55 protein-coding genes, 1 tRNA gene and 1 pseudogene (1 of these 57 only partly in view) are annotated in these 56,293 nt (G+C 58.5%); 42 read left to right on the top strand and 15 right to left on the bottom strand.

Annotated features, from left to right (window positions below; translation table 11 throughout):
* Positions 1–122: 122 nt before the first annotated feature.
* Both OXR61_RS12455 and OXR61_RS12450 read right to left on the bottom strand, forming a co-directional pair.
* A protein-coding gene (locus OXR61_RS12455) for an IS3 family transposase (RefSeq protein ID WP_155519928.1) occupies positions 123–1,270 on the bottom strand; the annotation gives its coding sequence in 2 pieces (ribosomal slippage) (positions 123–1,033 and positions 1,033–1,270; 1,149 coding nt in all).
* Between the two features lie 60 nt (positions 1,271–1,330).
* Positions 1,331–1,585, bottom strand: a complete 255-nt coding sequence (locus OXR61_RS12450; RefSeq protein WP_071813640.1) for a hypothetical protein — start codon at positions 1,583–1,585, stop codon at positions 1,331–1,333.
* Positions 1,586–1,745: 160 nt separating this feature from the next.
* On the opposite strand from OXR61_RS12450, the gene OXR61_RS12445 reads away from it, so the two are divergent.
* Complete coding sequence (locus OXR61_RS12445) at positions 1,746–3,872, top strand: tetratricopeptide repeat protein (protein ID WP_125312154.1); 2,127 nt, start codon at positions 1,746–1,748, stop codon at positions 3,870–3,872.
* A 1-nt stretch (position 3,873) separates the two neighbouring features.
* On the opposite strand, the gene OXR61_RS12440 is transcribed toward OXR61_RS12445, so the two are convergent.
* From OXR61_RS12440 to OXR61_RS12430, 3 genes are all read right to left on the bottom strand, one after another.
* On the bottom strand, positions 3,874–5,040 hold the full coding sequence (locus tag OXR61_RS12440) for an integrase arm-type DNA-binding domain-containing protein (protein WP_021509139.1): 1,167 nt from the start codon (positions 5,038–5,040) through the stop codon (positions 3,874–3,876).
* A gap of 160 nt (positions 5,041–5,200) precedes the next feature.
* A tRNA-Arg gene (locus OXR61_RS12435) sits at positions 5,201–5,275 on the bottom strand.
* 88 nt (positions 5,276–5,363) lie between these two features.
* Positions 5,364–6,296, bottom strand: a complete 933-nt coding sequence (locus tag OXR61_RS12430) for a formate/nitrite transporter family protein (RefSeq protein WP_021509140.1) — start codon at positions 6,294–6,296, stop codon at positions 5,364–5,366.
* 243 nt (positions 6,297–6,539) lie between these two features.
* Between OXR61_RS12430 and ccmA the strand changes: the two genes are divergently transcribed.
* The 10 genes from ccmA to mlaA are packed head-to-tail and all read left to right on the top strand — an operon-like array spanning position 6,540 to position 14,299.
* Positions 6,540–7,154, top strand: coding sequence for a cytochrome c biogenesis heme-transporting ATPase CcmA (ccmA, locus tag OXR61_RS12425; RefSeq protein ID WP_021509141.1), 615 nt, complete (start codon positions 6,540–6,542; stop codon positions 7,152–7,154).
* Positions 7,154–7,813 carry a heme exporter protein CcmB gene (ccmB, locus tag OXR61_RS12420; protein WP_031280025.1) on the top strand — a complete coding sequence of 220 codons (660 nt, stop codon included), beginning with the start codon at positions 7,154–7,156 and terminating at the stop codon, positions 7,811–7,813. The genes ccmA and ccmB overlap by 1 nt, the downstream gene beginning before the upstream one ends.
* Positions 7,814–7,871: 58 nt before the next feature.
* Positions 7,872–8,612 (top strand): heme ABC transporter permease, encoded by a 741-nt coding sequence (locus OXR61_RS12415; protein ID WP_031280027.1) that lies wholly within the window; start codon positions 7,872–7,874, stop codon positions 8,610–8,612.
* Positions 8,609–8,842: a heme exporter protein CcmD gene (ccmD, locus tag OXR61_RS12410; RefSeq protein WP_031280028.1), complete on the top strand. Its 234-nt coding sequence runs from the start codon at positions 8,609–8,611 to the stop codon at positions 8,840–8,842. Before OXR61_RS12415 ends, ccmD begins: the two co-directional genes overlap by 4 nt.
* Positions 8,839–9,324 (top strand): cytochrome c maturation protein CcmE, encoded by a 486-nt coding sequence (gene ccmE, locus OXR61_RS12405; RefSeq protein WP_021509145.1) that lies wholly within the window; start codon positions 8,839–8,841, stop codon positions 9,322–9,324. Before ccmD ends, ccmE begins: the two co-directional genes overlap by 4 nt.
* The gene (locus OXR61_RS12400; protein ID WP_021509146.1) at positions 9,321–11,279 is read left to right on the top strand and encodes a heme lyase CcmF/NrfE family subunit; all 1,959 of its coding nucleotides are present in this window, start codon (positions 9,321–9,323) and stop codon (positions 11,277–11,279) included. The genes ccmE and OXR61_RS12400 overlap by 4 nt, the downstream gene beginning before the upstream one ends.
* A complete protein-coding gene (locus OXR61_RS12395; RefSeq protein ID WP_021509147.1) occupies positions 11,276–11,833 on the top strand; it encodes a DsbE family thiol:disulfide interchange protein in 558 nt (185 codons plus the stop codon). Before OXR61_RS12400 ends, OXR61_RS12395 begins: the two co-directional genes overlap by 4 nt.
* Complete coding sequence (locus OXR61_RS12390) at positions 11,830–12,285, top strand: cytochrome c-type biogenesis protein (RefSeq protein WP_021509148.1); 456 nt, start codon at positions 11,830–11,832, stop codon at positions 12,283–12,285. The genes OXR61_RS12395 and OXR61_RS12390 overlap by 4 nt, the downstream gene beginning before the upstream one ends.
* The gene (gene ccmI / locus OXR61_RS12385; RefSeq protein WP_021509149.1) at positions 12,285–13,496 is read left to right on the top strand and encodes a c-type cytochrome biogenesis protein CcmI; all 1,212 of its coding nucleotides are present in this window, start codon (positions 12,285–12,287) and stop codon (positions 13,494–13,496) included. Before OXR61_RS12390 ends, ccmI begins: the two co-directional genes overlap by 1 nt.
* Before the next feature lie 35 nt (positions 13,497–13,531).
* A complete protein-coding gene (mlaA, locus tag OXR61_RS12380; RefSeq protein ID WP_021509150.1) occupies positions 13,532–14,299 on the top strand; it encodes a phospholipid-binding lipoprotein MlaA in 768 nt (255 codons plus the stop codon).
* Positions 14,300–14,370: 71 nt separating this feature from the next.
* Here the strand turns inward: mlaA and fadL are convergent, their stop codons facing one another.
* Positions 14,371–15,654 carry a long-chain fatty acid transporter FadL gene (gene fadL, locus OXR61_RS12375; RefSeq protein WP_021509151.1) on the bottom strand — a complete coding sequence of 428 codons (1,284 nt, stop codon included), beginning with the start codon at positions 15,652–15,654 and terminating at the stop codon, positions 14,371–14,373.
* A 358-nt stretch (positions 15,655–16,012) separates the two neighbouring features.
* On the opposite strand from fadL, the gene OXR61_RS12370 reads away from it, so the two are divergent.
* The 4 genes from OXR61_RS12370 (at position 16,013) to sixA (ending at position 20,595) form a co-directional block, all read left to right on the top strand.
* Positions 16,013–16,309, top strand: coding sequence for a YfcZ/YiiS family protein (locus OXR61_RS12370; protein WP_021509152.1), 297 nt, complete (start codon positions 16,013–16,015; stop codon positions 16,307–16,309).
* A gap of 168 nt (positions 16,310–16,477) precedes the next feature.
* Complete coding sequence (gene fadI / locus OXR61_RS12365) at positions 16,478–17,788, top strand: acetyl-CoA C-acyltransferase FadI (RefSeq protein WP_021509153.1); 1,311 nt, start codon at positions 16,478–16,480, stop codon at positions 17,786–17,788.
* Entirely contained in the window at positions 17,788–19,917 is a 2,130-nt protein-coding gene (gene fadJ, locus OXR61_RS12360) for a fatty acid oxidation complex subunit alpha FadJ (protein ID WP_021509154.1), read from the top strand. Before fadI ends, fadJ begins: the two co-directional genes overlap by 1 nt.
* Before the next feature lie 195 nt (positions 19,918–20,112).
* Positions 20,113–20,595 (top strand): phosphohistidine phosphatase SixA, encoded by a 483-nt coding sequence (sixA, locus tag OXR61_RS12355; protein WP_267412278.1) that lies wholly within the window; start codon positions 20,113–20,115, stop codon positions 20,593–20,595.
* A gap of 253 nt (positions 20,596–20,848) precedes the next feature.
* Here sixA and smrB read toward each other — a convergent pair whose 3' ends face one another.
* Positions 20,849–21,397 carry an endonuclease SmrB gene (gene smrB, locus OXR61_RS12350; protein ID WP_021509156.1) on the bottom strand — a complete coding sequence of 183 codons (549 nt, stop codon included), beginning with the start codon at positions 21,395–21,397 and terminating at the stop codon, positions 20,849–20,851.
* A 153-nt stretch (positions 21,398–21,550) separates the two neighbouring features.
* Here smrB and prmB point away from each other — a divergent pair, with 153 nt between their 5' ends.
* The 6 genes from prmB to OXR61_RS12320 all read left to right on the top strand — a co-directional run bounded on the left by prmB (position 21,551) and on the right by OXR61_RS12320 (position 26,182).
* Positions 21,551–22,483 carry a 50S ribosomal protein L3 N(5)-glutamine methyltransferase gene (gene prmB, locus OXR61_RS12345; protein WP_021509157.1) on the top strand — a complete coding sequence of 311 codons (933 nt, stop codon included), beginning with the start codon at positions 21,551–21,553 and terminating at the stop codon, positions 22,481–22,483.
* Positions 22,484–22,529: 46 nt separating this feature from the next.
* The gene (aroC, locus tag OXR61_RS12340; RefSeq protein WP_021509158.1) at positions 22,530–23,615 is read left to right on the top strand and encodes a chorismate synthase; all 1,086 of its coding nucleotides are present in this window, start codon (positions 22,530–22,532) and stop codon (positions 23,613–23,615) included.
* 8 nt (positions 23,616–23,623) lie between these two features.
* Entirely contained in the window at positions 23,624–24,448 is an 825-nt protein-coding gene (gene mepA / locus OXR61_RS12335; protein ID WP_267412305.1) for a penicillin-insensitive murein endopeptidase, read from the top strand.
* A gap of 9 nt (positions 24,449–24,457) precedes the next feature.
* Positions 24,458–25,255, top strand: coding sequence for a sulfite exporter TauE/SafE family protein (locus OXR61_RS12330; protein ID WP_058769883.1), 798 nt, complete (start codon positions 24,458–24,460; stop codon positions 25,253–25,255).
* A gap of 66 nt (positions 25,256–25,321) precedes the next feature.
* Positions 25,322–25,867, top strand: a complete 546-nt coding sequence (locus tag OXR61_RS12325) for an elongation factor P hydroxylase (protein ID WP_021509161.1) — start codon at positions 25,322–25,324, stop codon at positions 25,865–25,867.
* 33 nt (positions 25,868–25,900) lie between these two features.
* A complete protein-coding gene (locus OXR61_RS12320; protein ID WP_010617478.1) occupies positions 25,901–26,182 on the top strand; it encodes a YfcL family protein in 282 nt (93 codons plus the stop codon).
* A gap of 29 nt (positions 26,183–26,211) precedes the next feature.
* On the opposite strand, the gene mnmC is transcribed toward OXR61_RS12320, so the two are convergent.
* Positions 26,212–28,224 carry a bifunctional tRNA (5-methylaminomethyl-2-thiouridine)(34)-methyltransferase MnmD/FAD-dependent 5-carboxymethylaminomethyl-2-thiouridine(34) oxidoreductase MnmC gene (gene mnmC / locus OXR61_RS12315; RefSeq protein WP_267412273.1) on the bottom strand — a complete coding sequence of 671 codons (2,013 nt, stop codon included), beginning with the start codon at positions 28,222–28,224 and terminating at the stop codon, positions 26,212–26,214.
* Between the two features lie 155 nt (positions 28,225–28,379).
* Here mnmC and fabB point away from each other — a divergent pair, with 155 nt between their 5' ends.
* Complete coding sequence (fabB, locus tag OXR61_RS12310; RefSeq protein WP_021509164.1) at positions 28,380–29,600, top strand: beta-ketoacyl-ACP synthase I; 1,221 nt, start codon at positions 28,380–28,382, stop codon at positions 29,598–29,600.
* A 62-nt stretch (positions 29,601–29,662) separates the two neighbouring features.
* Here fabB and OXR61_RS12305 read toward each other — a convergent pair.
* Positions 29,663–31,080 (bottom strand): annotated as a pseudogene (locus tag OXR61_RS12305) (PLP-dependent aminotransferase family protein).
* A gap of 86 nt (positions 31,081–31,166) precedes the next feature.
* Between OXR61_RS12305 and OXR61_RS12300 the strand changes: the two are divergent.
* Positions 31,167–31,610: a rhodanese-like domain-containing protein gene (locus tag OXR61_RS12300; RefSeq protein ID WP_058769886.1), complete on the top strand. Its 444-nt coding sequence runs from the start codon at positions 31,167–31,169 to the stop codon at positions 31,608–31,610.
* Positions 31,611–31,624: 14 nt separating this feature from the next.
* On the opposite strand, the gene flk is transcribed toward OXR61_RS12300, so the two are convergent.
* The 4 genes from flk to OXR61_RS12280 form a co-directional block, all read right to left on the bottom strand.
* Complete coding sequence (flk, locus tag OXR61_RS12295) at positions 31,625–32,656, bottom strand: flagella biosynthesis regulator Flk (protein WP_021509167.1); 1,032 nt, start codon at positions 32,654–32,656, stop codon at positions 31,625–31,627.
* A 118-nt stretch (positions 32,657–32,774) separates the two neighbouring features.
* Positions 32,775–34,283: a tripartite tricarboxylate transporter permease gene (locus tag OXR61_RS12290; protein WP_058775828.1), complete on the bottom strand. Its 1,509-nt coding sequence runs from the start codon at positions 34,281–34,283 to the stop codon at positions 32,775–32,777.
* Between the two features lie 12 nt (positions 34,284–34,295).
* Positions 34,296–34,727 carry a tripartite tricarboxylate transporter TctB family protein gene (locus OXR61_RS12285; RefSeq protein WP_058769887.1) on the bottom strand — a complete coding sequence of 144 codons (432 nt, stop codon included), beginning with the start codon at positions 34,725–34,727 and terminating at the stop codon, positions 34,296–34,298.
* Between the two features lie 11 nt (positions 34,728–34,738).
* On the bottom strand, positions 34,739–35,704 hold the full coding sequence (locus OXR61_RS12280; protein ID WP_241798331.1) for a tripartite tricarboxylate transporter substrate binding protein: 966 nt from the start codon (positions 35,702–35,704) through the stop codon (positions 34,739–34,741).
* A 132-nt stretch (positions 35,705–35,836) separates the two neighbouring features.
* Here OXR61_RS12280 and tctD point away from each other — a divergent pair, with 132 nt between their 5' ends.
* Together tctD and OXR61_RS12270 are read left to right on the top strand one after the other, a co-directional pair.
* Complete coding sequence (gene tctD / locus OXR61_RS12275; RefSeq protein WP_104093057.1) at positions 35,837–36,508, top strand: transcriptional regulator TctD; 672 nt, start codon at positions 35,837–35,839, stop codon at positions 36,506–36,508.
* Positions 36,499–37,875: a sensor histidine kinase gene (locus OXR61_RS12270; RefSeq protein WP_059009113.1), complete on the top strand. Its 1,377-nt coding sequence runs from the start codon at positions 36,499–36,501 to the stop codon at positions 37,873–37,875. The genes tctD and OXR61_RS12270 overlap by 10 nt, the downstream gene beginning before the upstream one ends.
* On the opposite strand, the gene OXR61_RS12265 is transcribed toward OXR61_RS12270, so the two are convergent.
* Positions 37,862–38,767, bottom strand: a complete 906-nt coding sequence (locus tag OXR61_RS12265) for an EamA family transporter (protein WP_267412270.1) — start codon at positions 38,765–38,767, stop codon at positions 37,862–37,864. The genes OXR61_RS12270 and OXR61_RS12265 overlap by 14 nt on opposite strands.
* A gap of 95 nt (positions 38,768–38,862) precedes the next feature.
* On the opposite strand from OXR61_RS12265, the gene OXR61_RS12260 reads away from it, so the two are divergent.
* The 15 genes from OXR61_RS12260 (at position 38,863) to hisP (ending at position 52,949) form a co-directional block, all read left to right on the top strand.
* Entirely contained in the window at positions 38,863–39,642 is a 780-nt protein-coding gene (locus OXR61_RS12260) for a helix-turn-helix transcriptional regulator (protein ID WP_241798275.1), read from the top strand.
* Positions 39,643–39,699: 57 nt separating this feature from the next.
* Complete coding sequence (pdxB, locus tag OXR61_RS12255) at positions 39,700–40,836, top strand: 4-phosphoerythronate dehydrogenase PdxB (protein ID WP_125309520.1); 1,137 nt, start codon at positions 39,700–39,702, stop codon at positions 40,834–40,836.
* Positions 40,837–40,913: 77 nt separating this feature from the next.
* Entirely contained in the window at positions 40,914–41,924 is a 1,011-nt protein-coding gene (locus OXR61_RS12250) for an aspartate-semialdehyde dehydrogenase (protein ID WP_058775824.1), read from the top strand.
* Positions 41,924–42,736: a tRNA pseudouridine(38-40) synthase TruA gene (gene truA / locus OXR61_RS12245; protein ID WP_021509177.1), complete on the top strand. Its 813-nt coding sequence runs from the start codon at positions 41,924–41,926 to the stop codon at positions 42,734–42,736. The genes OXR61_RS12250 and truA overlap by 1 nt, the downstream gene beginning before the upstream one ends.
* 27 nt (positions 42,737–42,763) lie before the next feature.
* Positions 42,764–43,426 (top strand): DedA family protein, encoded by a 663-nt coding sequence (locus OXR61_RS12240; protein ID WP_010617492.1) that lies wholly within the window; start codon positions 42,764–42,766, stop codon positions 43,424–43,426.
* A 132-nt stretch (positions 43,427–43,558) separates the two neighbouring features.
* Positions 43,559–44,467 (top strand): acetyl-CoA carboxylase, carboxyltransferase subunit beta, encoded by a 909-nt coding sequence (accD, locus tag OXR61_RS12235; RefSeq protein ID WP_021509178.1) that lies wholly within the window; start codon positions 43,559–43,561, stop codon positions 44,465–44,467.
* Between the two features lie 72 nt (positions 44,468–44,539).
* Positions 44,540–45,808: a bifunctional tetrahydrofolate synthase/dihydrofolate synthase gene (gene folC, locus OXR61_RS12230; RefSeq protein ID WP_021509179.1), complete on the top strand. Its 1,269-nt coding sequence runs from the start codon at positions 44,540–44,542 to the stop codon at positions 45,806–45,808.
* Positions 45,798–46,547, top strand: a complete 750-nt coding sequence (dedD, locus tag OXR61_RS12225) for a cell division protein DedD (RefSeq protein WP_021509180.1) — start codon at positions 45,798–45,800, stop codon at positions 46,545–46,547. The genes folC and dedD overlap by 11 nt, the downstream gene beginning before the upstream one ends.
* Positions 46,548–46,797: 250 nt before the next feature.
* Positions 46,798–47,283, top strand: a complete 486-nt coding sequence (gene cvpA, locus OXR61_RS12220; RefSeq protein WP_021509181.1) for a colicin V production protein — start codon at positions 46,798–46,800, stop codon at positions 47,281–47,283.
* Positions 47,284–47,316: 33 nt separating this feature from the next.
* Entirely contained in the window at positions 47,317–48,834 is a 1,518-nt protein-coding gene (gene purF / locus OXR61_RS12215) for an amidophosphoribosyltransferase (protein ID WP_021509182.1), read from the top strand.
* A 113-nt stretch (positions 48,835–48,947) separates the two neighbouring features.
* The gene (locus tag OXR61_RS12210) at positions 48,948–49,517 is read left to right on the top strand and encodes a UbiX family flavin prenyltransferase (protein WP_021509183.1); all 570 of its coding nucleotides are present in this window, start codon (positions 48,948–48,950) and stop codon (positions 49,515–49,517) included.
* Between the two features lie 274 nt (positions 49,518–49,791).
* Positions 49,792–50,574, top strand: a complete 783-nt coding sequence (gene argT, locus OXR61_RS12205) for a lysine/arginine/ornithine ABC transporter substrate-binding protein ArgT (RefSeq protein WP_031280032.1) — start codon at positions 49,792–49,794, stop codon at positions 50,572–50,574.
* A gap of 193 nt (positions 50,575–50,767) precedes the next feature.
* Complete coding sequence (locus OXR61_RS12200) at positions 50,768–51,454, top strand: histidine ABC transporter permease HisQ (RefSeq protein ID WP_021509185.1); 687 nt, start codon at positions 50,768–50,770, stop codon at positions 51,452–51,454.
* Positions 51,451–52,167 carry an ABC transporter permease gene (locus OXR61_RS12195; protein ID WP_021509186.1) on the top strand — a complete coding sequence of 239 codons (717 nt, stop codon included), beginning with the start codon at positions 51,451–51,453 and terminating at the stop codon, positions 52,165–52,167. The genes OXR61_RS12200 and OXR61_RS12195 overlap by 4 nt, the downstream gene beginning before the upstream one ends.
* Before the next feature lie 8 nt (positions 52,168–52,175).
* A complete protein-coding gene (gene hisP, locus OXR61_RS12190) occupies positions 52,176–52,949 on the top strand; it encodes a histidine ABC transporter ATP-binding protein HisP (protein WP_021509187.1) in 774 nt (257 codons plus the stop codon).
* Between the two features lie 102 nt (positions 52,950–53,051).
* On the opposite strand, the gene OXR61_RS12185 is transcribed toward hisP, so the two are convergent.
* Positions 53,052–53,999: a sugar-binding transcriptional regulator gene (locus OXR61_RS12185; protein ID WP_031280034.1), complete on the bottom strand. Its 948-nt coding sequence runs from the start codon at positions 53,997–53,999 to the stop codon at positions 53,052–53,054.
* Positions 54,000–54,195: 196 nt separating this feature from the next.
* On the opposite strand from OXR61_RS12185, the gene dalD reads away from it, so the two are divergent.
* Together dalD and xylB are read left to right on the top strand one after the other, a co-directional pair.
* Positions 54,196–55,578: a D-arabinitol 4-dehydrogenase gene (gene dalD / locus OXR61_RS12180; protein WP_031280035.1), complete on the top strand. Its 1,383-nt coding sequence runs from the start codon at positions 54,196–54,198 to the stop codon at positions 55,576–55,578.
* Positions 55,579–55,590: 12 nt separating this feature from the next.
* A protein-coding gene (xylB, locus tag OXR61_RS12175) for a xylulokinase (RefSeq protein ID WP_021509190.1) crosses the window boundary here: on the top strand, positions 55,591–56,293 show its 5' end (the start). The gene runs 767 nt beyond the window's last position; only the first 703 of its 1,470 coding nucleotides appear in the window; its start codon is at positions 55,591–55,593; its stop codon lies beyond the right edge, outside the window.

Below are 56,293 nucleotides of genomic sequence, written 5' to 3'. Positions count from 1 at the left end.
TAGGTCATTGGGTTCTATAAGTAGTGATAAGCATGCGCCATTATTGAAGGGGTATAGCTTTAGTGCGCGTAGTCTGGGTTTGGGTATCGATGGCAACATATGTGTGAATCGCCACGGATAATCTAGACACTTCCGAGCCGTTGATAATACTGGTTTTCATATTCTGTCGGTGACATCTGATTGCTCGAACCATGCCGACGCTTACTGTTATAAAACATTTCGATGTAATCAAAAATATCGCTGCGGGCTTCTTCCCGCGTTCCGTAGATCTTTTTCTTTATCCGTTCGCGTTTCAGCAACTGGAAAAAGCTTTCTGCAACCGCATTATCGTGACAGTTACCGCGACGGCTCATGCTTCCCTCCAGGCCGTGTGATTTCAGGAACGACTGCCACTCATGGCTGGTGTACTGACTGCCCTGGTCCGAGTGAACCAGCACCTGTTTTTGGGGATTACGCCGCCATAAAGCCATCAGCAGTGCATTCAGGACAATGTCCTTTGTCATCCGGGATTGTATTGACCAGCCGATAATTTTGCGTGAGAACAGATCAACAACCACAGCAAGATACAGCCAGCCTTCGTGGGTCCTGATGTAGGTTATGTCCGTTACCCAACGCTTATCCGGAGCATCCGGATTGAACTGTCGCTGGAGCCTGTTGGGCGATACGATACTGGCCTCGCCTTTGTGTGCCCGCGGGCTCCGGTACCCGACCTGAGCCTTTATCCCGGCACGATTCATCAGTCGCCAGACTCTGTTCACTCCGCACTGTTGCCCGCTATCCCGCAAGTCCAGATGGATCTTGCGATAACCATAAACGCAACCGGACTCCAGCCAGAACTGTTTGATCTGTCCCGTCAGTCTCAGATCTACCTGGTGGCGCTGAGAATACGGTTGCTTAAACCAGGCGTAAAAGCCACTGGGATGAACATTCAGCACCCTGCAGAGCAGACGAACAGGCCAGCAACGGGAGTTGTCACGAATAAAGGCGTACCTCAGTCGGACAGCTTTGCGAAGTACGCCGCGGCTTTTTTTAATATGTCCCGTTCATCAGTAACCCGCTTCAACTCCTTCTGGAGTCGGCGGATCTCGGCCTGAGCATCTGACTGTTCTTTATTAGTGGATGAGTCCGGACCGTACTTCTTTATCCAGGCGTAAAGGCTGTGGGTGGTGATATCGAGACGTGTTGCAACGCTGGAAACAGAATGACCGCGACCAATAACCTGTTTGACTGCTTCAATTTTAAACTCTTCGGGATAACGTTTACCGCTCATGGGCACCTCTCTTTAAGTCATCTTAAATGACTCCGAAGTGTCTGTTAAACCCGTGGCGATTCAAAAATCCCTTCTGAAACAATCACCTGAGAAAAATTTGCGGCAGTCCTGAAAGAGCAGAAACTGAAAAAAACTGAAATTCTTTTCACTCATTTCAGTTGGTGTACTCCGGCAGAAAGCCAGCAGCATCGCGGCCCGGTGCGGAGGTTTGTAGAAAAATAAAACTGAAAAATTTTCCTGATGCAAAACCCGCAGGCGGGTGCGGTAGAGTGCGATTTTAGTCGATTTAACTTTTTCATGTGTGACCGTGGTCATGGAGATAATACAATTCGATCATATGATGCACGTATTCACTCAGGTATGGTGTTAATGGGAATTCAATAGCTACTTGATGTTTTGGTTATCTAAGGAGCATTTTTATTAAACTGTTCCTGATGATGTTGCAATTATGATTTATTATTGATGAGGATGGATTGTGAACAGTAAAACGCATACGATAAAATTAGCGTTAGATTTACGTAGTAAAAGTGTTTTGGGCGAGTGGACTAATCATGAAGATGAAAAAAATAATGAGAGTGATGAACTAGGTCGTAATATATTTAATTCTGTAAGGAATATATTTTCTGATATATCTTGTGATTTCATTTTACATCTTAACAAGCTAATTCAATCTGGGGATATTGATAGTGCATTTTCATATTTTAAAGATTCCATACCAGTACTTCGGTTTTTATCTAAGAGTGATTACACTTTAATAAAATCATTCAGTAAGTTATTGTCAGATGAGCAACTGAAAGAGGTATGTATTTACATTGTGGCGTTATCGTCTGAATTTAATCTAATAGATGATTTAGATGAAGACGTAGAAACATGTTTACGTCTAAAAGATGATTCGATGGAAGAAATAATAGAAATGTCGTTATATATAGAAAGATCTAGAATTCTTTTTGAAAGAGAGTCATTTAATGCTTCATTTATTGTATTGCAAGATATTATTAAAAAAACGACCATTAACTCTATTTTAGGTTATGCATTCAGAAATCTTTCACGGTTATCAATACATGATAAGGATTTCGAGAGCTATGCATTAAAAGCAATTGATCATTTTCTTATCGGTGGGTTGAAGCATGATGCAGTCAGCATGATTATGTTGATGTTAGAGAGAATACAAGGTAAGGATAACCATGAGGCATTGGCACTAATAAATAAGGCCATTGAATTGCAATCATCGGATAGCAGTTTGGACAAAGATAAAACAGCAGCATTGTATCAAAAAAAAGGTTCTATTTTAATAGATCTTGAAAAATACGAAGATGCCAAGGAACCTGTAATCACAGCATGCTCTTTAAGACGTGGGCTAATTGGTGGTGAGATGGAGTTGCATGCGAGCCTTATAAAACTTGAGTTTATTTATAGAGAACTGAAAGATGATGCTGCTGCGGATAAAATAAAAGAAGAGTATATGTTGTTAGAGTCTCATATAGACGACGCTGAGTTTTTTATCGCCAGAGATGTTGCTGAGTATCTGAAAGAGGGAGACGAAGTTTCTCGCAGTAATTTAAGTTCCATGGTTAATGAGGAAAGCCCAGCGAATATTAGGCTTGGATATGCAATGGCCAAGTATTTAAATGAAGAGTTGACTTTCACTGCAAAAATTGAGTTATTAGATGAGTCATTGAAGTATAGCCGAGAAATGAAAGATTACCACATGACATCTTTAATTTTTCAACAAATGGCTGAGGAATATCACAAAAATGAATATGTATCTATTGCAATAGAGAAATTATATGAAAGTTTAAGTTCTAACAAGAGCAACAAAATCGCATTTCAGAATATAATAACTCTACTTCTTCAAGAGAAGCGGTTGAAAGAAGCCTCGGAGTTGTTGAAGCAAAAAATAGAAGAGGTTGGGCACCTTCCTAATATTACATACATTTATGCGAAGGTTCTTTTTGAGTTAAAGGATTATCAATTGGCATATAAACTGTTTAAACAGGTAAGGGGTGGGGCTGTTTCTGAAAATATTAAAGATATCGATGATTATATTATGAGGTGCATAGAGAATATAGGTGAGCTTATATCTGAGAAGGCGGTCTCAGAGCAAATTGTTAATGTCGATATTACATTGGATGACATATCAAAGGCATTAGATGATTTTTGTGCCTCTGTATCTAGTCATTCTCGAATGCTTTATTGGAGCAAATGTGATGATGGTTACAAATGGGCATCTAAGCCTGAAACTATAGCAAAGCATGCCTTAATAATGTTTTTTTCTGCCAGATTTGCACCAGGAGCAATCGAATTAATACAAGAGCCTAGGGCTGGAGCAGGTTTTATAGATATTTATCTAGTCACAAAAAATGGTATTAAGGTGGTTATAGAACTAAAAATGTGTGGTAATGGATACAGTTCTAATTATGCACTGTCGGGAGAGTCTCAGATATTACATTATTTGGAAAATAGAAAAACAAATGTAGGTTTTTTGGTGGTTTTTGATTCTAGAACTAGAGACTTTTCGAAGGGTATACAATGTTTTAAAAGTATCGATAATTACTCTATTTTTTCTAAAGTCGTTGATGTGCGTTCAATAATTGAAAAATAAGTTAATCAATAAGGTAAGATGCGTACCATTGAAGCATCTTACCTCTGCCTTTAAGATAATGTGCATGGTTATATGTACCTCGGATAGAGTTTTTATCAACATGCGCAAGTTGCATTTCAATCCATGCGCTTTCAAAGCCATGCTCATGCAAAATTGTGCTCATTGTGTGTCTAAAACCATGCCCCGTTAGCCTGCCATGATAGCCAAGCAGTTTTATCACTTTGTTGATGCTGGCTTCACTTATCGGCTTCCTGACGTCATTACGGCCAGGGAAAACGAGGCTGTAATTTCCGGTAAGGACTTGTAGCTTTTCCAGGATGCTGATCGCATGCGTAGATAACGGAACCAGATGAGGGCGGCGTTTCTTCATGCGCTCTTTGGGGATTTCCCATAATGCATTTTCTAAATCAAATTCAGCCCATTCTGCGGCACGCAGTTCAATTGTTCTCACACCTGTCAGCATCAGCAGCTGTGTGGCGTATTTGGTTACTAAACTGCCTTGATAGTTCTCCAGAGCACTGACAAAAGCAGGCAGTTCACTTTCAGTCAGAAATGGGAAGTGTTGAGTTTTAGGTTTGTTGAGTGCAATAGCTAGGTCAGGAGCAAAGTTATATTTCGCCCGTCCGGTGGCGACGGCATAACGTAAGACTTCACCGCAACGGCGGCGGATCTTACTGGTTTGCTCCAAAGCACCTCTTTTCTCAATCTTTTGCAGAACAGTGAGCAGCTCCAGCGGTTCAATCTGTTCGATTGGGCGTTGGCCGATAAACGGGAAAATATCCTTTTCCATGCAGTTGATGACTTCTTTCGCATACCCTTCTGACCAGGTGGCTTTTTTTGAACCATGCCATTCCCTTGCTACAGATTCAAAGCTGTTCTCATGTGCAAACTGCAACGCAATTTTTTCTGCCTTTCTGGCCTCACTGGGGTTGATCCCTTTGGCCAACATCGAACGTGCTTCGTCACGTTTAGCACGTGCCTGAGCAAGCGATACATCACCGTATACGCCGAAGGAAATCATCTTGGGCTTGCCTGCAAAGCGGTAGCGATAACGCCAGCCTTTACTGCCTGCGGTGTCAATAAGCAGTGATAATCCCATGCCATCGTTCAACGTGTAGGGCTTATCCTTTGGTTTTGCTCGTTTTATTTGGATGTCAGATAGCAGCATGTGTATAGAAAAAAGATCGAACTCAGTTATACACAATCTTATACGCAAAGATGTATAGATTCCATTAGAAATAATGGCACCTTATTGGACGAGCGATATTACTCATTAGGATTTAAATCAGGTGGTTATGGGATTTATTAGACTTGCTGAGAGGTAGTCATGGTGTCCCCTGCAGGAATCGAACCTGCAACTAGCCCTTAGGAGGGGCTCGTTATATCCATTTAACTAAGGAGACGTGCGGCGCGCAGTATAGCGCACCGTGCAGGGGATTATAACCGTAGGCCGCCTGTTTGCTCAAAGTGTCAGCAATCAGGCGGTGGCGATCACGCATTTTCCTGATTTTTCTGCTTTTCCTGCCTCTCTTTACGCTTCTGTTCGGCTCGCGCTTTGGCTTTGGCCGCTTCGCTCATGTCGTTACGGATCTGCGCGTGACTGATCAGGGCAAAAATCAGCGTACCGCCGGTGATGTTGCCCAGCAGGGTGGGCAGTGCAAACGGCCACAAAAACTCCTGCCACGGCAGCGTGCCGGCAAACACCAGATACAGCACTTCAACCGAACCGACCACAATGTGTGCCAGATCGCCCAGCGCCACCAGCCAGGTCATCATCACGATCACCACAATTTTGGCGCCGCCAGCATAAGGAAACATCCACACCATGGTGGCGATGATCCACCCCGAAATCACCGCGTTGGCAAACATTTCGCCCGGCGTGTGCTCCATCACTTTTTCGCTGATGGCGGTGAAGGCCTGGCGCGTAGCGTCATCGAAAATCGGCATATGATTAAACGCCAGCGCGCCCAGCGCGGTACCAATCAAATTGCCGATCAGCACCACGCTCCACAGCCGCAGTAGCAGCATAAAATTGCCGCCGGTGGGTTTATGCATCACCGGCAGTACGGCGGTGACGGTATTCTCGGTAAACAGCTGCTGGCGCGCCATAATCACGATGACAAAACCAAAGGTGTAGCCGAGATTCTCCAGCAGATAAGCGCCGGGCACGCCAGCGAGGTGCACCTGGAAAATGCCTTTCGCCATCAGCGAGGCGCCCATCGATAAGCCGGCGGCAATCGCTGACCACAGCAGCGCCATACCGTCGCGCTCCAGCTCCTTTTCACCGTCCTGCCGAATCTCTTCATGGATCGCCGCAGCCCGCGAGGGCAGGGCGTCTTCGTCCACTTCGATATCCGTTCCCTGTTCTTTTTCTTCACTGTCCACGTCATTGTCATGCGTGTTATTTGATGGCGATGGCTTCATTTTTTCTCCCGGTGATAATGCCAGTGCGTAATAAGCGTAGACGTTTTTAGCAAGGGCGAAATGTTACAAAGATTCAAATTAAGAGTAACAAGAGATTAGCAAAGGTGGTTTTTTGAGCGCTTTCTTGATCTGATGCGCATGAATACCCCATTTGGGGGAAGGAGGAGCTTGCGCACAGACTTCGGCCCCTGGTTTGAGTGTGGTATTATTCCCGCCTCATTTATTGCTATGAATCTCCCTTCTATGCTCGAAGTGATTAATCTCGCCTGCGTTCGCGATGAGCGAACCCTGTTCCACGGACTGAGTTTTCAGGTGCAGGCGGGCGATGTGGTGCAAATCGAAGGGCCTAACGGCGCAGGCAAAACTTCACTGTTGCGACTGCTGGCCGGGTTAAGCCGGCCAGAGCAGGGCGAAGTACGCTGGCAGCAGCAGTCGATTCGCCGGCAGCGCGAAGTATGGCAGCAAAACCTGCTGTATCTCGGCCATCATCCGGGCGTGAAATCGGTGCTGTCGCCGCGGGAGAATCTGCATTTCTGGCACGGCGATCGCAGTGAAGACACGTTGTATGACGCGCTGGAGCAGGTCAATCTGCTGGGCTATGAAGAGGTGCCGGTGGCTCAGCTTTCTGCCGGGCAGCAGCGGCGCGTGGCGCTGGCGCGACTGTGGCTCAGCCCGGCTCCGGTGTGGATTCTGGATGAGCCGCTGACCGCCATCGACAAACACGGCGTGGAAAAATTAATGGCGCGCTTTGCCGATCATGCCGATAACGGTGGCGTGGTGATTCTGACGACCCATCAGGACCTGCCGGACAGCCATGCGCGCGTGCGCAAAATTCGTCTTACATCGGAGTGGGCGTGATGCTTGGCCGGGTTATTCAGCGTGAGTTAAAGATTGCCTTTCGCAGCGGCGCGGAAGTGATTAATCCGCTGTGGTTTTTTCTAATTGTGATTACGCTGTTTCCGTTAGGCATTGGCCCAGAACCGCAGCAGCTGGCGCGCATCGCACCTGGCGTCGCCTGGGTAGCCGCGCTGCTGGCATCGCTGCTGGCGCTGGAGCGGCTGTTTCGCGACGACTTTCTCGATGGATCGCTGGAGCAGCTGCTGTTGCTGCCGACGCCGCTGCCGATCACCGTGCTGGGCAAAGTGATTGCGCACTGGCTGATTACCGGGCTGCCGCTGATTTTACTCTCGCCGCTGGCGGCGCTGCTGCTGTCGCTGGATTTTGCTGGCTGGCGGGCAATGGCGCTGACGCTGCTGATCGGCACGCCAACCCTGAGTTTTCTCGGTGCGATTGGTACCGGCCTGACCGTCGGGCTGCGGCGCGGCGGCGTATTGCTGAGTTTACTGGTGTTGCCGCTGTCGATACCGGTACTGATTTTTGCCAGCGCGGCGATTGATGCGGCCGGTCAGGGATTACCGATTGGCGGTTATCTGGCGATTCTCGGCGCCATGCTGGCGGTCAGCGCCACGCTGTCGCCGTTTGCAACTGCTGCCGCGCTGCGCATCAGTCTGCATTAAGGCGGACCTCCGGCAGAGAGGCCGCCATCCGAATTCTTGTTTAGTGTGAGCAATGTCAATGTGGAAATGGTTACACCAGTGGGCAAAGCCTGAGCGGCTTTACCAGCTATGCGGTCGCTTGATTCCCTGGTTCGCAGTCCTGGGTGTCGGCGCGCTGCTGCTCGGCTGGATTTGGGGATTCGGCTTTGCGCCGGCGGATTATCAGCAGGGCAACAGCTTCCGCATCATGTACATTCACGTGCCGGCGGCGATGTGGTCGATGGGCGTCTATGCCTCGATGGCCATCGCCGCCTTCATCGGCCTGGTGTGGCAGATGAAAATGGCCGATCTGGCGGCGGCGGCGATGGCGCCAGTTGGGGCGGTATTTACCTTTATCGCGCTGGTGACCGGCTCGGCGTGGGGCAAGCCGATGTGGGGCACCTGGTGGATTTGGGACGCGCGTCTGACTTCTGAACTGGTGCTGCTGTTCCTCTATATGGGCGTGATTGCGCTCTATCACTCTTTCGACGATCGCCGCACCGCCGGACGCGCGGCCGGCATCCTGATTCTGGTCGGCGTGGTTAACCTGCCGATTATTCACTTCTCCGTGCAGTGGTGGAACACGCTGCATCAGGGCTCGTCGGGCATTCTGCAACAGGCGATAGATCCCAGCATGCGCACGCCGCTGCGCTGGTCGATTCTCGGCTATCTGCTGGTGTTTGGTGCGCTCACCCTGATGCGTCTGCGCAATCTGATTCTGTTTACCGAGCGTCACCGCCCGTGGGCGATTGACGTGGCGCAGGGAGGACGCAAAGCATGACCCCTGCCTTCTCATCGTGGAGCGAGTTTTTCGCTATGGGCGGCTATGCCTTTTACGTCTGGCTGGCCGTGTGTTTTACGCTGATTCCGCTGATCGGTCTGGTGCTGCACACCGTGTTGTTCCGTCGCCGCCTGCTGGCAGAGATTCGCCAGCGTCAGTCCCGCGAGCGCCGCATCCGCGCGGCAAAAGCTAAACAAGCTGCCAGTGAAGCAGCAGGAGAGTCCGTGTGAATATCCGTCGTCGTAACCGCCTGTATGTGGTGGTGGCGGTGCTGGTGGGCTTAGGCCTTGCCACGTCGCTGGTGATGTACGCGCTGCGTTCCAACATCGACCTGTTCTACACCCCGAGTGAAATTCTGTACGGCAAAGGTGAGGATCACCAGAAGCCAGAGGCCGGTCAGCGCCTGCGCGTCGGCGGCATGGTGATGCCCGGTAGCGTCAAACGCGATCCGAAAACGCTGGCGGTGTCGTTCAAACTATATGATGCCAACGGCGTGGTCAGCGTCAGCTACGAAGGCATTCTGCCGGATTTGTTCCGCGAAGGGCAGGGCGTGGTGGCGCAGGGCGTGCTGGAAGACGGCAATCTGGTCAACGCCAAAGAGGTGCTGGCGAAGCACGATGAGAAGTACACGCCGCCGGAAATTCAGGACGCAATGAAGAAGAATCATAACGGACCGGCAGCGGCCTATCAGCAGGCGGGTACACAATCATGATGCCGGAAATTGGCAGCTTTCTGCTGTGTCTGGCGCTGGGCTTAGCGCTGTTATTGAGTATTTATCCGCTGTGGGGCGCGGCGCGTCAGGATGGCCGGCTGATGGCGCTGGCGCGTCCGCTCACCTGGGGCATGTTCCTGTGCATCGCCGCCGCGTTCCTCGTGCTGGTGCACGCGTTTGTGGTCAACGATTTTACCGTCGGCTACGTTGCCACCAACTCCAATTCGCTGCTGCCGGTGTATTACCGCATCGCCGCCACCTGGGGCGCGCATGAAGGATCGCTGCTGCTGTGGGTGCTGCTGCTCAGTACCTGGACATTAGCGGTGGCGATTTTCAGCCGCGGCATGCCGCAGGATGCGCTGGCGCGCGTGCTGGCGGTGATGGGAATGATCAACCTCGGCTTCCTGTTGTTCATCATCCTCACCTCGAATCCGTTTACCCGCACGCTGCCGAACTTTCCGATTGATGGGCGCGACCTCAACCCGATGCTGCAGGATATCGGGCTGATCTTCCATCCGCCGCTGCTCTATATGGGCTATGTTGGCTTCTCGGTGGCGTTTGCCTTTGCCATTGCGTCGCTGATGGCAGGCCGCCTGGATACCGCCTGGGCGCGCTGGTCACGTCCGTGGACCACCGCGGCATGGGTATTTCTGACTATTGGTATCGTGCTCGGTTCTGCGTGGGCGTATTACGAACTCGGCTGGGGCGGCTGGTGGTTCTGGGATCCGGTCGAAAACGCGTCCTTTATGCCTTGGCTGGCCGGTACTGCGCTGATGCACTCATTGGCGGTGACAGAAAAACGCGGCAGCTTTAAGTCGTGGACGGTGCTGCTGGCGATTACCGCATTCTCATTAAGCCTGCTGGGCACCTTCCTGGTGCGTTCTGGCGTGCTGGTGTCGGTGCACTCGTTCGCCTCCGATCCGGCGCGCGGAATGTTTATCCTCGCCTTCCTGGTGATTGTCATCGGCAGTTCGCTGCTGCTGTACGCCCTGAAAGGGGGCCAGGTGCGCAGCCGCGTGCAGAGCGAAGCCTGGTCGCGCGAATCCTTCCTGCTCGGCAACAACGTGCTGCTGATTGCCGCAATGCTGGTGGTACTGCTCGGTACGCTGCTGCCGCTGGTGCATAAACAGCTCGGGCTGGGCAGCATTTCGGTTGGCGAGCCGTTCTTCAATACCATGTTCACCTGGCTGATGGCACCGTTCGCGCTGATGCTCGGCATCGGGCCGCTGGTGCGCTGGCGCCGCGATGAGCCGCAAAAGCTGTGGAAGCGGCTCGGTGTGGGGCTGCTGGTGACGCTGATCCTGTCGATCGTGCTGCCGTGGCTGTTGCAGGATCGCATTGAAGCGATGACGGTGATTGGCCTGCTGATGGCCATCTGGGTGATCCTGCTGACGCTGATGGAGCTGCACGAACGCGCTACCCATCGGCATCGTTTTCTGGCGGGATTGCGCCATCTGTCGCGCAGCCACTGGGGCATGGTGCTGGGCCATCTTGGCGTGGCGGTGACGGTGGTGGGCATTGCCTTCAGCACCCAATACAGCGTTGAGCGTGACGTGCGCATGAAGGCCGGCGACAGCGTGGATATCCACAACTATCACTTTATTTTCCGCGACGTGCACAATCTGCAGGGCCCCAACTACAGCGGCGGCGTGGCGATTATCGATGTCACACGCAACGGTAAGCCAGAAACGGTGCTGCATGCAGAGAAGCGCTTCTATACCGCAGCGCGTACCATGATGACGGAAGCGGCGATCAGCGGCGGCTTCACGCGCGATCTCTACGCGGCGCTGGGCGAAGAGCTGGATGACGGTTCCTGGGCGGTGCGTATTTATTACAAACCCTTTGTGCGCTGGATCTGGTTCGGCGGCGTGTTTATGGCGGTGGGCGGCCTGTTATGCCTGCTCGATCCGCGCTATCGCTCGCGCAAAAAAGCACAGCGCGAGGAACTGGCATGAATAAAAAGATCCTGTTTATTCCTTTAGTCCTGTTTCTGCTGCTGGCGGCGGCGCTGCTGTGGCAGCTGACGCGCAACGCCAGCGGTGACGATCCTACGCGCCTCGAATCGGCGCTGATCGGTAAACCGGTGCCGGTGTTTAAACTCGAAGCGCTGGATCAGCCGGGTAAAATCTATAACCAGCAGGTGCTGACCGATGGCAAACCGCTGCTGCTGAATGTCTGGGCCACCTGGTGTCCGACCTGCCGCGCCGAACATCAATATCTCAACACGCTGGCGGAGCAGGGCATTCGCGTGGTTGGCCTCAATTACAAAGACGATCGCAGCAAAGCCGTCACCTGGCTTAACACGCTCGGCAATCCGTATGCGCTGAGCCTGTATGACGGCGACGGCATGCTCGGTCTGGATCTCGGCGTCTACGGAGCGCCGGAGACCTTCCTGATTGATGGCCACGGCATTATCCGTTATCGCCACGCCGGCGACATGAATGACCGGGTGTGGAATGAAGAGCTGAAGCCGCTGTGGCAGAAATACAGTAAGGAGGCGGGCGTATGAAACAGCTTCTTATGCTGCTCGCGGGTCTGCTGCTGAGCACCAGCCTGTGGGCCGCGATCGATACTTATCAGTTCGATTCGGTCCAGCAGGAGGAGCAGTATCGCGAGCTCACCGCATCGCTGCGCTGCCCGAAGTGCCAGAACAACAGTATTGCCGACTCCAACGCGATGATTGCCGCCGACATGCGGCTGAAAGTGTATGAGCTGATGAAGCAGGGCCAGAGCCGCCAGCAGATCATTGATTACATGGTGGCGCGTTATGGCAACTTCGTCACTTATGAACCGCCGGTGACGCCGTCGACGCTGATTCTGTGGGTCGGACCGGCGCTGTTTGTGGTGCTCGGCGGGCTGATTATTATTCTGCGCAGCCGACGCGGCAACGCGCGCAGCGAGCTGGATGACGATGAACAACAGCGCCTTGCGGCGATTCTGAAGCGTGACGGGAAGCCGTAATGACTGGATTCTGGATTACCCTGATTATTTTACTGGCGGCGGCGACGGCGCTGTTTGTCGGTGCCGGCTGGCGGCAGCGTCAGGCCAGCAGCGGCGATCGCGATCGTCTCAATACCGATTTTTATCAGCAGCGCCTGCGCGAGCTGGAGCATGACGAAGCCGAGGGCGTGGTCAGCGAACGTCCGGAGATGGTGCGCGAACTGCAGCAAACGCTGCTGACCGACGTGCCAGGCGACGCGGCGTCACGCGCGCATCACAGCAGCCGCTGGGTGCTGCTGCCGGGCGTGATCGTCCTGGTGCTGGTGTCGGTGGGCGTTTATCTGAAAACCGGTGGCCTCGCCCAGCTGGCGGGCTGGCAGAGCGTGCAGCAGGAGTACCCGGCGCTGCGCGCGCGGGTGATGGATCCCAATGCGCAGCCGCTGACCATGGAAGAGCTGGCGCGTCTGCAGCTCGGCCTGCGCACCTCGCTGCAAAACGATCCGCAAAACCTCAATGACTGGGCGATGCTGGGCCGCCTCGGCATGGTGCTGAACAACGCCACCGATGCCAGCCAGGCCTTTGAGCACGCTTTGCAGCTGGCGCCGGACAACCTTGAACTGCAGCAGGATTATGCCGAAGTGCTGACGCGCTCCAGCGATCCGCAGGATAACCGCCAGGCCAATATGCTGCTGAAAGACCTGCTGAAGCGCGACCACAGCAACGTGCGCACCCTCAGTCTGCTGGCGTTCAATGCCTTTGAGCAGCAGCAGTATGGTGAAGCGATTGGCGCGTGGCAGGTGATGCTGAAGCTGCTGCCGGCCGGCGATCGACGCATTACCATGATAGAGCGCAGCATTGAACAAGCGAAAACCGACGCGGGACAGCAAAATAGCCAGCTGGCATTGACGGTGAGCTTAACGCCAGAGGCAGAAAAAATGTTACCGCCGGGCGGAGTGTTGTATATTTCTGTGTCTGACGGTGTTTCACCGGTGCCTGTGGCTGTAAAGCGTTTACCGCTCAGCCACTTCCCGCTATCGCTTACGCTGGATGACAGCAACGCCATGATGCCGGATCGCCTGCTTTCGGCGCAGCATCAGGTGCAGGTCAGGGTGCGCATTTCGCGCGATGGTAGTGCTAATCCGCAGTCCGGCGACTGGTTTGGTTTAAGCGCGGTCACCCCCTGGGATGGTCACCAGCCGATGGCTGTTGAGGTCAATCAGCAGCAGCCCTGAAGCGATACACCTTTTATCTGCACAGGGAGAGAAGAATGAATAATCGCCTGACCGGCCTGGCGCTGGCCAGTTTACTGCTGGTGGGATGTGCCAGTTCCAAACCGGCCGACGAGACGACGCCTGCGCAGCGCAGCGATCCGCTCGAAGGGTTCAACCGCACGATGTTTAACTTCAACTACAACGTGCTGGATCCCTATGTAGTGCGCCCGGTGGCGGTTGCCTGGCGTGATTACGTGCCGGTGCCGGCCCGTACCGGGCTGAGCAACTTTCTCGGTAACCTTGATGAACCGGCCAGCATGGTGAACTCGATTCTGGTCGGCGAGCCGCGTCAGGCGGGCATTCACTTTACCCGTTTCTTCCTGAATACCGTGCTCGGCCTCGGCGGTTTCATCGACGTCGCCGGCAAAGCCAATCCCCAGCTGGCGCGTGAAGTGCCGCACCACTTTGGCAGCACGCTGGGCCGTTATGGTGTTGGCTACGGTCCGTACGTGGTGCTGCCAGGTTACGGCAGCTTTACCGTGCGTCAGGATGGTGGCGACTACGTCGATACGCTTTATCCGGTGCTGAGCTGGCTTACCTGGCCGATGTCGATCGGTAAATGGACGCTGGAAGGGGTGGAAACGCGCGCGCAGCTGCTTGATTCCGACGGCCTGCTCAGACAGCAGCAGGATCCGTACGCCTTTATCCGCAACGCCTATTTCCAGCGTAACGATTTCCTCGCCAGCGGCGGCAAGCTGAAGCCGGAGGAGAATCCGAACGCCAGCGCGATTCAGGACGATTTAAAAGATATCGACTCTCAATAAATGACAACGGCGACCAACAGGTCGCCGTTTTGTTTTCAGCTGGCGACCCGCATGGGCCGCTGCACTGATTATCAGAACTTGTAGTTGAAGTTAGCGCCGTACAGCCAGGCCTTACCTTCGGAATTAAAGGTATAAGGACCTTCTTTCACCGTCACGTGCTGACCGTGCATATAGGAAACCCCGACATCCACCGACGCATCCGGCGTGAAGGCGTAAGACGCACCGGCGCTCAGCCACAGGCGATCCTGATCCGGAATCGAGATGGAGCGTTTATCCGCCGGCACCGGGCTGTCATCAAACGCGATACCGGTACGGAACGTCCAGTTATCGTCGTAGTTGTAAGTGGTACCTAACGCGATGCGATATGCATCACGGTAGCCTTCATCTTTATAGAACAGCGTCTGGCCGTTGCTGCCGGTGGCTTTCAGCTCCTGGAACTGGCTCCAGCTGGTATAAGCGAGGCTGTAGTGCACCGCCCACTGTGGCGCCACTTTATGCCAGCCGGACACTTCCCACATTTCCGGCAGGTTCAGCGTCAGCGAACCCGGAATGGTGGCGCCGCTGGTGCCATACGGCAGACCCAGCGCAATCGCCTGCGGCGTGCCGTTAAAGGCGCGCGGGATATTGCTCTTATAGTCGCCGTCGAAGTCGATCTTCACTTTGGAACGATAGGTGAAGCCGAAGCGGTTGTTTTTATCCACTTCATACAGGATACCGGCGTTCCAGCCGTAGCCCCATTCGTCACCTTTCAGATGCGCGACCTGGGTATCGGCCGGCAGACCGGCGCGGGCACCGGCTTCACCGGCGTAGCGCTCAATTTTCGCTTTGGCGTACACCGCGTCAAAGCCGACGCCGAAGCTGAAGTTATCATTTAACCGATAAGCGGTGCTGAGGTTGAAGTTGCCGGTCATCAGATCGGTTTTGCCACCAAAGCCGCCCGCGGTGTAACCGTTATTAAATTCGGTGGCCAGACCGTAGTTCGAGGTGGCCGAGGCGCCAATCCACCACTGATCGTTAATCGGATGCACATAATGGATGTTCGGGATCCACTGGTTTGGCGCAATATTGCTGGCGTTGAGGCTGTTGCCGGTCGGGCTGTTACCGCTGATATCCACTTCCGGGTCGATATAGACGGCACCGATGGAGAAAGAAGGGCGGTCCATCAGGGCCATGGTGGCTGGGTTACGGCTGGCAGAGGCGGCGGTATCACCCATGGCGCCTTCACCGGAATAGGCGCGGCCCAGGCCGATTGCTGAGAATTCGTTAAGTTGAAAGCCTGCGGCGTAGACGTGAGAAGAGACGAGCGCCACTGCAGCTGCCACAGCTGACTTTGCAAACAGGTTCTTATGGTTCATGACCACAACCTCATCTAAATTATTATTAAACGTAGTTACGTCGCGTAACAAAGGACGGCGGATTGTAGGGACTGACGATACAGACACATATCAGACCAGTGCGACGAGTATAGGTCCGACCTGTGTATTTGTTGCAATATTGTTTTTAAAATATTTCTGCTTTGATCGATAAAATCAGATCTGCTTAACAAAATCCTTGCGGTTCTGCTCCAGCATAGCGAGTCAAATTTGTTTTGGATCAAATTTTAGTGTGATATTCGTCACTTAGCGGGCGGAAGATAGCCGCGACGTGGCATCCGGCGTACACTTTGCAGCAGAAAATGATCCGATAGTGTTGATTTATCGTCAGGAGAAAAACATGACTGATGCCATTAGAAACTGTAGTGCGAACGAAACGGCAGCCTGCTGCTGCGTTGACGTGGGCACCGTGATGGACAATACCGATTGCAGCGCCAGCTGGTCAGGCGTGTTCGCTGACCGTCAGGCGGCTGAAGCAATGCTGGCCGAGCTGAGCGCCAAAGCGCGCCAGGTCGAGTCCGATCCGTGCGAGATTCACTCACGCTTTACCGACGAAGCAGACGGCGTGCGCCTGGACGTCGATTTCACCTTTGCCTGCCAGGCCGAAACCCTGATTTTCCAGCTCGGCTTACGCTAATCCCGCCGCTGCCGACCCGCTTTTTCGGCAGCGTTGCCTCTTTTTCGTGTTACTCCTCGCACTTTTTTTCTTCTGTTATTGGCGACTTAGCAACACCTGGTTAACACTGATGATCAGGTCAGACCTGTTGGGCAATGATGCTCAGGTCGTAAATTACAGGTGAGTGCAATGAGCAAAGCGCAGCCGCTGCTGACGCGTCAGGGCGAACGTATCGCCATTACCCACGGATTACGCACCCCGTTTGCCCGCCAGGCAAGCGACTTTCATGGCATTCCGGCGCTGGAGCTGGGGCGCATGGTGGTCAGCGAATTAATGGCGCGCAGCGAATTGCCGGTGGAGGTGATCGATCAGCTGGTGTTCGGCCAGGTGGTGCAGATGCCGGAAGCCCCCAACATCGCGCGTGAAATCGTGCTGAGCAGCGGACTGAGCGTGCACACCGATGCCTACAGCGTGAGCCGCGCCTGCGCCACCAGCTTTCAGGCGGTGGCCAACGTGGCGGAAAGCCTGATGGCCGGGACCATTGATGCAGGTATTGCCGGTGGCGCCGACTCCTCCTCGGTGCTGCCGATTGGCGTCAGCAAAACGCTGGCGCGCGCGCTGGTTGACCTCAACAAAGCCCGCACCCTGAGCAAAAAATTACACATCTTACGCCGCCTGCGCCCACGCGATCTTTTGCCGGTGCCGCCGGCAGTGGCGGAATACTCCACCGGTTTACGCATGGGCGACACCGCCGAGCAGATGGCCAAAACGCACGGTATTACGCGTGAGCAGCAGGACGCGCTGGCGCTGCGCTCGCACCAGCGTGCAGCGCAGGCCTGGCAATCCGGCGTGCTGGCACAGGAAGTGATGCCGGCGTTTGTGCCGCCGTGGAAAGCACCGATTGAGCAGGACAACAACATTCGCTTTAACGCCAGTGCGGCGGATTATGCAAAGCTGCGTCCGGCGTTTGACCGTCGCCACGGCTCGGTCACCGCGGCCAACAGCACGCCGCTGACCGATGGCGCTGCTGCGCTGATTCTGATGCGCGAAGGGCGTGCGCGTGAGCTGGGCATTACACCGCTCGGTTACCTGCGCAGCTATGCTTTTGCTGCGATTGATGTCTGGCAGGACATGTTGCTCGGACCGGCTTATGCATCACCGCTGGCGCTGGATCGCGCCGGCATTACCCTCGGCGATCTGACGCTGATCGACATGCATGAAGCCTTTGCCGCGCAGACGCTGGCCAACCTCAGGCTGTTTAACGATGAACGCTTTGCGCGTGAAGTGCTGAAGCGCGATCGCGCGCTGGGCGAAGTCGATGAGACGCGTTTCAACGTGCTGGGCGGTTCCATCGCCTACGGTCATCCGTTCGCCGCCACCGGCGCGCGCATGATCACGCAAACGCTGCATGAGCTGCGGCGGCGCGGCGGCGGCTTAGGGCTGGTAACCGCCTGTGCCGCTGGCGGATTAGGCAGCGCGATGGTTCTGGAGGCCGAATAATGAGCGAATCTGCATTCCATTTACAGATGCGTCCGGATCACGTTGCGGTGATCACCATTGATGTGCCGGGCGAAAAGATGAACACCCTGAAAGCGGAGTTTGTGCCGCAAATCCGCGCGGTGCTGGCGGAGGCGCGCAGCGATGCGCAGCTGGCGGGCATCGTGCTGATTTCGGGCAAACGCGACAACTTTGTCGCCGGTGCGGACATCAGCATGATCGCCCGTTGTGAAACGGCGCAGCAGGCTGAAGCGCTGGCGCGGCAGGGACAGGAAGTGATGGCGGAGATCGCCGCGCTGCCGTTCCCGGTGGTCGCCGCCATTCATGGAGCCTGTCTTGGCGGCGGGCTGGAGCTGGCGCTGGCCTGCGATGCGCGCATCTGCTCGCTGGATGAGAAAACCCGTCTCGGCCTGCCAGAGGTGCAGCTCGGCCTGTTGCCCGGTTCCGGCGGCACCCAGCGGTTGCCGCGTCTGATAGGTGTGCAGCAGGCGCTGCCGCTGATCCTCAGCGGCAAACAGCTGCGCGCTAAGCAGGCGCTAAAGCTTGGCCTGGTGGATGATGCGGTGCCGCAGGCGATACTGCTGGCAACCGCCGTGGCACGTGTACATAAAGGAAAGCACGCCGCACGCAGCCTGTCGCGCCGCGATCGCCTGCTGCAGGGGCCGCTGGCGCGTTCGCTGCTGTTTACGCTGGCCAAACGCCAGACCGACGGTAAAACCCACGGTAACTATCCGGCCACCGACCGCATTTTGCAGGTGGTACGCATCGGGCTGGAGCAGGGCAGCGCCGCCGGTCACGCCGCGGAAGCGCGCGCGTTTGGCGAGCTGGCGATGACCGCGCAGTCGGCCGCGCTGCGCAGCCTGTTTTTTGCGTCCACCGCCCTGAAGAAAGAGCCGATGGCGGATGCGCCGCCGCGCCCGCTGCAGCAGATTGGCGTGCTGGGCGGCGGGCTGATGGGCGGTGGGATTGCCAGCGTCACCGCGCTGAAGGCCGGTCTGCCGGTGCGTATCCGCGATATCAACCTGAACGGTATTAACCACGCGTTGCAGTACAGCTGGGATTTACTGAGCAAAAAGGTCAAACGGCGCCAGCTCAAGCCGGCGGAACGCCAGCAGCAGATGGCGCGCATCAGCGGCGGCACCGATTATCAGGGTTTCCGTCAGCGGGATCTGGTGATCGAAGCGGTGTTTGAGGATCTGGCGCTGAAGCAGCAAATGGTGGCCGAGATTGAAGAACACTGTCAGCCGCACACTATCTTTGCGTCTAACACCTCCTCGCTGCCGATTGCGCAGATCGCCGCCGGCGCGCAGCGCCCGGAGAATGTTATCGGCCTGCACTTCTTCAGTCCGGTAGACAAGATGCCGCTGGTCGAGGTGATTCCGCATAGCGGCACTTCAGCACAGACGCTGGCCACCACGGTGGATCTGGCGCGTCGTCAGGGCAAAACCGCCGTGGTGGTCGCTGACCGTCCCGGCTTTTATGTTAACCGCATTCTCGCGCCCTATATAAATGAAGCCATGCGCTGTCTGCTGGAGGGCGAGCCCATTGAACATATTGATAGCGCACTGGTGAAATTTGGTTTCCCGGTCGGCCCGCTGCAGCTGCTGGATGAAGTCGGTATTGATGTCGGCAGCAAAATCAGCCCGATTCTCGAACAGGCCTACGGTTCACGCTTCAGCGCGCCGCAGGTGGTGAGCGCTATCCTGGCCGACGATCGCAAAGGGCGCAAAAACCAGAAAGGTTTTTATGATTATCAGCACACGCGCTGGCCGCGCAAACGTCAGGCCGATGCCAGTCTGTACCGCCTGCTGCAGTTAAAACCTCAGGCGAAACAGAGCGAGCAGCAGATCGCCACGCGCTGTGTGATGCTGATGCTTAACGAGGCGGTACGTTGTCTCGACGAAGCGGTGATCCGCAGTGCCCGCGACGGCGACATCGCGGCAGTGTTTGGCATCGGGTTTCCGCCGTTTCTCGGCGGGCCGTTCCGCTATATTGACCAGCGCGGTGCGGGCGAGATCGTCAATACATTACGTACATTAATGCAGCAATATGGCGAGCGTTTTACACCCTGTGACGCGTTAGTGGCAATGTCAGAAGGGAAAACGAATTTTTACACTTCTGCACATTCATGAATAGCCGCACGGATTCAGCGGGTTAGAATCGGGGCCGCGCAGTGCCTGGCGCGGCACCATTCTGAGATATGCTTATTTAATAAACAACCGGTTGACTATACTCAAGCCATTGGGGTAAAACACAGCGTTCATTCGCAGAATGACGCGTCTGGTGCTGTGGTACCCGGCGATATCGACAAACAACAGCGGTGCTTTATGCAAGTTTTTATCATGCGTCACGGCGACGCAGCTCTGGAAGCAGCGAGTGATGCGGTTCGTCCTCTCACCCTGTGTGGCTGCGACGAATCACGTCAGATGGCGAGCTGGCTGAATGGTCAGACGCCGGGAATCGATAAGGTGCTGGTCAGCCCTTATCTGCGCGCCGGGCAAACGCTCGCCACGGTACGTGAAGCGCTGAAACTGCCGGAAGGGCAGGAAGTGCTGCCAGAACTGATGCCAGGCGGCGATCCGGGCATGGTCGCCTGTCATTTACAGGCGCTGGCGGTGCAGGGGGCGCACGCGGTGCTGGTGATTTCGCATCTGCCGCTGGTCGGTTATCTGGTTTCCGAACTCTGCCCGCAGGAAGCGCCACCGATGTTCGCCACCTCCGCCATTGCCTGCGTGGAGTTCGATGCCGACGCCTGTGAAGGCAAGCTGGCGTGGCAGGTGAGTCCTGCCAAATTAGCCAAAGCCATGTAATTCCCCGTCATACTTCAGGCTGCAGCTGCGTTGGCTGCGTCAATTCACCCCAGTCACTTACTGATGTAAGCTCCTGGGGATTCCCCGTCATATTTCAGGCCGCAGCGGCGTTGGCTGCGTCAATTCACCCCAGTCACTTACTAATGTAAGCTCCTGGGGATTCATTTCCTTGCCGCCTTGCTGCAACCTGAATTATTTCGGGGAATGATGTGAGTAATATTCCTGAACCGCCGCTGAATAAATACCTGGCCTGTCAGGGTAATTCCGGCGGCTGCCATTCTTCGACTTCAATCAACACCAGCAGCGCGGCGTCGCCGCCAAACAGTTTGGGTGCCTGGTGAAACGCCATCACGTGCGGATGCTGTGCCAGCCACAGCGGGGTTTGCTGCTTGAGAATGTGCTTGCCGTGGCCGGTCATCACGCTGGCACAGAAAATATGCTCGCGACGGCAGGCGGCAATCAGCGCGCCGAGTTCCTGTTTCGCCTGGAGCTGGGTTAACCCGTGCAGATCGAGAAAAATCTCTGGCGTGTAATCGCCACGCCGTAATTTTTTCAGCTCGTAATGGCTGACGTCGGCGCGCACGTAGCGCGTCGGCCCGTCGCTTGAGAGCAGGGGCTGAAACTCGTCGGAGAAATAATGGCTGTTATCGGCCTGCTCAGACAGCAGCCGCTTCAGCGGCACTTCACGGCTTTTCACTGCCGGTTTGTGCACGATCGTATCCTGTTTCAGCTGGCGCGTACCGCTCATTAGCTGGCGGAACAGCGCCTGGTCGTCCTGGCTTAGCGGCGTCTTTTTACTCATGTCTCAGTGAATCATCAGAAATGGCGGGTGTCTGGCCGTTACCTTACCGCTAAGCGTCAACAAATGTCAGCTTTTTCACCTCGCTGCGCTGAATTCTGCCCGGCTTCATGGCACACTATCGGCCGATTGATTTTATGGCCTGCGGAGGGCTACGTGGACAAGATTTTCGTCGATGAGGCAGTGAACGAACTGCACACCATTCAGGATATGCTGCGCTGGGCAGTAAGCCGCTTTTCGGCGGCGGGCATCTGGTACGGCCACGGCACGGACAATCCCTGGGACGAAGCGGTCCAACTGGTGCTGCCGACGCTGTGGCTGCCGCTGGATATTCCGGAAGACATGCGCCACGCGCGCCTGACCGCCAGCGAACGTCACCGCATCGTGGAACGCGTAATCCGTCGCGTTAACGAGCGCATTCCGGTGGCCTACCTCACCAACAAAGCCTGGTTCTGCGGCCATGAATTCTATGTCGATGAGCGCGTGCTGGTGCCGCGTTCACCGATTGGCGAGCTGATCGAAAACCGCTTTGCCGGCCTGATCGACGGCGCGCCGCGCCATATTCTCGACATGTGCACCGGCAGCGGCTGTATCGCCATCGCCTGTGCGTACGCCTTCCCGGAAGCGGAAGTGGATGCCGTGGATATCTCCACCGACGCGCTGGCCGTGGCTGAACAGAATATTGAAGAGCACGGCCTGCTGCATCACGTCACGCCGATTCGCGCCGACCTGTTCCGCAATCTGCCGCAGGTTAAATATGACCTGATCGTCACCAACCCGCCGTACGTCGATGCCGAAGACATGGACGACCTGCCGAACGAATATCGCCACGAGCCGGAGCTCGGTCTGGCCGCGGGCAGTGACGGCCTGAAGCTGGTGCGCCGCATCCTGGCCTGCGCGCCGGACTACCTCAGCGAGCAGGGCGTGCTGATTTGCGAAGTCGGTAACAGCATGGTGCACATGATGGAGCAGTATCCGGACGTGCCTTTTACCTGGCTGGAGTTTGATAACGGCGGTGACGGCGTGTTCATGCTGACGCGCGACCAAATCGTCGCGGCGCAGTCGCACTTCTCATTCTATAAAGACTAAAAATCGGGGCGAGCGCTCGCCCGCAACATCGCAACAAGGAACCCCCATGGCCGGAAACAGCATCGGACAACTTTTTCGCGTTACCACCTTTGGCGAGTCGCACGGTATTGCGCTTGGCTGCATTGTTGATGGTGTGCCACCCGGCATCCCGCTGACCGAAGCCGATATTCAGCACGATCTCGACCGCCGTCGTCCCGGCACTTCGCGCTATACCACCCAGCGCCGCGAGCCGGATCAGGTGAAGATTTTGTCCGGCGTGTTTGAAGGCGTCACTACCGGCACCTCCATCGGTCTGCTGATTGAAAACACCGACCAGCGTTCGCAGGATTACAGCGCGATTAAAGATCTGTTCCGTCCTGGCCATGCGGATTACACCTACGAACAGAAATATGGTCTGCGCGACTATCGCGGCGGCGGCCGCTCCTCGGCCCGCGAAACCGCCATGCGCGTGGCAGCCGGTGCCATTGCTAAAAAGTATCTGCAGATGAAGCACGGCATCGTGGTGCGCGGCTATCTGGCGCAGATTGGCGACATCGCCTGCGAACTGAAAGACTGGAGTATCGTGGAAGATAACCCGTTTTTCTGCCCCGATGCCGACAAACTCGATGCGCTGGACGAACTGATGCGCGCGCTGAAAAAAGAGGGCGACTCCATCGGTGCCAAAGTCACGGTGATGGCCGAAAACGTGCCGCCGGGCCTCGGTGAGCCGGTGTTCGATCGCCTCGACGCCGACCTGGCGCACGCGCTGATGAGCATCAACGCGGTGAAAGGCGTGGAGATCGGTGATGGTTTCGCGGTGATCAACCAGCGCGGCAGTCAGCACCGTGATGAAATCCGCAGCAACGGGTTTCAAAGCAACCATGCCGGCGGCATTCTCGGCGGGATCAGCAGCGGCCAGACCATCAGCGCCAACCTGGCGATGAAACCCACTTCCAGCATCACCGTGCCGGGCAACACCATCACCCGCGACGGCGCGGAAGTGGAGATGATCACCAAAGGCCGTCACGATCCCTGTGTCGGCATCCGCGCGGTACCGATCGCGGAAGCGATGATGGCGATTGTGCTGATGGATCACCTGCTGCGCCAGCGTGGGCAGAACGCTGACGTTAACAGCAGCGTCCCGCGCTGGTAAGCCGCATGATGCGCCGCCTGCTTCTCTCCCTTGCCGCGCTGCTGTGCAGTGCGGCCAGCCTGGCTGCCACCCCGTGGCAGCAAATCCATCAACCGATTGCCGGCAGCCCGCAGTCCATCGGCAGCTTCGCCAACGGCTGTATCGTCGGGGCGCAGCAGCTGCCGCTCAACTCGCCCAACTATCAGGTGATGCGTCAGGATCAGCGTCGTTATTACGGCCATCCGGACCTGATCGCCTTTATCCAGCGCCTCAGCACCCAGGCGCATCAGCTGCAGCTGGGCCAGGTGCTGATTGGTGATATGGGCATGGCCGCCGGTGGACGTTTTAGCAGCGGCCACGCCAGCCATCAGACCGGTCTCGACGTGGATATCTGGCTGCAGCTGCCGCAGAGCCGCTGGACGGCACAGCAGCTGCTGAAGCCGCAGCCGCTCGATCTGGTTGGGCCGGACGACCGCCAGGTGATTGCGCGGCACTGGCAGCCGCAGATCGACAGCCTGATCAAGCTGGCGGCGAAAGATGACGACGTCACGCGCATCTTCGTCAATCCGGCGATTAAAAAGCAGCTTTGTGCCGATGCCGGTAGCGATCGTGCGTGGCTCAACAAAGTGCGACCGTGGTTCGCCCACCGGGCACACATGCACGTGCGCCTGCGCTGTCCGCCGGGCAGTCTGGAGTGTGAAGATCAGGCGCCGCCGCCGCCGGGCGATGGCTGCGGCGCAGAGCTGGAGAGCTGGTTCCTGCCGAAGAAGCCGGGCACTACGCCGCCGGTGAAGAAGTCGCCGCCGCCGTTGCCGCCTTCCTGCCAGGCGTTACTTGATAAGCATCTACTGTAGGAACCTGAGATGGATCTGTTTGTTGTCAGCCCGGCAGTGCTTGGCGTGCTGTTTCTGGTCGCGGTGCTGGCGGCCTTTATTGATTCCATCGCCGGCGGTGGCGGTCTGCTGACCGTGCCGTCGCTGCTGGCGGCCGGTCTTTCGCCGGCGCAGGCGCTGGCGACCAACAAGCTGCAGTCGGTCGGCGGCTCCTTCTCGGCCAGCCTCTATTTTGTGCGGCGCGGCGCGGTGAAACTGCGCGAGCAGCGGCTGAATATCGCCATGACCTTTCTCGGCGCGATTGGCGGAACGCTGCTGATTCAGCATATTCAGGCTGAGATACTGCGCCAGATACTGCCGCTGCTGCTGATCAGCATCGGGCTGTGGTTCCTGCTGATGCCACGTCTTGGCGAGGCCGATCGCGAGCAGCGCCTGCACGGCCTGGCGTTTGCGCTGGTAGGCGGCGGCTGCGTCGGCTTTTACGATGGCTTCTTCGGCCCGGGTGCCGGCTCGTTCTATGCGCTGGCCTTCGTCACGCTTTGCGGCTTCAATCTGGCGAAAGCCACCGCCCACGCCAAAATCCTAAATTTCACCTCTAACTTCGCCAGTCTGCTGTTCTTTATGTTCGGCGGCAAGGTGGTGTGGGGCACCGGCGTGATTATGCTGCTGGGGGCGTTTATTGGCGCACGCCTCGGCGCCAGGCTGGTGCTGAGCCGTGGTCAGAAGCTGATTCGCCCGATGGTGGTGACGGTGTCTGCCGTGATGAGCGCTAAGCTGTTGTGGGACAGCCACGGCAGTGTCATTCTCGCCTGGTTTGCCGCACTGTAATCCGCACTCGTCAAAACCGGCCGCCAGTGCGACAATGGCGGCGGTTTGTTTAAAGATTAAAATATTATGAGTAAAGAGCACCATTATCAGCAGCTGGTGGAGATTTTTGACGGCTGCTTTGCTGACGATTTTCAGACGCGTCTAATTAAAGGCGATGATGAACCTATTTATCTTCCAGCGGATGACACCTCACCGTGGCACCGCGTGGTGTTTGCCCATGGCTTTTACGCCAGCGCGCTGCACGAAATTTCGCACTGGTGTATTGCCGGTGAAGCGCGGCGCAAACTGGTAGATTTTGGTTACTGGTACTGCCCGGACGGGCGCGATGCGCAAACGCAGGGCCAGTTTGAAGCGGTGGAGATTAAGCCGCAGGCGCTGGAGTGGCTGTTCTGTGTGGCAGCTGGCTTTCCCTTCAACGTCAGCTGTGACAATCTCGACGGCGATTGTGAACCGGATCGCATCGCGTTTCAGCGCAAGGTGCATGCGCAGGTAATGCATTATCTGCAGCACGGCATTCCGGCGCGTCCGGCGCGCTTTATTGATGCGTTAGCCAGCTATTATGGTACGCCTGCACTGACGGCGGCACAGTTTCCGTGGCCGGAAGATCTGTGAGCCGCACTCCGATAAATGAAGGATGATGAGAAGATGATCGTAGAATTCGAGTCCCGCATTCTGGCGCTGATTGACGATATGGTCGAACACGCCAGCGACGACGAACTGTTTGCCAGCGGTTATCTGCGTGGCCATCTGACGCTGGCAGTAGCGGAAATTGAGCAGAGCGGCGAACACACGCCGGAAGCGTTGCAGATTCAGGTTACCAACAGCCTGCAAAACGCCATCGCCGCCGGTGAACTGTCGCCGCGCGACCAGGCGCTGGTGGTGGGCATGTGGGATAACCTGTTTACCCAGGCGCGCCTCACTGCCTGACTGGCCGGGGCGATCGCTCGCCCCGCGCTTTAGCGTCCTGCCTTTTTCCCTTTCAGCAATTTGCGCACCCAGTAACGGTTGGGATGCAGCGCCGCCAGCGTGCTGCTGTCCAGCGGCTGTGGCTCGCCGCTCATTTGCGCCGCCAGCACTTCTGCTGCCAGCGGCGCGCTGCACAGTCCGCGCGACCCCAGTGCGCCAAGCACGAACAGGCCGGGATGCACCGGCGCTTCCGCAATCTGCTCGCCGCGCGCGCGCTGCGCCGCTAGATCCGCATACTCACTGAGCGTCGCCGCGTAATCCGGCACGCTGCCGCTCATCGGCAGGTGATCGCGCGTGGCGCAGCGCACGCCGCTGCGCGCTTCATCAGCGCTGACGTCAACCTGCGTCGGCCAGCTGACCTGCGGCAGACAGTTAATCAGCCGCTGGCGATTCTCCTGCTGATCGTCGGCGCGGAAAGCGGTTACCGTCTCACCGCGATGGTAGCTGGCACCGATGCAGTGCGTGGCAAAGTTCGGGCTGACCGGGGTGAGATAGCCGTCGTAACACAGCACGGTGCGCAGCGGGTTCAGCGCCGCGTTGGTCGGCACATGGCTGACCTGACCGGCCACCGCATACACCGGCAAATCGCGGCTTTGCCCGATCGCCTGCAGCGCATGGCCGTTGGCCAGCACCACCTGCTGATGGCTTACCGCAGGCTGTTGGGCGAACTGCAGCGTCCAGCCTGCCTGCTGGCGGACCAGCTGCGTCACGCGATGCAGCCAGTGCATGCGCAGCCCCTGAGTCTGGGCATACTCCAGCAGATTGCTGGTGAGCTGTGACGGCGACAGCCAGCCGCCCTGTGGATAGAAAATGCCGCCGCAGTCGAGATCGACGCCGGCCAGCTGCTGAGCCTGCTGCGGGCTGACGCCGTGCGCCAGCGCGTGCGGCAGACCCATGCTTAGCATCTGCGCGATCTTCTCTGCGCTTTTGGCATCCCAGCCGAGCTGCAGCACGCCGCTCCACTGATGTTCGAACATCACCGGCAGCGCATCGTACAGGCGGCGGGCAAAGCTGAATGCCGCCGGGAAAAACGTGGCGAGCGCCGGATCGTGCTGGTTAAGCAGCGGATAGAGCGCGCCCTGACGGTTACCCGATGCGCCGAGCGCTGGGGCGGCATCGGCGCAGTACAGCGTAACCTGCCAGCCACGCCGCAGCAGCGCCAGCGCCAGCACCGCGCTGGCCACGCCGCCGCCAATCAGCGCCACCTCGCGGCTGGTGGCCTGCGGACGCGCATACCACGGCTGAGCCGCTAGCTGCCCGGGGGCGCTGTCCAGCACGCCGGTCAGCATTTCACGCTTGTGGCCGAAGCCTTTGCGTTTCGTCACGCTGAAGCCGGCCTGCTGTAAGCCCCGCCGCACAAAGCCCGCCGAGGTAAAGGTGGCGAAGGTGCCGCCGGGACGCACCAGCCGCGCCATGGCGGCGAACAGCGAAGGCGTCCACATCTCCGGGTTTTTCGCCGGCGCGAAGCCATCTAAAAACCACGCGTCAACCTGGCCGTTGAGGCTGTCATCAAAAGTATCAATCAGCGCGTTAATATCACCCAGCCACAGATCCAGCGTCACCTCGCCGCCATTGAACAGCAGGCGCTGACAGCCGGGCAGGGCCAGCGGCCACTTCTGCTGTAGCTGTCCGGCCCACGGGGCCAGTTCCGGCCAGTGCGCGTGCGCGCTCACCAGATCGGCGTGGGTCAGCGGGTATTTTTCGCAGCTGATGAAGTGCAGGCGGCGCAAGCCGGCTTGCGGATGGGCGGCGCGGAAGCGATCAAACGCCTGCCACAGGGTAAGAAAGTTGAGTCCGGTGCCAAAACCGCTCTCGGCAACGATGAACAGATCGCGCGGATGTGCGGCAAATCGCTGCGGAAGATGGTTACCGTCGAGGAACACATAGCGCGTCTCCTCCAGTCCGTTGTCGTTGGAGAAATAGACGTCGTCGAACGCTCGGGAAACAGGTGTACCCTGATCGTTCCAGTTTAATTGCGCGTGTTCAACCGGGGATAACTTCACGGGAAAGGCTCATTTTTCAGGCAGTGGCGCGATTTTAGCGAGTGGCGTCACATGACGCAAATTTACAAAAGGAAATGGCTGATCGGACTTGTTCGGCGTACAACTGTAAGCTAGAGTGCACGTCAATCCAAAAGAAGTGGAATGAGGACTATTGAATGAAACGTGCAGTGATTACTGGCCTGGGTATCGTTTCCAGTATTGGTAATAACCAGCAGGAAGTGCTGGCTTCCCTGCGTGAAGGCCGTTCCGGAATCACTTTCTCCGAAGAGATGAAAGATGCCGGCATGCGCAGCCATGTATGGGGTAACGTCAAACTGGACACTAACGGGCTCATCGATCGCAAAATCGTGCGTTTCATGAGTGATGCCTCAATCTATGCCTATCTGTCGATGGCAGAAGCAATCAAAGATTCCGGCCTGACGGATGAGCAGTACCAGAACAACCCGCGTGTTGGTCTGATTGCCGGTTCCGGTGGCGGTTCCCCGCGTTATCAGGTGTTCGGTGCCGACGCAATGCGTGGCCCGCGCGGCCTGAAAGGCGTTGGCCCGTACGTGGTGACCAAAGCGATGGCGTCCGGCGTCTCTGCCTGCCTGGCCACGCCGTTCAAAATCCACGGCGTTAACTACTCCATCAGCTCGGCGTGCGCGACGTCAGCACACTGCATCGGTAACGCGGTGGAGCAGATTCAGCTGGGCAAACAGGATGTGGTATTTGCTGGCGGCGGCGAAGAGCTGAGCTGGGAAATGGCCTGTGAGTTCGACGCCATGGGCGCGCTCTCGACTAAATACAACGAAACCCCGGAAAAAGCGTCGCGTACTTACGATGCCAGCCGTGACGGTTTCGTGATCGCCGGCGGCGGCGGTATGGTGGTAGTGGAAGAGCTGGAGCATGCGCTGGCGCGTGGTGCCCACATCTACGCTGAGATCGTCGGCTACGGCGCAACCTCTGACGGCGCTGACATGGTGGCACCGTCAGGCGAAGGCGCGGTGCGTTGCATGAAGATGGCGATGCAGGGTCTGGATACGCCAATCGACTACCTCAACACTCACGGCACGTCAACGCCAGTCGGCGACGTGAAAGAGCTGGGCGCGATTCGCGAAGTGTTTGGCGACAACACGCCATACATCTCTGCGACCAAAGCCATGACCGGTCACTCGCTGGGTGCGGCAGGTGTGCAGGAAGCGATTTACACCCTGCTGATGCTGGAGCACAGCTTCATCGCGCCAAGCATTAACGTGGAACAGCTGGATGACGCAGCGAAAGGCATGAACATTGTGACGCAGCCAACCGAAAAAGCGCTGACCACGGTGATGTCCAACAGCTTCGGCTTCGGTGGCACCAACGCCACGCTGACCCTGCGTAAATACCAGGCGTAACGCTTACGCTAATGCTCAAAGGCCGGTTAATCCGGCCTTTGTTGTTTTTGTCGCTGACGGATTCAGGTTGCCAGCAGCCTTACCAGCTTCGCGCAGGCGCGATCAATTTCGCCGGGCGTCAACGCCGCAAAGCCGAGTATCCAGCCCTGCTGTGGCGATGCGCCGGCGTAAAGGGGTGACAGCGGCGGCAGCAGCAGACCGTCGGCCTGCGCCAGGTGTGTGAGCCGCGCCTCATCTCCCTGTAATAACTCAACCGTCAATTGTAACCCGCCTGTCGCCGGCAGCGGCCGCAGCCACGGCTGCAGGTGCTGTTCGATCTGTGTCAGCAGCCGATCGCGCCGGCTATGATAGAGCTGACGCATCAGCCGCAGGTGGCTGGCGAAATAGCCTTGCTGGATAAATTCGGCGGTGATCGCCTGCGGCAGCAGGGCGCTGTGGCCGTCCAGTACGCTGCGTGCGCGACCCAGCGCCTTCACCAGCGCTGCGGGCACCACCATCCACGCCAGCCGCAGCGATGGAAACAGCGTTTTGGAAAAAGTCCCCAGGGTGATGACCCGACTATCGGCTTCCATGCCCTGCAGCGCCGGCGCCGGACGACCGTCATAGTGAAATTCACTGTCGTAGTCATCCTCGATCAGCCAGCTATCGTGCTGACGTGCCCACGCCAGCCACTGCAGCCGTCGCGCGAGGCTCATCGGTGTGCCGGTCGGATACTGGTGGCCGGGCGTCAGATACACCAGTTGCGCCCGGCCGCTGAGTGGCAGCGCGCCCTGATCGTCCAGCGGCATGGCGCGGCAGCGGGCACCGGCGGCGAGAAAGGCGTTCCGCGCGCCACGGTAGCCCGGCTCCTCCAGCCACACTTCATCCTCTGCATCCAGAAACATCAGCGCCAGCAGCTGCAGCGCCTGCTGTGAACTGGTGAGCATAATGACCTGCTCAGCCGTACAGCGCACGCCGCGCGACAGTGCCAGATAATCTGCCACCGCCTGGCGCAGCGGCGTATAACCGAGCGGATCGCCATAGCCCATCACCTGACTGCCCAGCGCGCGCTGTACGCTGTGGCTCAGCCGCTGCCACTGGCGGTGCGGAAACGCGCGCAGTTCCGGTGATCCGGCGGCAAAGGCAAGGGGAAAAGGGGGATCCTGGCAGCCACCGGTCGCCAGCACCTGCGTGCCGCGCTGCGAAAAGCGCGGTGCGCGCTGCGCTGTCGCCTTTTCCGCCGGTGGCGGCAGGGCGATGGCGACGAAGGTGCCGCGTCCGCTGTGCCGCTGCACGTAGCCTTCGCTCTCCAGCTGGCTGTAAGCGGCTTCGACCGTCACGCGTGACAGCGCCAGATCGGCAGCCAGCTGGCGGCTGGAGGGCAGCTTCTGCCCGAAGCGCAAATGCCGCTGACAATGGCCTGGCGCAGCGTGGCGCACAGCCGCTGACGTAAACCGCCCTGCGTCTGATGGCGAAACAGTGGCAAAAAGGCGTGCTGCATAATGGTCTTATCGCTACAGTCAAAGTGGTATCAGGATGCAGACCACTTTGCCGTACACTGCAGGGACATCACAACAGGAGAATGCCATGTCAGCCGTTTTGTTTTATCCGCCCGCCAGCCCGCAGCACAGCGTGGCTTATTTGCAGCACAAACTCAGCTATTACACCGATGCCTGGGATCTGGCGGCGGATTTGGCGCAGGGCGTCACGCAGATTGTGGTGATTGATGCCCGCAGCCGCGACGCGTATCAGGCCGGACATATCTGCGGCGCGCTGTCGTTGCCGCATCGTGAGATGGATGCGGCCAGCACCGCGCGGCTCGATCGTCACCGCGTCTACGTGACGTACTGCGACGGCATCGGCTGCAACGGTTCGACCAAAGCGGCGCTAAAGCTGGCTGAGCTGGGGTTTCAGGTTAAAGAGCTGATTGGCGGACTGGATTTCTGGAAGCGCGACGGCCACCCGATGGCGTGGGGCGCGGCGGCAGGCGAGTGGCCCGCCGCGGCACCCGCGGCGGAGTGCGGCTGCTGAGTGCGATGGCTTAACTACAGCAGCAGCCAGAGCAAAAAGAAGAACAGCGCCAGGCCGAGCACCAGCGTCAGCGCCGGGCGCTGTGCCAGTGGACGCGGCAGAATTTCAACAAACGGTGCCCAGATCGGCTGCGGACGCAACTCGCTGTCGGCCAGCGGCGTTTCGCTGTTGCGCTCGGCGCGGCGGCTGAACAGCAGCATCAGCAGATCCTGACTCTGCGCCGGCGTCAGCAACGTCTGCGGCGTGGCCTGGAAGCGCTGCAGGCTGTAATCCTCGAGCATACGCTGCTCGTCGTGGCTTAGCGGCTGTTTGAGCGAGCTTTCCAGCAGCTGCAGCGTCGGCGCGCTGTGCTGGCTCAGCGTCTGGCGCACCTGTAAAAACTGCGTCAGCAGTGGGAAGTGGCGCGACGGAACCGGGTCGCCGCTTTTCAGATTGACCAGTTTCAGCGTGTCGGCCAGCACTTTTACCGGCGATTCCCCGGTCGCGGCGGCAAGCCGTGTGACCTGCTGGTTGAGCGCCTGCTGTTCGGCCGGTAACAGGGTGCGATCGGTGGTGCGCGTCTGCTGCGGCTGCGGGATCGCCATCTGACCGTTCTGCAACATGGTCAGCACCTGACGCAGCTGATCCTGACTCAGTGCGCTCAACACCGTCTGGTTAAATTGCTGGCGGATAAAATCGCTCACCGCCTGGCGATTGTTGCCCTGCGGCAGCTTTTCCAGCAACTGTTGCAACAGCTGACGCGTGGCGTGGCTGTTCTGCACCTGCGTCAGACGGCTGTTGAGATGCTGCTCCGCCGCCGGAAAATGGCGCGACTGCAGTTCGGCGTCATTTTTCACGCCTACTTCGTGGCGTATGCCAGCCCACAGTTCGGGCGCTTTCAGCGTGCTGAGTGACATGATCCGGACGATCAGGCGTTCCAGCGTGGTGCGCTGGGCCGGGGAGAGCGGCTGGTCGCCCAGTGCCGCGCCGGGGCGGCCGGTGCCGTTAGCCGGGTTAACAGAGGAACGATCGCCCGCGGGCACACCGGGACCGCTGAGAGGTTGCATGGCGGAATCCTTGAAAACGAGTCAGATCCGGGTGCGCCGGAAAAACGATGGCACATGATAGCAAAAGCCCCCGGGAAATCCACGGGGGCGGCAGGGAGAAAAACAATAAGACACGGATTTATTCGGCGGCGGCCAGCTTCATGCGCTTGCGACGCCAGCGCTTCCACAGCGGCGGCACCACCAGCACGGCGACAGCCAGCACCAGCAGCACTTTACAGATCAGGCTTTCCCACAGAATTGGCAGGTTGCCGTTGCTGATTGACAGCGCGCGGCGCAGGTTCTGCTCCAGCATTTCGCCCAGCACAAAGCCGAGAATCAGCGGCGACATCGGGAAATCCATCTTACGCAGGATATAGCCGAAAATACCCAGCCCGACCATCAGCAGCAGGTCAAACGTAGTGCTGTGCACCGCATACACGCCCACCGCCGAAATCGCGGCAATTGCCGGTACCAGGAACCACAGCGGAATGGTCAGCATGCGCGCAAAGATGTTGATCATCGGGATGTTCATGATCAGCAGCATCACGTTACCGATCAGCAGTGCGGCGATCAGCCCCCAGACGATGTCCGGCTGCTCGGTAAACATCGCCGGACCGGGCGTGATGTTATACAGCGTCAGCGCGCCGACCATCACCGCCGTGGTGCCGGAGCCGGGAATGCCCAGCGTTAGCATCGGGATAAACGATCCGCAGGCTGAGGCGTTGTTCGCGGCCTCCGGCGCTGCCACGCCGCGAATGTCACCCTTGCCAAACTGATCGCTGCCGCTGATTTTCTTCTCACTCATATAGGCAATGGCGCTGGCGATGGTGGCACCGGCACCTGGCAGCACGCCGACAAAGAAGCCAATGAACGAGGCGCGCAGCGTCGCGCCGGTGGCCTGTGCCGCCTCTTTCATATTGAACAGCATGCGGCCGCTGGCGCGCACCATCTTCTGGCCGCTGCTGGTGGACTCCAGCATCAGCAGAATTTCGCTCACCGAGAACAGGCCGATGACCACCACCACAAACTGGATGCCGTCTGAGAGATGCACGCTGTCAAAGGTAAAGCGATAGACGCCGGTATTCGCATCGACGCCCACCGTCGCCATGCCGAGGCCAATCAGCGCAGCGAGGAACGACTTCAGCGGGTTGTGGCTCATCATGCTGCCGAGGCAGGCAATGGCGAACACCATCAGCGCGAAATACTCTGCCGGACCAAACGCCAGCGACCAGTTGGCGAGGATTGGCGCAAACAGAATGATGCCGATGATGGCAATGGTCGAGCCGATAAACGAGCTGACCGCCGAAATCGACAGCGCCACGCCGGCTTTGCCCTGCTGCGCCATCGGATAGCCATCCAGCGCGGTCATGATCGCGCCGGCATCCCCCGGCACGTTAAGCAGAATCGACGAGATGCGCCCGCCATATTCGCAGCCGATGTACACCGTTGCCAGCAGGATCAGCGCGGATTCCGCCGGTAAGTGCAGCGCAAACGCCAGCGGCATCAGAATTGCGACGCCGTTAATCGGCCCAAGCCCCGGCAGCAGGCCGACGATGGTGCCGATAAAGCAGCCAATCAGGGCGATCATCAGGTTTTCCGGCGTCATGGCGACGGCGAAACCCTGCATCAGAAAAGACCAGGTATCCATAATTGACTCCTGTTAACTGAACCAGCTGCCGACCGGCAGCGTAACGTCCAGCAGACGATCGAAGGCGTAAAACAGCGCCACACCCATTACCACACCGGAGAGGACGGCTGCCCACCAGCGTGCGCCAAACAGCATGCCGATGCCGAAGGTCAGCAGCGTGGTACACAGGGCAAAACCCAGCTTCTCAAACAGCCAGCCGTACACCATCAGCATGACGCACAGCGCCAGCAGCTTTTTCAGCGTTGCCGCCACCGGCCACTGTACGGCGTCCGGCTTGCGCAGCAGCATCATCACCGCGCAGATCGCCATCAGACCGAGCAGCAGCAGCGGGAAAGGGCGTGGGCCAACCGGCTCGTAGCTGTACTCGCTTTGAATCTGCCAGGCGATAACCATCCCGACGATGCAGAGCACCAGCCACACCGCCGCAAAGATACGATCGCTCATCTGTGCCTCCGTTATTTCGCCAGGCCGAACGATTTCGCCTGTTCACGGTAATCTGCCACCTGTTTCTTGACGTAGGCGTCCAGCTCGCTACCAAACAGGTTGAACTCAAACAGGCCGCGCAGATCGCGCTGCTGCTGAAACTCTTTGGTGGTCACCAGTGTTTTAAACGTCTGTTCCCACCACTGATAATCGGCATCGCTGACTTTGGGGCCGAGGTAATAGCCGCGAATAATCGGCCACTCAACGTTAAAGCCCTGCTCTTTGGCGGTCGGGATGTCAGCCAGTTCACCCGGCAGGCGTTTGTCGCTCATCACCGCCAGCACGCGCATCTTGCCACCCTGCAGGTGCGGCACCATTTCACTCATGTCGCCTGATACCACCTGGATGTGGTTGCCGAGCAGCGCGGTAACCGGTTCGCCGCCGCCTTCAAACGCCACATAGCGCATTTTGCGCGGATCGATACCGGCTTCCCGCGCCAGCAGCGCGGTTTTCATCCAGTCCTGGCTGCCGATGGAGGCGCCAGCGCCGACCACCACTTTGGTCGGATCGTTCTTCATCGCCTCCAGCAGTTCGCCCAGCGTTTTCCACGGCGCGTCAGCGCGCACGGCGACCATGCCGTAGTCCGTGCCAATGGCCGCCAGCCACTTCACGTCATCCACTGAGTAACGACCAAACTTGCCCTGTGACAGGTTCAGCAGCGACCCGCCGGAGAAGGCCACCAGCGTGCCTGCTTCGGCGGGCCGCTGCGCAATGATGGCGTTATATGCCACGGCACCGACGCCGCCCGGCATGTAGGTGACGCGCATCGGCGTGGTTATCTGCCCGGTTTCCTGCAGCGAAACCTGGATCAGTTTACAGGTCAGATCAAAACCGCCGCCGGGTTTGGCCGGGGCGATACATTCGGTCCGCTCGGGTGCCGCAGCCTGTGCTGCAGAAAGAGAAAAAGCCAGCAGGGTCATGGCGAAGGCGGTGCGCATTGTTTTTTTCATCTGTCGCTCCATTGTTTCTTCCAGAGTGTGATTGCCACCGAACATTCGGGGTTGCTGAATTGTTAAAACAGCAACCTTTCATTTACCTTTCAGCCATCGGCAAAACTAACAGGATGTGATATGCGTCTCTTACTGGTGGAAGATACCGTCGAGCTGGCCAACTGGCTGCAGAAAGCGCTGACGCAAAAAGGCTTCGCCGTGGACTGGGTGGCCGACGGCGTGGCGGCGGATCATGTGCTGCAAAGCGAAGACTATGCGCTGGTGGTGCTGGATGTGTCGCTGCCGCGGCTCGATGGCCTGGCGGTGCTGGCGCGCCTGCGCAAGCGCGGGCAACGCGTGCCGGTGCTGCTGCTCACCGCACAGAGCGCGCTGCAACAGCGCGTGCAGGGGCTGAATGCGGGCGCCGATGATTACCTCACCAAGCCGTTTGAGCTGGACGAGCTGGACGCGCGTCTGCGCGCGCTGCTGCGCCGCAGTCAGGGGCAGGCCACGCAGACGCAAAGCCTCGGCCAGCTGGAGCGCGATGCGGAAGGCTATTTCCTGCTGAATCACAAACCGCTGCCGCTGACGCCGCGCGAGGCCAGCGTGCTGTCGACGCTGATGCAGCGCCCGGGAAGGCCGGTGTCGCGCCAGCATCTGTACGAGCAAACGTTCACGCTGGCGGATGAGGCCAGCCCGGAGAGCATTGAGCTGTATGTGCATCGGGTGCGTAAAAAGCTGGCGGGCAGCGACGTGGCGATCGTCACACTGCGCGGCCTCGGCTACAGCCTGGAGTGCCAGCCGTGCGACTGATCCACTCGCTGCGCGGTGAACTGCTGGCGTGGCTGGGCGCGCCGCTGCTGCTGCTGTGGGGATTGTCGGTCTACACCCACTATCAGAGCGCGCTGCAGGCGGCGAATCAGGCTTACGATCGCTCGCTGCTGGCCTCGGCGCGCACCGTGGCCGAGCGGCTGGTGGTGCGTCATCAACGCCTGGAGGTGGATGTGCCCTGGGTGGTGCTGGACAGCTTTGAGCGCAACATGAACGATCAGCTGTTCTATCAGGTGATTTCGCCCGAAGGTCGCACGCTGTCCGGCTACCCGGATTTACCGCTGGTGCCGGGCAACGCGCCGCTGTCCGATGTCTATCCGGCGCTGGTGCACTTCTACGATGCGCACTACCGCAAGCAGCCGATTCGCGTAGCCGCGCTGTGGCAGCCGGTGAACGAGGAAGGCGTACAGGGCATGGCGCTGGTACTGGTGGCGGAAACGCTCAATTCGCGTCACGCCTTTGCTGACAGTCTGTTACGCACCGCGCTGATCAGCCAGAGTTTTCTGGTACTGATTACGCTGCTGCTGGCCGGGCTGCTGCTACGGAAAGTGCTGCGCCCGCTGCGCCGGCTGTCACGCATGATGCTGCGCCGCGCGCCGGGCGAACTGACACCGCTGCCGTCGCTGCTGCCGTGGTCAGAACTGCAGCCGCTGATCATCGCCTTCAACCGCCATCTGGAGCGGCTGCGCGGACTGCTGGCGCGGCAGGAGCGCTTTAGCGCCGATGTGTCGCACCAGCTGCGCACGCCGCTCACCATTCTGAAAACCCAGGTCGGCGTCGCGCTCAGCAGCGACGATCCGCAGCAGTGGCGCGAAAGCCTGCAGGGCATGCGCCACACGCTGGACGACACCGTCCAGCTCACCGATCGCCTGCTGCAGCTGGCGCAAATCAGGGCGCGCCACGGCGAAGACAAGCCCTTCAGCAAGGTCAACCTGAGCGACATCGTGCAGCAGGCCTGTTTCAGCGGCTATGCGGCGGCGCGGCGTAAACAGATCGATCTGGGCTTTGAAGAGCAGGCGGCGAGCCAGGTGCAGGGCGATGCGCTGCTGCTGGCCGAGCTGTGCGCCAACCTGCTGGATAACGCCATCAAATACACGCCGCACGGCGGCACGGTGACCGCGCGGCTGCGGCAAAAGGTGCTGGAAATTGAAGACAGCGGGCCGGGCATCGCGGCGGATCAGCAGCGGCAGGCGCTGCAGCCGTTTGGCCGGCTCGATCACGCCAGCCAGCCCGGGGCGGGCATTGGACTGGCGCTGGTGCAGGATATCTGCGCCTGGCACGGCGCGCAGCTGCAGCTGGACCGCAGCCCGCAGCTGGGCGGCCTGCGGGTGACGGTTAGCTTTCGCTGATCGACGGAGCCATCGCGCGCGCTTTACGCAGCGGGGTTTTCAGCCGCTGCGCCAGAATCACCCCGACCAGCGTCAGACCGCCGCCAATCCAGTGGTAAGCATGCAACTGTTCGTGCAGGAACAGCACGGCAATGATGGCGGTAAACACCGGCACGAAGTTCATGAAAATACTGGTGGTGCTGGCGCCGAGGCGCTGCACGCCAAGGATCCACAGGAACGGCGCCACAATCGAGGCAAACAGCCCGGCGAACAGCACCAGCGGAATATTGTCGGCGTTCAGCGCCACCTCCGGCGCGTGCCAGAAGCCGGGCAGCAGCAACAGCACGCCGAAGAAGATTTGCACGTACAGGCTTTGCCACGTCGGCAACGGGATTGCCCAGCGCTTCGTCAGTACGCCGTACAGCGCGTAGGAGGTTGAGGCTGCCAGCATCATCAGCTCGCCGTTGCCGAGGCGCTGACTCAGCAGCTGCGCCGGGTTGCCGGCGCTCACCAGCCACACCAGCCCGGCAAACGACAGCAGGCCGCCAATCAGGATGCCGCGCGTCGGCGCAAGGCGCAGTACCACCAGGCTGAGCAGGATGGTCAGCAGCGGAATGGTGGCGCCAAGAATCCCCATCATCACCGCCGAAACGCTGTGTGCCGCATAATAGGCGAGGCTCTGATACAGCACCATGCCGAGCAGGCCCAGCACCAGTAAGCGCCACAGCTGGGTTTTGATGGTGTGACGATGGCGCCATACGCCCGGCAGGCAGAACGGCGTAAGCACCAGCAGCGCAAGCAACCAGCGGTAAAAAGAGATGGCAGCAGGATCGATACTGCCGGCAGACAGCTTGCTGACGATGGTGTTGATCGACCAGATCAGCACTACCACCAGCGGTAACAATAAGTTCATAGTACGGCTCCAAATGTAAATCGCGACTAGCTTACGTTTGACCGGTTTAAAGCAGATAGTTAAAATCGGACAAAATTCGTTAGTGACCGGACAGAATGAATCTTCAGGTTGAGTATCAGCCACCGCGCGACGCGCCGCTGCTGCGTTTTTTCATGCGCTATGAGCAAACCAACGCCAAAACCGAATACCTGCCGCACCAGCACGACTGGGGCCAGGCGATATTTGTCACCAGCCACGTGCTGGAGATGGAAGTGGAGGGCGAGCGGCTGCTGACGCCGGCCGAGATGCCGATCTGGATCCCGCCGGGCCAGCGCCACAGCAGCTACAACCACTGTCAGGCACAGTTTCGCACCTTCAACCTTGCCGCTGATTTATGCGCCGGCATGCCGGAGAAAGCCTGCCTGCTGAGCGTGGACGCCATCGTGCACGCCATCATGAATGATTTTGCCCGCCGCGCGCTGGAGCAGCCGCACAGCGACGCCGACTGGCGGCTGTGCGAAGTGCTGATTGATCGGCTGCGTCTTGCACCGGTGAACACCAGCTATCTGCCGATGTCCGACGATAAATTCCTCGCGCCGATTCTGCGCGCGCTGGAAGAGAACCCGGGTGATAACACCACGCTGGCACAATGGGCGAAGCGCGTGTTTACCACCGAGCGTACGCTGGCGCGGCGCTGTCAGCAGCAGTTGCAGATGTCATTCAGCGAGTGGCGCCAGCGTTTACGCTTTTTGCGCGCGATTGCGCTGCTGGAGCAGGGCTGCAGCGTGCAGGGCATCGCCCACGAGCTGGGTTACAGTTCCGCCTCCGCGCTGATCGTGATGTTTCAGCAGCAGGCCGGCACCACGCCGGATCGCTATCGCAGTCGGTTAGGTTAATCCCCGGCTTTGTGCCATGATATGCCCCGTTTATTTCAAGCAGACAGGACCGCCGCCGTGAAAATTCTCGTCGATGAAAATATGCCCTACGCCCGTGAACTGTTCAGCCGCACCGGAGAGGTGGTGGCGGTGCCGGGCCGCCCGCTGCCGGCAGCCGAACTGCAGGATGCCAGCGCGCTGATGGTGCGCTCCGTCACCAAAGTGGATGCCGCGCTGCTGGCCGGCACGCCGGTGAAGTTTGTCGGCACCGCCACTGCCGGCACCGATCATGTCGATGATGCCTCGCTGGCGGCGGCCGGGATCGGCTTCTCGGCCGCGCCGGGCTGTAACGCGATTGCGGTGGTGGAGTACGTGTTCTCCGCGCTGCTGCTGCTGGCCGAACGCGACGGCTTTGATCTGCGCGATCGCACCGTGGGCATCGTCGGCGTCGGTAACGTGGGCGGACGGCTGGCTAAACGCCTCGCCGCGTGGGGAGTAAAAACCCTGCTGTGCGATCCGCCGCGCGCCGATCGCGGCGATGACGAAGATTTCCACTCGCTCGACGCGCTGGTGGCGCAGGCCGATATCCTGACCTTTCACACGCCGCTGTTTAAAGATGGCCGCTATAAAAGCTGGCATCTGGCAGATGCCGCACTGCTGATGGCGCTGCGCCCCAACACCATTCTGATCAATGCCTGCCGGGGTCCGGTGGTGGATAACGCTGCGCTGCTGGAGGTGCTCCGGCTGCGTAACGATCTCAGCGTGGTGCTGGACGTGTGGGAACCGGAGCCGGATCTCAACCTCGATCTGCTGGATAAGGTCGATATCGCCACCGCGCATATCGCCGGTTATACCCTTGAAGGGAAAGCGCGCGGCACCACTCAGGTATTTGAGGCGTGGAGCGAATTTATTGGTCAGCCGCAGCAGGTGGCGCTGGACACGCTGCTGCCGCGCCCCGAGTTTGGCACCCTTACGCTGCACGGCAAGCTCGATCAGCCGACGCTGAAACGCCTGGTGCATCTGGTGTATGATGTGCGCCGCGACGATGCGCCACTGCGCAAAGTGGCCGCGCAGCCGGGCGAATTTGATCGCCTGCGCAAGCAGTATGTCGAGCGCCGCGAGTGGTCTTCGCTGCAGGTGATCTGTGATGAGGCGGAGAGCGCGGCGCTGCTCAATCAGCTTGGCTTCAGCGCCACGCTGCAGGCGAATCACTAATCTCTGATTTTTCTGAATTAATGGGCGATGCATGTCATCGCCTCTCTTTTTTATGTCATTGTCTGGAGTAAACCAACATGTCTGACGGCTGGAATATTGCGCTACTGGGCGCGACAGGCGCAGTAGGGAACGCTGTACTGGAACTGCTGGCGGAACGCCAGTTCCCGGTTGGTGAGTTGTATCTGCTGGCGAGTGAAAACAGCGCCGGCGAAAGCGTGCGCTTTGACGGTCGCTCGCTGCGCGTGCAGGACGCGGCGGAATTTGACTGGTCGCAGGCGCAGCTGGCGTTCTTTACCGCCGGTCGCGAGGCGTCGGCGCGTTATGCCGAAGAAGCCGCCAGCCAGGGCTGCCTGGTAATCGACAGCAGCGACCTGTTCGCGCTGGAGCCGGACGTGCCGCTGGTGGTGCCGGATGTCAATCCACAGGTGCTGGCGGATTACCGTAATCGCAACATCATTACCGTGGCCGATGCGCTGGTGAGCCAGCTGTTAAGCGCCATCAAACCGCTGGTGGATACCGCCGGTTTAGGCCGTCTGCAGGTGACCAATCTGGTGTCGGTCTCCAGCCATGGCAAAGCGGCGGTAGACGGCCTGGCCGGTGAGAGCGCGCGGCTGCTGAATGGCGTACCGGCCGATGAGCACTATTTTGGCCGCCAGCTGGCGTTCAACCTGCTGCCGCAGCAGGCGGACAGTGCCGGCAGCGTGGCGAGCGAGCGCCGACTGGTCGATCAGGTGCGTAAAGTGCTGCAGGACGAAGGATTACCGATTGCGGTGAGCAGCGTGCAGGCGCCGGTGTTCTACGGCAACGCGCAGATCGTCTATATCGAAAACCTGCGGCCGCTGTCGGCGGAGGAAGCGCGTGACGAACTGGCGCGCGCCGACGATATCAGCCTGAGCGACGACGGTGATTACCCGACGCCGGTCAGCGACGCTTCCGGCAGTGAAGCCCTGAGCATTGGCAGCGTGCGCAACGACTACGGCATCCCGGAGCTGCTGCAGTTCTGGTCGGTGGCCGACAACATCCGCTTCGGCGGCGCGCTGATGGCGGTGAAAACTGCAGAGAAGCTGGTGCAGGAGTATCTGTATTAATGCTGGAAGACGCGACCCCGTTTAAGCTGGCGCTCGGCATTGAGTATGACGGCAGCCGTTACTACGGCTGGCAGCGCCAGAATGAAGTACGCAGCGTGCAGGAAAAGCTGGAAAAAGCGCTGGCCAAAGTGGCCAATCACCCGGTGAACGTGTTCTGCGCCGGACGCACCGACGCGGGCGTGCACGGCACCGGCCAGGTGGTGCATTTTGAGACCACCTCCTCGCGTGCCGACAGCGCCTGGACGCTGGGCGTGAACGCCAACCTGCCGGACGATATTGCGGTGCGCTGGGTGAAAGCGGTGCCGGAAAGCTTTCACGCGCGCTTCAGCGCTACCGCGCGCCGTTATCGCTACGTGATCTACAACCAGCGGCTGCGCCCGGCAATTCTCGGTAAAGGCATTACCCATTTTTACCATCCGCTGGATGCGGAAAAAATGCACCGCGCCGCCCAGGCTTTACTGGGTGAGAACGATTTTACCTCGTTCCGTGCAGTGCAGTGCCAGTCGCGCACGCCGTGGCGCAACGTGATGCATCTCAACGTCACGCGCCTGGGGCCGTACGTGATTGTGGATATCAAAGCCAACGCCTTCGTGCATCACATGGTGCGCAATATCGTCGGCAGTCTGCTGGAGATTGGCTGCGGCAATCAGCCGGAAACGTGGATGGCCACGCTGCTGGCGGCAAAAGATCGCACGCTGGCGGCGGCAACGGCGAAAGCCGAAGGGCTGTATCTGGTGGCGGTGGATTACCCTGCTCAGTTTGCGTTACCTCAGCCTGCGCTGGGACCGTTGTTCCTCGCGGATTCATTTTAATCGGAAAGTGTCAGGGAGTTAGCTGTTATGGAGTTTATCCACTTTATCGTCGATTTCATTCTGCACATTGACGTGCATCTGGCCGAGCTGGTGGCGCAGTACGGCATCTGGATTTACGCCATTTTGTTCCTGATTCTGTTCTGTGAAACCGGGCTGGTGGTTACGCCGTTCCTGCCGGGTGATTCGCTGCTGTTCGTCGCCGGTGCGCTGGCGGCGCTGCCGGGCAACGACCTCAACGTGCACCTGATGGTGACGCTGCTGGTGATTGCCGCGATCCTCGGCGACGCGGTTAACTACACCATTGGCCGGCTGTTTGGCGAGAAGCTGTTCAGTAACCCGAACTCGAAAATTTTCCGCCGCAGCTACCTCGACAAAACCCACGCGTTTTACGATCGCCACGGCGGCAAAACCATTATACTTGCGCGCTTTGTGCCAATCGTGCGAACCTTTGCCCCCTTTGTGGCGGGAATGGGACACATGTCTTATCGCCACTTCGCGCTCTTTAACGTGACAGGCGCGCTGCTGTGGGTCCTGCTATTCTCCTATGCCGGTTACCTGTTTGGTGACCTGCCGGTGGTGCAGGAAAACCTTAAGTTGCTGATTGTCGGCATCATCATTGTCTCGGTACTGCCAGGCGTGATTGAAGTGTGGCGTCACCGCCGCCAGGCGCGTCAGCACAAGTCGCAGTAAGCCTGTTACCAGATTTTTATCCACAGCGTGAACGGGTTGTGGTTTAATGAGCGACATTTACGGCCTGCTGAAGGTGATTTCAGCAGTAACGACAAGACTGGACCAGGTCAGCATTAAACAGAAAGGTCATCAATGAGCTGGATTGAACGCATACTGAATAAAAGCACTACCACGCCTTCGCGCAAAGCCAGCATCCCGGAAGGGGTGTGGACCAAATGCGATAGCTGTGGTCAGGTGCTGTACCGCGCCGAGCTGGAGCGCAACCTTGAAGTCTGCCCGAAGTGTGACCACCACATGCGTATGCACGCGCGCGAGCGTCTGCATAGCCTGATGGATGAAGGTTCGATGACAGAGCTGGGTAGCGAGCTGGAACCGAAAGACCTGCTCAAGTTCCGCGACTCGAAGAAGTACAAAGATCGTCTGGTTGCGGCACAGAAAGAGACCGGCGAGAAAGATGCGCTGGTGGTAATGAAAGGCCAGCTGCACGGTATGCCGGTGGTGGCCGCCGCGTTTGAGTTCTCCTTTATGGGCGGCTCAATGGGCTCGGTGGTCGGCGCCCGTTTCGTGCGTGCGGTTGAGCAGGCGCTGGAAGACAACTGCCCGCTGATCTGCTTCTCCGCCTCTGGTGGTGCGCGTATGCAGGAAGCGCTGCAGTCGCTGATGCAGATGGCGAAAACCAGTGCGGCGCTGGCAAAAATGCAGGAGCGCGGTCTGCCGTATATTTCGGTACTGACTGACCCGACCATGGGTGGCGTCTCCGCCAGCTTCGCGATGCTGGGCGATTTGAACGTCGCAGAGCCAAAAGCGCTGATCGGCTTTGCCGGCCCACGCGTGATTGAACAGACGGTACGTGAAAAGCTGCCGCCGGGCTTCCAGCGCAGTGAGTTCCTGATCGAAAAAGGCGCGATCGACATGATCATCCGTCGTCCGGAAATGCGCTTTAAGCTGGCCAGCCTGCTGGCGAAAATGATGAACCTGCCGGCACCGCTGCAGGATGGTGATCGCCCGACTGCGGCTGAGCCGGAGAGCAACGAAGCCTGACAGGCAACCGAAAGGCGCAGATTGATGCGCCTTTTTATTCATGCACCACATCGTAAAGAGCTAACAGGGCACATGGACACTCTTCACCTCCCGCAAGCCACGTCGCCTCTGGCCACGTGGCTTCATTATCTTGAGCATCTGCATTCTCAGGCTATCGATCTGGGCCTGGACCGTATTCAGCGCGTCGCCGCACGCCTCGACCTGCTAAAACCCGCTCCGTTTGTCTTCACCGTCGCCGGCACCAACGGCAAAGGCACCACCTGCCGTACGCTGGAAACCCTGCTGATGGCCGCAGGCTATCGCGTTGGCGTCTACAGCTCGCCGCATCTGGTGCGCTACACCGAACGCGTGCGCGTGCAGGGCGCTGAGCTGGATGAAGCCCGGCACAGCGCCAGCTTTGCCGCCATCGAGGCCGGACGCGGCGATATTTCGCTCACCTACTTTGAGTTTGGCACGCTATCCGCGCTCAATCTGTTCCGTGAAGCGCAGCTGGATGTCGTGATTCTGGAAGTGGGGCTGGGCGGCCGGCTGGATGCGACGAACATTGTCGACGCCGACGTGGCGGTGATCACCAGCATTGCGCTGGACCACACCGACTGGCTGGGGCCGGATCGCGCCAGCATCGGCCGCGAGAAGGCCGGCGTATTCCGCGGCGGTAAACCGGCGGTGGTCGGCGAGGCCGATATGCCCGCCACCATTACCCAGGTGGCCGCGGAGAAGGGTGCGCAGCTGTTACAAATTAACCGCGACTGGCAGTGGCAGCGCGAGGGCGACAGCTGGACGCTGCAGGATGCCCAGGGTGAACTGCGCGATCTGCCGCTGCCCCAGGTGCCGCTCCCCAATGCGGCCACCGCCATTGCGGCGCTGCGCGCTTCCGGCCTGACGGTGAGCGAGGCGCTGATTCGTCAGCATCTGCCGCTGGCGATTCTGCCGGGACGTTTCCAGACGGTCAGCACCGCGCCGCGCGTGATCCTTGATGTGGCACACAATCCGCATGCGGCTTATTATCTGGCTTCACGTCTCGCTGAGCTGCCGGCACACGGCACGGTGCATGCGGTGGTTGGCATGTTGCACGACAAGGATATCGCCGGGACGCTGGCCGCGCTGGCACCGCAGGTCAACCGCTGGTACTGCGCGCCGCTCGACGGCCCGCGCGGGGCGTCCGCTGATGAGCTGATGGCGCATCTGCAGGGCGGCAGCGCCTGGCAGAGCGTTGAAGCCGCGTGGCAGGCGGCGCGGCAGCAGGCTCAGCCCGACGATGTGATTCTGGTGTGCGGCTCGTTCCACACCGTAGCGCAGGTGATGCAATCGATGGCAGCGGAGAACGGCAGTGGCAAGTAAGTTTCAGAATCGTTTAGTGGGTACGGTGATTCTGGTGGCGATTGGCGTCATCGTGTTACCGGGTCTGCTGGACGGTAAGAAAAAGCATTATAAAGAGGAGTTCGCGGCGATTCCGCTGGTGCCAAAGCCTGACGATCAGCAGGACAGCGAAATGGTGCCGCCGGTGACGCAGCCGCTGCCGTCGCAGCCGCCAGAAGGTGCGAGCGCGGCGCAGCAGGCGCCCGCCAGCAGCGCAACGCAAAACAGTGCCGCCAGCGGCAGCACGCAGCCAGCGCAAAACAGCCAGCCCAGCGTCGTGACGCCGCCGCCGGTGCACCAGCAGCAGAAACCGGCAGAGCAGGTGAAGCCGAAGCCGGTCGAGCAGCCGAAGCCTAAACCGGTGGAGCAGCCGAAACCGAAGCCGGCAGAACAACCGAAAGCGACAGAACAGCCAAAAACTTCAGAGCAGCCTAAAGCGGCGGAAACGCCGAAGCAGAGCGAGCCGGCCGCGCCAGCAGGACAGGCGTATGTGGTGCAGCTCGGCGCGCTGAAGAACGCCGCCAAAGTGAATGAGATCGTGGCGCAGCTGCGGCTCTCCGGCTATCGTGCCTTTACCGTGCCGTCGACGCCGGTGCAGGGGCAGATCACCCGCATTTACGTCGGGCCGGATGCGTCCAAAGCGAAACTGCAGGGCGCACTCGGCGAGCTGAAAGGCATCTCCGGCCTCGGCGGTGTTGTGAAGCCGTACAGCACACGCTGATCAACTGATAAGCCGCGCCGATAGCAGAAACAGGCGCGGCTTTTGGCGTATTTTTTAGCGAAGCGTTTCTTAAAATTTATGGAATATCAGCAGGTTAAATGGCTGACATCAATAAGGGCGAGGAAAGTTTTTTTCATCGCCCTTTTTCTCGGGACAGAACCGGAAAACCCTACGCAAACGTTTTCTTTTTCTGTTAGAATGCGCCCCGAACTGGATGCAGGGGTGCAAATGCACTGTACTGGAAGCGTTCATGATCTGGATTGATTACGTCATTATTGCGGTAGTTGGTTTTTCGGCTCTGGTCAGCCTGATTCGCGGGTTTGTCCGGGAAGCCTTATCTCTTGTTACCTGGGGATGCGCGTTTTTTGTCGCCAGTCATTACTACGCCTACCTTGCAGTCTGGTTTACAGGTTTTGACGACGAACTGGTTCGCAACGGCATCGCCATCGCGGTGTTATTCGTTGCCACCCTGATTGTGGGTGCCATCGTGAACTATGTGATCGGCTCGCTGGTTGAGAAAACCGGCTTGTCGGGAACCGACAGGGTGTTGGGGGTCTGTTTCGGGGCGTTGCGTGGCGTGCTGATTGTATCCGCCATTCTTTTCTTCCTTGATACATTCACCGGCTTTTCAAAAAGTCCGGACTGGCAACAGTCTCAACTCATTCCCCAGTTCAGTTACATCATCAGGTGGTTTTTCGATTACCTGAAAAGCACGTCGAGTTTTTTACCCCGGTAACACCGGGAGTGCGGCTAATGAGGAAATGACAACATGTGCGGTATTGTTGGTATCACCGGTTTTATGCCAGTAAACCAGTCGATCTATGACGCGTTAACGGTGCTGCAGCACCGCGGGCAGGATGCCGCCGGCATTTGTACCATCGATGCGCTGAACTGCTTCCGTCTGCGTAAGGCCAATGGCCTGGTCAGCGACGTGTTTGAAGCGCGCCACATGCAGCGTTTGCAGGGAAATATGGGTATCGGCCACGTGCGTTATCCGACTGCCGGCAGCTCCAGCGCCTCTGAAGCGCAGCCCTTCTACGTGAACTCGCCGTACGGCATCACGCTGGCTCACAACGGTAACCTGACCAACGCCCATGAACTGCGCAAGCAGCTGTTCGAAGTCGGTCGCCGTCATGTGAATACCACCTCAGATTCCGAAATCCTGCTCAACATCTTTGCTCAGGAGCTGGATCGTTTTCAGCACTATCCGCTGGAAGCTGACAACATTTTTGCTGCCGTGGCGGCGGTGCATCAGCAGGTGCGCGGCGCTTACGCCGTGGTGGCGATGATTATCGGTCACGGCATGGTTGCGTTCCGCGATCCTAACGGTATCCGTCCGCTGGTACTGGGCAAGCGTGAGCTGGCCGATGGCCGCACCGAATACATGGTGGCCTCAGAGAGCGTGGCGCTGGATACGCTCGGCTTCGAGTTTATTCGTGACGTTGCGCCAGGCGAAGCGGTGTACATCACCGAGCAGGGTCAGCTCTCGACGCGCCAGTGCGCAGAGAACCCGAAAAGCAATCCGTGCCTGTTCGAGTACGTTTACTTTGCGCGTCCGGACTCGTTCCTCGACAAGATCTCCGTCTACAGCGCACGCGTGCGCATGGGCACCAAGCTGGGCGAGAAAATTGCCCGCGAGTGGGAAGATCTCGATATTGACGTGGTGATCCCGATTCCGGAAACCTCGACCGATACCGCGCTGGAGATTGCCCGTATTCTTGATAAGCCGTACCGCCAGGGTTTTGTGAAAAACCGCTACGTGGGCCGTACCTTTATTATGCCGGGCCAGCAGCTGCGCCGCAGTGCGGTACGCCGTAAGCTCAACGCCAACCGCGCTGAGTTCCGCGATAAAAACGTGCTGCTGGTGGATGACTCGATTGTGCGCGGCACCACCTCTGAGCAGATTATCGAGATGGCGCGTGAAGCGGGTGCGAAACGCGTCTATCTGGCGTCGGCGGCACCGGAAATTCGCTTCCCGAACGTCTACGGCATCGATATGCCGAGCGCTACCGAGCTGATTGCGCACGGCCGTGAAGTGGAAGAGATTCGTCAGCTGATTAAAGCCGATGCGCTGATTTTCCAGGATCTGCAGGATCTGATCGACGCGGTGCGTGAAGAGAACCCGGATATTGCCCAGTTCGAATGCTCAGTGTTCAACGGCATCTACGTCACCAAAGACGTTGACCTGCAGTATCTGGAATATCTGCAGTCGCTGCGTAACGACGATGCCAAAGCGATTGCGCGTCAGAACGAAGTGGAGAACCTGGAACTGCATAACGAAGGTTAAGGTCAGTCTCAGGCAGACGAAACAGGGCGGGCGCAATCCCGCCCTGTTTGTTTTTGTATTTATGGCGGCGGAGCGGCTATTATTGGCGCACTCTTTTGCAGCAAGGCTGAATTATGAAACGACTCATCATTGGTATTTCCGGCGCCAGCGGCGCGATCTACGGCGTGCGTATGCTGCAGGTGCTGCAACCGTTAGCCGAAGTGGAAACCCATCTGGTGATGAGCCCGGCGGCGCGGCAAACGCTGGCGCTGGAGACCGATTACAGCCTGCGTGACGTGCAGGCGCTGGCCGATGTGGTGCACGATGTGCGCGATATCGCCGCCAGCATCTCGTCTGGCTCGTTTAAAACGCTGGGTATGGCGATTGTGCCGTGTTCCATGAAGACCCTGTCCGGCATTGTGCACAGTTACAGCGACAGTCTGCTGACGCGCGCCGCCGACGTGGTGCTGAAAGAGCAGCGCCGGCTGGTGCTGTGCGTGCGGGAAACCCCACTGCATCTCGGTCATCTGCGCATGATGACCACCGCTGCCGAACTCGGCGCGCTGATTATGCCGCCGGTGCCGGCGTTTTATCACCGCCCGCAGCGCATCGACGATTTGATTGATCAGACGGTCAACCGCGTGCTGGATCAGTTTGATATCGAGTTGCCGGAAGATCTGTTTACCCGCTGGCAGGGTGCATGATGGTGCAATAATGCACTGAATGCGTGCAAAAGCGCGGGGCCGATCACTGTTCGTGCATCTCGTGCACCAAAAGTTAACAATCTCACTTTTTCTTCCTCACACCGCTGTTATATTTCCCTCACAAACTAAGTGCTTGCGTCCCAGATGGACGCGGTATTTAGTGCGCCTGCGCACAGTTTCGCCGATTCGCACAACTGGCATGAAACCTGCAAAACATTCAGCGCAAACACATCACGCACCACATAACAATAAGCACTTCACTTGAGGGTTACCTATGAAAAAGCGAGTTCTGGCTCTTTCTCTGATGCTGGCTATGTCCGGCGCTGCGAGCGTGTTCGCAGCGGTACCGCAGTCGCTGCGCATCGGGACCGATCCAACTTACCCGCCGTTTGAGTCCAAGAACGCGCAGGGCCAGCTGGTTGGCTTTGATATCGACCTGGCCAACGAGATCTGTAAGCGTATCAAGACCAAATGTACTTATGTGGAAAGTGATTTCGATGCGCTGATCCCGTCGCTGAAAGCGAAGAAGATTGACGCCATCATCTCTTCACTCTCAATCACCGAGAAACGTCAGGAAGAGATCGCCTTCTCGGAAAAACTGTATGCAGCGAACGCGCGTTTAGTGGCGCCGAAGGGGTCTAAACTGCAGCCGACCATTGAGTCGCTGAAGGGCAAGAACATCGGCCTGCTGCAGGGCACCACGCAGGAAACCTACGCCAATGAATACTGGCGTCCAAAAGGGGTGACCGTCACGCCGTATGCCAACCAGGATCTGGTGTATCAGGACCTGAACGCTGGTCGTATTGATGCGGCGTTCCAGGATGAGGTGCAGGCGAGCGAAGGCTTCCTTAAGCAGCCGGTCGGGAAAAACTACGCCTTCGCCGGTCCGGCGGTGAAAGATGACAAAATCTTTGGCGTCGGCACCGGTATGGGCCTGCGTAAAGATGACGCTGATTTGAAAGCTGCCATCGACAAAGCCTTTAACGACATGCGCAAAGACGGTACCTACGACAAGATTGCGAAGAAGTACTTTGATTTCAACGTTTACGGCGATTAAGTCTCCTGTTCCTGAACGGGTGTATTGAGTCACGCTAACGTGGGTCATAACTATTCACTCCGGGCGCTTACTTATGTAAACTCCCGGAGTTCATACGCTTGCCACCATCCTTCCGTGATTCACATCCTGGTCAGGACTGTCCGTGTGTTGTTGGACAGCGTTTGTTTATTTCCCTCACGACAGGATCGAACCCATGTTGTATGGCTATTCTGAAGTAATTCTCAAAGGCACGCTGGTGACCCTTGAGCTGGCGCTCAGCTCGGTGGTACTGGCTGTGGTGCTGGGCCTGATAGGGGCCGGCGCCAAACTCTCCCGCAATCGCCCGCTGGCGATGATTTTTGAAGGCTACACCACGCTAATCCGTGGCGTGCCCGATTTGGTGCTGATGCTGCTGATCTTTTACGGTCTGCAGATTGCCCTCAACGCCGTAACCGATGCGCTCGGCATGGCGCAGTTTGATATCGACCCGATGGTGGCCGGTATTATTACGCTCGGCTTCATCTACGGTGCTTACTTCACTGAAACCTTCCGTGGCGCGTTTCTCGCGGTGCCGAAAGGGCAGATTGAAGCCGCCACCGCCTTCGGCTTTACCGGCTCGCAAACTTTCCGTCGCATTCTGTTCCCGGCGATGATGCGCTTTGCGCTGCCCGGCATCGGCAACAACTGGCAGGTGATCCTCAAAGCCACCGCGCTGGTGTCGCTGCTCGGCCTTGAAGATGTGGTAAAAGCCACGCAGCTGGCCGGCAAAAGTACCTGGCAACCGTTCTACTTCGCGATTGTTGCCGGGGTGATTTATCTGGTGTTTACCACGCTGTCCAACGGCGTGCTGTGGTGGCTTGAACGCCGCTACTCGGTAGGGGTGAAAAGGGCAGAGTTATGATCGAGATTATTCAGGAGTACTGGAAACAACTGCTCTGGACCGACGGTTACCGTTTTACCGGCGTGGCCATCACGCTGTGGCTGCTGATTCTGTCCGTGGTGATTGGCGGCAGCCTCGCGGTGCTGCTGGCCATCGCGCGCGTGTCGCCCAATCGCTACATCTCCACGCCGGTGTGGCTGTTTACCTATGTGTTTCGCGGCACGCCGCTGTATGTGCAGCTGCTGGTGTTCTATTCCGGCATGTACACGCTGGAGGTGGTGAAAGGCTCCGAGCTGCTGAACGCCTTCTTCCGCAGTGGCCTGAACTGTACGCTGCTGGCATTTACCCTGAACACCTGTGCTTATACCACCGAGATTTTTGCCGGTGCCATTCGCGCCGTGCCACACGGTGAAATCGAAGCCGCGCGCGCCTATGGTTTCTCGCCGTTTAAACTTTACCGCTGCATCATTCTGCCGTCGGCGCTGCGCACCGCGCTGCCCGCCTACAGCAATGAAGTGATTCTGATGCTGCACTCCACCGCGCTGGCGTTCACCGCCACCGTGCCGGATTTGCTAAAAATCGCGCGCGATATCAACTCGGCGACCTATCAGCCGTTCACCGCGTTCGGCATCGCTGCGGTGCTGTACCTGATTATCTCTTACGTGCTGATTAGCCTGTTCCGCCTTGCGGAGCGCCGCTTCCTCGCGCATGTGAAACCCTCTTCGTCGCACTGAGTATGACTATGGCTGAAAATAAATTAAGCGTTACCGAACTGCATAAGCGTTACGGTGAACATGAAGTTCTGAAGGGCGTGTCGCTGCAGGCCAACGCCGGCGATGTGATCAGCATTATTGGCTCGTCCGGTTCCGGGAAAAGTACCTTTTTACGCTGCATCAACTTCCTCGAAAAGCCGAGTGAAGGCACCATCGCGGTTAACAACGAGGCGATAAACCTGGTGCGCGACACCGATGGCCAGCTGAAAGTGGCCAACAAGGAGCAGCTGCGTTCTCTGCGTACCCGGCTGACTATGGTGTTCCAGCACTTCAATTTGTGGAGCCACATGACGGTGCTGGATAACGTTACTGAAGCACCGATTCAGGTGCTGGGGCTGAGCAAAGCCGAAGCGCGCGAGCGGGCAATTAAATACCTCGATAAAGTCGGTATTGATGCGCGCGCGCGTGCCAAATACCCGGTGCATCTGTCAGGCGGCCAGCAGCAGCGTGTCTCGATTGCCCGCGCGCTGGCGATGGAGCCGGAAGTGTTGCTGTTTGACGAACCCACCTCGGCGCTCGATCCGGAGCTGGTAGGCGAAGTGCTGCGCATCATGCAGAAGCTGGCCGAAGAGGGCAAAACCATGGTGGTAGTGACGCACGAGATGGAGTTCGCCCGTCACGTATCCAGCCACGTGATTTTTCTGCATCAGGGCAAAATCGAAGAGCAGGGCGCGCCAGACGAACTGTTCGGCAACCCGAAAAGTCCGCGCCTGCAGCAGTTTTTGAAGGGATCGTTGAAATAGGTTTCTGAACCGTTGCGGCGCAATGTATTGCGCGTTTCCCGGCGATGCGGCGGACAAATCCGCGCGATACATCGCGCCGCGACGAATCACAGAAATTTTTAATTAATCATGCAGCAGTTTCAGCGCGGTATCTTCATCCGTCACCAGCCCGGAGATCCAGCCGCCGTGCAGCGCGGCGTGAATCGCTGCGTATTTGCGCGCGCTGCCGGCAAAGCCGATGATATTGCGCTGCGTCTGGCTCTCCAGCAGCACGCTGGTCAGCAGCTCGTCGGTTTCGCCGTATACCCGCTCTCCCTGCTGATTGAAAAAATGCCCCAGCATTTCACCCACCACGCCGCGCGCGTTGAGCGCTTCTACCTGCGCATCGGTGATAAAGCCTTCGGCATTGAGCGGGCAGCCCGGCATCACTTCGCCAATGCCGACAAACGCCACGTTCGCCTGCAGCGCACGCTGGGTGACGCGCTGATAGACCTGATGCTGCACCCACATCGTCTTATCCTGCGGCGTGTCAGCATACAGCGGCGCCGGAATGAAGAAATATTTGCCCTGCATCTTCTCCGCCATTTTCAGCGGTACGTCGTAGCGGGTACCGGAATCGTCACGCGCAATCGCACCGATCATCGACACACACTGATGCTGTGGCCGTTCAACCCACGGCAGCGCATCAATCATCGAGCGCAGCGTTTTACCGGAACCGATGCCAAACACCTGCGGTGTCTCTTCGTTGATAAACTGCGCCATCACCGCCGCACCTTCCACCGCCAGCATTTGCTGAATCGCCTCATCATCCAGCCCGGCTGACGGCACCACGCGGCACAGCGTCAGGCCAAACTTTTGTTCGATCTCGCGCGCCAGATGCAGGCAGTGCGTGACCGGATGGTCGATCTTCACGCTGACCATGCCCATTTCACGTGCGCTGGAGACCAGCCGCTGCGCCACCTGCCGCGATAAGCCCAGCGCGCGCGCAATCTCCTGCTGCGTGACGCCCGCCACGTAATACATCCACGCTGCCCGCGCTGCCAGCTCCTGCTTCTTCTCTTCTCTGCTCATCGCCTTGTTCCGTCAAACTCCGATGCGCCAGTTTATCGCGTCTTGCCCCTGAAGCGTTAACTGAGCAAAAGCCCTAAAAAAGAGCAAAAGTATTAAATGTGATGGATCTCGCAGAACGATCGCCCCGGCGGCGACTATGCTACGCCTCATCGGGCAAATGCCCTCCATTGTGGCAAATGTTTATTTCGAGGCGACTATGACGACGAAATCAGTGTGGATGCATATCGGCGCAGGCTCTTTTCACCGCGCGCATCAGGCGTGGTATCTGCACCAGCTGCGCCAGCAGGGCGATGACAGCTGGAGCATCGCGCTCGGCAACATCCGCGGCGATGCGGTAGCGCTGCTCAACCAGCTGCAGGCGCAAAACGGCGAGTACGTACTGGAAACCGTGACGCCGGAGGGCGAGCGCGCGTATGAAACCATTACTTCGCTGCGCACCATCCTGCCGTGGGACGCGGAGATCAGTGCGCTGGTGGCACAGGGCGCCAGCGCTGAGACAAAAGTGATCGGTTTTACCGTGACCGAAGCCGGTTATTACCTGACGCCGGCGCATGAGCTCGATCTCAGCCAGGCGGATATCCAGGCCGATCTCCGTGGTGAGGCGCGCACTATTTACGGCGCGCTGACCCGCATTCTGCGCCAGCGCGTGGCCAGCGGCGGTGCGCCGGTCACGCTGCTCAACTGCGACAACCTGCGTCACAACGGCGAACGTTTCCGTCACGGCATGCTGGCGTTTCTCGCCGCGCAGGGCGACAGTGCGCTGGCCAGCTGGGTGCGCGATAACACCACTTCGCCAAACACCATGGTGGATCGCATCACGCCGCGCCCCACGCCGGATGTCGCCGAACGCGTCAAAGCGGCCACCGGCAAAGACGATGGCGCGGCGGTGATGGCGGAATCGTTTATCCAGTGGGTGATTGAGGATGATTTCATCGCCGGACGCCCGGCGCTGGAAAAGGTGGGCGTGGAGCTGGTGGCGTCGGTGCTGCCGTGGGAAGAGGCGAAAATCCGCATTCTCAATGCCACGCACGCAGCGATTGCCTGGGCCGGCACGCTCACCGGCCATGACTACATTGATGACAGCACGCGTCAGCCTGCGATTTATCAGCTGGCGTATGACTACATCACGCAGGACGTGATCCCGTCGCTGTCGCCCAGCCCGCTCGATCTGGCGGATTATCGCGACGTGGTGCTGGCGCGCTTTAGCAATCCCTATATCAAAGATACCAACCAGCGCGTTGGTGCCGATGGGCTATCGAAAATCCCCGGCATGGTGACGCCGACGCTGCGCGAATGCTATCAGCGCGGCGCAGAACCGACCGCTACCGCCGTGCTGCCGGCGCTGTTCTACCTGTTCCTGCAACGCTGGGCCAGCAACCAGCTGCCGTATGCGTATCAGGATGGCGTGCTCAATGCTGACGCGCTGCGCCAGCAGCTGAGCGGCGAGAATGCGCTACAAACCTTCCTCAGCGACCGCGCGCTGTTTGCCGAACTGGCCGATGACCGCGCTTTTCATGCGCTGGTGACGCGCAGCGTAGACGCCATTGAGCAGCAACTGCTGCAGCCGGCGACGGTGTAAGGAGCGCACAGCATGTATCTCGGCATTGATATTGGCACCTCAGAACTCAAAGCGCTGATCGTCAACCCGCAGGGCGAGATTGTGGCGTCGAATCACGCCACGCTCAGCGTGCAGCGCCCGCATCCGCACTGGGCGGAGCAGGACCCCGAGCGCTGGTGGCAGGCGTGTGGTCAGGCGATCGCCGGGCTGCGCCAGCAGGCACCGGACGCGTGGGCCGCGATTCGCGCCATCGGTCTCTCCGGTCAGATGCACGGCGCCGTGCTGCTGGATGCCGCCGGTGAGGTGCTGCGGCCGTGCATATTGTGGAACGACACGCGCAGCGCGGCGCAGTGTGATGCGCTGCGCCAGCACCATCCGCAGATGATGGAAATCGCCGCCAACCTGATTATGCCCGGCTTTACCGCGCCGAAACTGCACTGGGTGGCGGAACATGAGCCCGAAATCTTCCGCCGCATCGACAAGGTGTTGCTGCCCAAGGACTACCTGCGCTGGCGTCTGACCGGGCGCTTTGTCAGCGAGCCGTCGGACGCCGCCGGTACGCTGTGGCTCGACGTGGCGCAGCGCGACTGGTCTGACGCACTGCTGGCGATCAGCGGGCTGACGCGCGCACAGATGCCCGAACTGGTTGAGGGCAGCGCGGTCAGCGCCACGCTGCGCGCCGATCTGGCCAGCGAATGGGGCTTAGCCGCCACGGTGAGCGTGGCCGGCGGCGGCG

The sequence above is a fragment of the Pantoea sp. GM_Pan_4 genome (assembly GCF_026541005.1).
In the GTDB taxonomy this organism is placed as follows: domain Bacteria; phylum Pseudomonadota; class Gammaproteobacteria; order Enterobacterales; family Enterobacteriaceae; genus Pantoea; species Pantoea dispersa.
The sequence above is the reverse complement of the archived record's forward strand: the minus strand, read 5'-3'. Positions and strand labels throughout refer to the sequence as shown.

Excerpts from the sequence above, each read along its gene's own strand:
- OXR61_RS12450 (WP_071813640.1), bottom strand. The coding sequence starts at position 1,585 with ATGACCACGGTCACACATGAAAAAGTTAAATCGACTAAAATCGCACTC.
- OXR61_RS12440 (WP_021509139.1), bottom strand. The coding sequence starts at position 5,040 with ATGCTGCTATCTGACATCCAAATAAAACGAGCAAAACCAAAGGATAAG.
- OXR61_RS12430 (WP_021509140.1), bottom strand. The coding sequence starts at position 6,296 with ATGAAGCCATCGCCATCAAATAACACGCATGACAATGACGTGGACAGT.
- ccmA (WP_021509141.1), top strand. The coding sequence starts at position 6,540 with ATGCTCGAAGTGATTAATCTCGCCTGCGTTCGCGATGAGCGAACCCTG.
- ccmB (WP_031280025.1), top strand. The coding sequence starts at position 7,154 with ATGCTTGGCCGGGTTATTCAGCGTGAGTTAAAGATTGCCTTTCGCAGC.
- OXR61_RS12415 (WP_031280027.1), top strand. The coding sequence starts at position 7,872 with ATGTGGAAATGGTTACACCAGTGGGCAAAGCCTGAGCGGCTTTACCAG.
- ccmD (WP_031280028.1), top strand. The coding sequence starts at position 8,609 with ATGACCCCTGCCTTCTCATCGTGGAGCGAGTTTTTCGCTATGGGCGGC.
- OXR61_RS12400 (WP_021509146.1), top strand. The coding sequence starts at position 9,321 with ATGATGCCGGAAATTGGCAGCTTTCTGCTGTGTCTGGCGCTGGGCTTA.
- OXR61_RS12395 (WP_021509147.1), top strand. The coding sequence starts at position 11,276 with ATGAATAAAAAGATCCTGTTTATTCCTTTAGTCCTGTTTCTGCTGCTG.
- OXR61_RS12390 (WP_021509148.1), top strand. The coding sequence starts at position 11,830 with ATGAAACAGCTTCTTATGCTGCTCGCGGGTCTGCTGCTGAGCACCAGC.
- ccmI (WP_021509149.1), top strand. The coding sequence starts at position 12,285 with ATGACTGGATTCTGGATTACCCTGATTATTTTACTGGCGGCGGCGACG.
- mlaA (WP_021509150.1), top strand. The coding sequence starts at position 13,532 with ATGAATAATCGCCTGACCGGCCTGGCGCTGGCCAGTTTACTGCTGGTG.
- fadL (WP_021509151.1), bottom strand. The coding sequence starts at position 15,654 with ATGAACCATAAGAACCTGTTTGCAAAGTCAGCTGTGGCAGCTGCAGTG.
- OXR61_RS12370 (WP_021509152.1), top strand. The coding sequence starts at position 16,013 with ATGACTGATGCCATTAGAAACTGTAGTGCGAACGAAACGGCAGCCTGC.
- fadI (WP_021509153.1), top strand. The coding sequence starts at position 16,478 with ATGAGCAAAGCGCAGCCGCTGCTGACGCGTCAGGGCGAACGTATCGCC.
- fadJ (WP_021509154.1), top strand. The coding sequence starts at position 17,788 with ATGAGCGAATCTGCATTCCATTTACAGATGCGTCCGGATCACGTTGCG.
- sixA (WP_267412278.1), top strand. The coding sequence starts at position 20,113 with ATGCAAGTTTTTATCATGCGTCACGGCGACGCAGCTCTGGAAGCAGCG.
- smrB (WP_021509156.1), bottom strand. The coding sequence starts at position 21,397 with ATGAGTAAAAAGACGCCGCTAAGCCAGGACGACCAGGCGCTGTTCCGC.
- aroC (WP_021509158.1), top strand. The coding sequence starts at position 22,530 with ATGGCCGGAAACAGCATCGGACAACTTTTTCGCGTTACCACCTTTGGC.
- mepA (WP_267412305.1), top strand. The coding sequence starts at position 23,624 with ATGCGCCGCCTGCTTCTCTCCCTTGCCGCGCTGCTGTGCAGTGCGGCC.
- OXR61_RS12330 (WP_058769883.1), top strand. The coding sequence starts at position 24,458 with ATGGATCTGTTTGTTGTCAGCCCGGCAGTGCTTGGCGTGCTGTTTCTG.
- OXR61_RS12325 (WP_021509161.1), top strand. The coding sequence starts at position 25,322 with ATGAGTAAAGAGCACCATTATCAGCAGCTGGTGGAGATTTTTGACGGC.
- OXR61_RS12320 (WP_010617478.1), top strand. The coding sequence starts at position 25,901 with ATGATCGTAGAATTCGAGTCCCGCATTCTGGCGCTGATTGACGATATG.
- fabB (WP_021509164.1), top strand. The coding sequence starts at position 28,380 with ATGAAACGTGCAGTGATTACTGGCCTGGGTATCGTTTCCAGTATTGGT.
- OXR61_RS12300 (WP_058769886.1), top strand. The coding sequence starts at position 31,167 with ATGTCAGCCGTTTTGTTTTATCCGCCCGCCAGCCCGCAGCACAGCGTG.
- flk (WP_021509167.1), bottom strand. The coding sequence starts at position 32,656 with ATGCAACCTCTCAGCGGTCCCGGTGTGCCCGCGGGCGATCGTTCCTCT.
- OXR61_RS12290 (WP_058775828.1), bottom strand. The coding sequence starts at position 34,283 with ATGGATACCTGGTCTTTTCTGATGCAGGGTTTCGCCGTCGCCATGACG.
- OXR61_RS12285 (WP_058769887.1), bottom strand. The coding sequence starts at position 34,727 with ATGAGCGATCGTATCTTTGCGGCGGTGTGGCTGGTGCTCTGCATCGTC.
- OXR61_RS12280 (WP_241798331.1), bottom strand. The coding sequence starts at position 35,704 with ATGCGCACCGCCTTCGCCATGACCCTGCTGGCTTTTTCTCTTTCTGCA.
- tctD (WP_104093057.1), top strand. The coding sequence starts at position 35,837 with ATGCGTCTCTTACTGGTGGAAGATACCGTCGAGCTGGCCAACTGGCTG.
- OXR61_RS12265 (WP_267412270.1), bottom strand. The coding sequence starts at position 38,767 with ATGAACTTATTGTTACCGCTGGTGGTAGTGCTGATCTGGTCGATCAAC.
- OXR61_RS12260 (WP_241798275.1), top strand. The coding sequence starts at position 38,863 with ATGAATCTTCAGGTTGAGTATCAGCCACCGCGCGACGCGCCGCTGCTG.
- OXR61_RS12250 (WP_058775824.1), top strand. The coding sequence starts at position 40,914 with ATGTCTGACGGCTGGAATATTGCGCTACTGGGCGCGACAGGCGCAGTA.
- truA (WP_021509177.1), top strand. The coding sequence starts at position 41,924 with ATGCTGGAAGACGCGACCCCGTTTAAGCTGGCGCTCGGCATTGAGTAT.
- OXR61_RS12240 (WP_010617492.1), top strand. The coding sequence starts at position 42,764 with ATGGAGTTTATCCACTTTATCGTCGATTTCATTCTGCACATTGACGTG.
- accD (WP_021509178.1), top strand. The coding sequence starts at position 43,559 with ATGAGCTGGATTGAACGCATACTGAATAAAAGCACTACCACGCCTTCG.
- folC (WP_021509179.1), top strand. The coding sequence starts at position 44,540 with ATGGACACTCTTCACCTCCCGCAAGCCACGTCGCCTCTGGCCACGTGG.
- cvpA (WP_021509181.1), top strand. The coding sequence starts at position 46,798 with ATGATCTGGATTGATTACGTCATTATTGCGGTAGTTGGTTTTTCGGCT.
- purF (WP_021509182.1), top strand. The coding sequence starts at position 47,317 with ATGTGCGGTATTGTTGGTATCACCGGTTTTATGCCAGTAAACCAGTCG.
- OXR61_RS12210 (WP_021509183.1), top strand. The coding sequence starts at position 48,948 with ATGAAACGACTCATCATTGGTATTTCCGGCGCCAGCGGCGCGATCTAC.
- argT (WP_031280032.1), top strand. The coding sequence starts at position 49,792 with ATGAAAAAGCGAGTTCTGGCTCTTTCTCTGATGCTGGCTATGTCCGGC.
- OXR61_RS12200 (WP_021509185.1), top strand. The coding sequence starts at position 50,768 with ATGTTGTATGGCTATTCTGAAGTAATTCTCAAAGGCACGCTGGTGACC.
- OXR61_RS12195 (WP_021509186.1), top strand. The coding sequence starts at position 51,451 with ATGATCGAGATTATTCAGGAGTACTGGAAACAACTGCTCTGGACCGAC.
- hisP (WP_021509187.1), top strand. The coding sequence starts at position 52,176 with ATGGCTGAAAATAAATTAAGCGTTACCGAACTGCATAAGCGTTACGGT.
- OXR61_RS12185 (WP_031280034.1), bottom strand. The coding sequence starts at position 53,999 with ATGAGCAGAGAAGAGAAGAAGCAGGAGCTGGCAGCGCGGGCAGCGTGG.
- dalD (WP_031280035.1), top strand. The coding sequence starts at position 54,196 with ATGACGACGAAATCAGTGTGGATGCATATCGGCGCAGGCTCTTTTCAC.